Source organism: Burkholderia metallica (assembly GCF_902832845.1).
GTDB lineage: Bacteria > Pseudomonadota > Gammaproteobacteria > Burkholderiales > Burkholderiaceae > Burkholderia > Burkholderia metallica.
The window spans coordinates 499,463-555,990 of sequence record NZ_CADFDB010000003.1 but is presented as its reverse complement, the minus strand read 5'-3'; the positions used below and the strand labels follow the sequence as shown (position 1 = coordinate 555,990).

The window sequence follows — 56,528 nt, the reverse complement described above, 5'->3', positions numbered from 1 at the left end:
CGACTACACGCTCGACGAGAAGGCGCGCCAGGTGTTCCTGACGGAATCGGGCCACGAGAAGGCCGAGCGCCTGCTCGCCGAATGGGGCCTGATCGGCGAGGGCGAGAGCCTGTACGCACCGCAGAACATCACGCTGATGCACCACGTGTACGCGGCGCTGCGCGCGCACACGCTGTTCCACAAGGATCAGCACTACGTCGTGCAGAACGGCGAAGTGGTGATCGTCGACGAATTCACGGGCCGCCTGATGGCCGGTCGCCGCTGGTCCGACGGTCTGCACCAGGCGGTCGAGGCGAAGGAGCACGTGAAGATCCAGAGCGAGAACCAGACGCTCGCGTCGATCACGTTCCAGAACTACTTCCGGATGTACGCGAAGCTGGCCGGCATGACCGGTACGGCAGACACCGAAGCGTACGAATTCAACGAGATCTACGGTCTCGAGACGGTCGTGATCCCGACCAACCGTCCGCCGAAGCGGATCGACAAGCAGGACCAGATCTACAAGACGGCCAAGGAGCGCTACGACGCGGTGATCCGCGACATCCGCGACTGCCATGAGCGCGGCCAGCCGGTGCTGGTCGGCACGACGTCGATCGAGAACTCGGAGCTGCTGTCGCACCTGCTGAAGCAGGCCGGGCTGCCGCACGAGGTGCTCAACGCGAAGCAGCACGAGCGCGAAGCGGCGATCGTCGCCGAGGCCGGCCGTCCGAACCGCATCACGATCGCGACCAACATGGCCGGCCGCGGTACCGACATCGTGCTCGGCGGCAACGCCGAGAAGCAGGCGGCGTTCATCGAAGCCGACGACGCGATTCCGGCCGACGAAAAGGCGCGCCGCATCCAGAAGCTGCACGACGAGTGGGAAACGCTGCACGAGCAGGTGAAGGCCGCGGGCGGCCTGCATATCATCGGCACCGAGCGCCACGAGTCGCGCCGGATCGACAACCAGCTGCGCGGCCGTGCGGGCCGCCAGGGCGATCCGGGCTCGTCGCGTTTCTACCTGTCGCTCGACGATCCGCTGCTGCGCATCTTCGCGGGCGATCGCGTGCGATCGATCATGGACCGCCTGAAGATGCCGGAAGGCGAGGCGATCGAGGCCGGCATCGTCACGCGCTCGATCGAATCCGCGCAGCGCAAGGTCGAAGCGCGCAACTTCGACATCCGCAAGCAGCTGCTCGAATACGACGACGTGTCGAACGACCAGCGCAAGGTGATCTACCAGCAGCGTAACGAACTGCTCGAAGCGCACGACATCACCGAGACGATCACCGCGATGCGTCATGGCGTGATTACCGAAGTCGTCCGCCAGTTCGTGCCGGAAGGCAGCATCGAAGAGCAGTGGGACGTGCCCGAACTCGAGGAAGCACTGCGCAACGACTGGCAACTCGACCTCGCGATCCAGGAAATGGTGAACGAGTCGTCGTCGATCACGGCCGAGGAGATTCTCGACGCCGTGATGACGGCCGCCGACGAGCAGTACGAGGCGAAGGTCGCGATGGTCGGCCGCGAATCGTTCAGCGCGTTCGAGCGCTCGGTGATGCTGCAGACGGTCGACCGCCTGTGGCGCGAGCACCTCGCGGCGCTCGACCACCTGCGTCAGGGCATCCATCTGCGCGGCTATGCGCAGAAGAATCCGAAGCAGGAATACAAGCGCGAAGCGTTCGAACTGTTCGCCGCGATGCTCGACGCGATCAAGCAGGAAGTCACGCGCATCGTGATGAACGTGCAGATCCAGTCGCCGGAGCAGCTCGAGGAAGCGGCCGAGCAGATCGAGGAGCGCGGCGGTCATCTCGAGAACGTCGAATATCAGCACGCCGATTACGCGGAAGCCGGCGCACCGGTGGCGAACGTCGCAACTGCCGCGGCGGCTACGGCGACGGCCGACATGGTCGGCAGCGCGATGACGCACAGCGGCCCCGGCGGCGAAATGCCGAAGGTCGGCCGCAACGATCCGTGCCCGTGCGGCAGCGGCAAGAAGTACAAGCAATGTCACGGGAAGCTGTCATGATCGACGGCGGCGCGCATCGTGCGCGCCGCTTCGTTCGCAGCTTCGAATCAGTGATGTGAGTTGTGGCGGCCCGCGCGTGCGGCCGCCGGTTCTTCCAATCGATGCCGGCCTATGCCGGCATTTTCCATCCGGCAGGTGTGCCCCATGGCTGTCAATTTTCCGTCGATCGATCCCGCCCAACTGCATCCCGTCGCCGGCGTCACGCTCGGCTGGGCGGAAGCGAACATCCGCAAGCCGAATCGCAAGGACGTGCTGGTCATCTCCGTCGACGAAGGCGCGACGGTCGCGGGCGTATTCACCGAAAACCGTTTCTGCGCGGCGCCGGTCACCGTCTGCCGCGAGCATCTGGCGAAGGTGCGCGCGGGCGGCGCGGCCATTCGCGCGCTCGTCGTGAATACGGGCAATGCGAATGCGGGCACCGGCGAGCCGGGCCTCGTGAACGCGCGCGAAACCTGCACGGAGCTCGCGCGCCTCGCGGGCATCGAGCCCGCGCAGGTGCTGCCGTTCTCGACCGGCGTGATCCTCGAGCCGCTGCCGATCGAGCGCCTGAAGGCCGGGCTGCCGGCCGCGCTCGCGAACCGCAAGGCCGCGAACTGGTTCGACGCCGCGCAGGCGATCATGACGACCGACACGCTGCCGAAGGCCACGTCGCGCCAGGTGACGATCGACGGCCACACGGTCACGCTGACGGGCATCAGCAAGGGCGCGGGCATGATCAAGCCTAACATGGCGACGATGCTCGGCTTCCTCGCGTTCGACGCGAACGTCGCGCAGCCGGTGCTCGACACGCTCGTGAAGGAAGTCGCCGACCGCTCGTTCAACTGCATCACGATCGACGGCGACACGTCGACGAACGACTCGTTCATCCTGATCGCGTCGGGCAAGAGCACGCTGCCCGCGATCACGTCGACCGATTCGCCGGCCTATGCGGCGCTGCGCGATGCGGTGACGGAAGTCGCGCAGGTGCTGTCGCAACTGATCGTGCGCGATGGCGAAGGCGCGACGAAGTTCATGACGGTGCAGGTCGAGGGCGGCAAGAACGTCGCGGAATGCCGGCAGATCGCGTATGCGATCGGCCATTCGCCGCTCGTGAAGACGGCCTTCTACGCATCCGACCCCAACCTGGGCCGGATTCTCGCGGCGATCGGCTATGCGGGTGTCGCGGATCTCGACGTCGACAAGATCGACCTCTATCTCGACGACGTGCTCGTCGCGAAGGCGGGCGGCCGCAACCCGGCCTACCAGGAAGAGGACGGCCAGCGCGTGATGAAGCAGAGCGAAATCACGATCCGCGTGCTGCTCGGCCGCGGCGATGCGCAGGCCACCATCTGGACGTGCGACCTGTCGCACGACTATGTGAGCATCAACGCGGATTACCGCTCCTGATCGGGAGCGCTCGAACGACATGGACAAGCTCGAACAGTTTCTGACGCGTGCCGAAGCGTTGCTCGGCCGTCTCGAAGGGATGCTGCCGCCCGCGGCGGCGGCGGTCGACTGGAATGCCGCTCACGCATTCCGCTGGCGCAAGCGCCAGGGGCGCGGCTACCTGCAGCCGGTGCCGGCCGTGTCGTCGATCACGCTCGACGACCTGCACAACATCGATCGCCAGAAAGCGTTGATCGACCAGAACACGCGGCAGTTCGTGCAGTGCAAGCCGGCCAACAACGTGCTACTGACCGGTGCGCGCGGCACCGGCAAGTCGTCGCTGATCAAGGCATGCCTGAACGCCTATGCGAAGGACGGGCTGCGCCTGATCGAAGTCGACAAGGACGACCTGCACGATCTCGGCGACATCGTCGACCTGATCTCGCAGCGTCCCGAGCGCTTCATCGTGTTCTGCGACGACCTGTCGTTCGAGGACGGCGAGTCGGGCTACAAGGCGCTGAAGGTCGCGCTCGACGGCTCGATTGCCGCGCAGTCGGACAACGTGCTGATCTACGCGACGTCGAATCGCCGCCATCTGCTGCCCGAGTACATGAGCGACAACGAGTCGTACAAGCATCTCCCGGATGGCGAGATTCACCCCGGCGAAGTCGTCGAGGAAAAGATCTCGCTGTCGGAGCGCTTCGGCCTGTGGGTCAGCTTCTATCCGTTCAAGCAGGACGACTACCTCGACATCGTCGGGCACTGGCTGCGCCATTTCGGCTGCCCGGATGCGGAGATCGAGTCCGCACGCGGCGACGCGCTCGTGTGGGCGCTCGAGCGCGGATCGCGGTCGGGGCGCGTCGCGTGGCAGTTTGCGCGCGACTGGTCGGGACGCAAGGAGCAGGCATGAGCGCAGATCTCGCACAAGGCGCCGTGCGCGCGCCCGATGGCCGAAAGGTGACGGAAGTCGCGGTCGGCGTGATGGTGCAGGAGGACGGCACGGTCGGCCGCTGCCGCTACCTGCTCGCGCAGCGGTTGCAGGGCAAGCCGTATGAAGGTTACTGGGAGTTTCCGGGCGGCAAGCTGGAGGCCGGCGAAAGCGTCGAGGACGCGCTGGCGCGCGAACTGCACGAGGAACTCGGCATCGAAGTCACGGCCAGCCATCGCTGGCACACGCTCGAGCACGATTATCCGCACGCATACGTGCGGCTTTATTTCTGCAAGGTGACCGGCTGGACGGGCGAGCCGCACAGCAAGGAAGGGCAGGCGTTCGTGTGGCAGCAGTTGCCGGTGGCCGTCGCGCCGCTGCTGCCGGCCGCGCTGCCGGTGCTCGAACTGCTCGAGAAGGAAGCCGCGTCGAACTGACGCGACGCTGGCGCGCCGCAAAGGCGGGCCATATCGCCGGCGGGCGGCGCCGCGCGCCGCTCAGCTGTCGCGGCGGTCCTCCGTGCCGTCTTCTTCCGACGACGGGCCCTCGTCGGACGACCCACCGATCCGGTACTTTTCCGCGGCCCATGCGCCGAGGTCGAGCTGCTTGCAGCGGGCCGAGCAGAACGGACGAAACTGATTTTCGGGCGTCCAGCGCACCTGGGCGCCGCACGACGGGCATTTCACAACGGTAGTCATACGAAAGCGATCCGGCACGCGGCCGTTACAGATTGCACAGTGTCAGATGGAACGGCACGTCGATGTCCACCGCGCGCGGCCGCACGTCGCCGTCCTGCATGGTGAACCGTACCCACAGCATGTATTTGTTGGCGCTCGCCTCGGGGATGACGCGCAGCTCCGGCGGTACGCGCACCTGCATCAGCTGGTAGGTGCGGCCGGACAGCATCTGCTGGTAGCTGCCCTGCATCGCCATGACCTTCGACGCCTGACCCGATTCGCGTGCGAGCCGCAGGACGATCGTCGCGGCGTCGCGCAGCGGCAGCATCGGCAGGATCCACTTCGTGATGTCCTGGCGGCGCTGCTCGGCCGGCCATTGTTGCCACGCGTAGTACGACGGCAGGTCGAACTTGCACGTGCCGCCGGGAATCACCGCACGGCTGCGGATGCTGGCGAGCCACTCGTTGTCGACGAGGTGCTGGCCGGTCTTGCCCTGCATCTGCGCGAGATTCGCGAGCGTCTGCTCGATCTCGCCGAGCACGGCTTCGAGCGCGTTCTGCTCGATGCCCGGATTGCCACGAAAGGGGGCGAGCGTCTGGCGTTGACGTTCGAGCTCCTTCATCAGATCCGATTTCAGGTCCGCGCGGCCCGTTACCTCGGCGATTTCGAACAGCGTCGTCAACGCGACGTGATGTTCACGCGGGTCCTCCTGAGCCAAAAAGAACGCGAAGCGCTCGAAGAGATCTTCGAGGCGCAACAGCGTGCGAATTCGCTCGTTGAACGGATACTCGTAAAGAATCAAGCGCGCTCGCCTCTTGGGTAGGGATGGAAACAATGCAGGACATTCTAATGCTCACTCTCTACCCTAGCAACGCGCCAATTTCGTACACCATCACGATCGGGCGCGACGCTCAGCGCGCGGCGGCTGCAAACCCGAGATAGCGTTGGTGCAGTGCATCGACCTGCGCGGCGAGCGCGGAGGGCGTCGTCGCGTCGTTGACGATCACGTCGTCGGCCGCCGCGAGACGGGCTTCGCGCGTCGCCTGCTTTGCAATGATCGCTTCGACCTGCTCGCGCGTGAAGCCGTTGCGCCGCATCACGCGCGCAATCTGCGTTTCGACCGGGCAATCGACGACGAGCACGCGATCGCTGCGCGCCTTCCAGTTGCCGGATTCGACGAGCAACGGCACGACGAACATCACATACGGGCCCTGTGCTTCGCGCGCTTCGCGATCGGTCTCCGTGCGGATCAGCGGGTGCGTGATCGCTTCGAGGCGCCGGCGCGCGGCGTCGTCGCTGAAAATCAGTGCACGCATCGCCGCGCGGTCGAGCGAGCCGTCGGCGGCAACGAACGCGCGGCCGAATGCCTGTTCGATCGCGGGCATCGCAAGCCCGCCCGGTGCGGTGATGCGATGGGCGATCAGGTCGGTATCGACCAGCGACGCGCCGCGGGCGGCGAACAGATCGGCGACGGTCGTCTTGCCGCTGCCGATGCCGCCGGTGAGTCCGATTGCGAACATGTCAGCCTCCGAGCGCCGTATAGAAAGGGGTGCCGAAAAACAGCGTCGCGGCGCCGCCTGCCGCGAGGAACGGGCCGAACGGAATCGGCTCCTCGAAGCGCATGCGGCCGCGCCAAGTCGCAACGAGCCCGACGATTGCCCCCGTCACCGCGGCGAACAGCACGACCTGCGGCAATGCGGCCCAGCCCATCCATGCGCCGAGCGCGGCGAGCAGCTTCAGGTCGCCGAAACCGATGCCCTCGATGCCGCGCAGCCATTTGAACAGCCAGTAGATCGACCACAGGAACAGATAGCCGACCATCGCGCCGATCACGGCCGAGCGCAACGACGTGAACGTGCCGCCGAGGTTCAGCGCGAGCCCCGCCCAGAGGAGCGGCAGCGTCATCGAGTCGGGCAGGTAGCCCGTCCGGATGTCGATCGCGCTCATCGCGAGCAGCGCGGCGCACAGCGCGAACGCGGCAAGCGCGGCGACGGTCGGCCCGAACGCCGCGAGCGTGCCGGCGGCGAGCAGTGCGCACACGAGCTCGACGAGCGGATACCGGATGCTGATCGCGTGGCCGCAGCGGCGGCAGCGGCCACGCTGCATCAGGTAGCTGACGAGCGGGATGTTTTCCCATGCTCGCAGCACGTGGCCGCAGTGCGGACAGGCGCTGCGCGGGTGCCACAGATCGTAGCGCGGCGGATAGCCGTCGTCGGGGGGCGCGCTCGCGTTGCCGGTCGCCTCGTCGATCTCGGCCTGCCACGCGCGCTGCATCATCACGGGCAGCCGGTGCACGACCACGTTCAGGAAGCTGCCGACGCAAAGGCCGATGACGACCGCGAACGCATACTGCAGCGCAGGCGGCAGCATCGCCAGCGCGAGCAGCGTGCTCTCGGACGAATCGGTAACGGCGGACAGGGGCGCTGGCGTCATGAGGCTCACGGTTCGGACTAAAAAGGCGACAGAATCGGTTGCGATGCTACACCACGTTGCCGAGCTGAAGGATGGGCAAGTACATCGCAATCACAAGGCCGCCGACGAGTGCGCCCAGCACGATCACGATCAGCGGTTCGCCGAGCGCGGCGAGCGCATCGAGACGCGCGTCGAGCTGGCGTTCGCACAGCGCGGCGATGTCGGCGAGCATCGTATCGAGCGCACCGGTTTCCTCGGCGACGGCGATCGGCTGCACGACGTCGTCCGGAAAGCAGCCGGCCGCCTGCATCGCATCGGCGAGACGCGCGCCGTGCAGCACGCGGGCCGCGATGTGCGCGGTGGCGCGCTCGAACACCGGATGGCCGGCCGTGCGCTCGAGCGTGGCGAACGCATCGGCGAGCGGTACGCCCGCGCCGAGCAGGGTCGCAAGCGAGCGGCACCAGCGTGCAGTCGCGAACCGCGTCAGCGCGTTACCTGCGAGCGGCGCACGCAGCAGGTGCCGGGCGACGGCATGGCGCAGCGGGGTCGAGCGCCGCAGCGCGCGATGGGCGGCCAGCCCGGCTGCCACCGTACCGGCAACGAGCACGCCGCCCCATGCGGACAGCGCGGACGACATTGCGAGCAGCGCGCGGGTCGGTGCCGGCAGTGCGGCGCCGAAACCGTCGAAGATCTGGCGGAACGTCGGTACGACCCACACCATCAGCGCGGCCGAGATCGCGAGTCCGAACAGGATCACTGCTGCCGGGTACGCGAGCGCGGCACGCAGTTTGCGCCATTGCGCGTCGGCGCGCTCGCGATGTTCCGCGACCCGTGTCAGCACGACGCCGAGCGAGCCGGACGCCTCGCCGACCTCGATCAGTTGCCGATACAGCGTGCCGAACTGCGCCGGATAGCGCGCGAGCGCATCGGCGAAGCGCCGGCCGCCGACGATCTCGCGGGCGAGCCCCGCGGCGATGCGCGGCAGGCCGTCGTATGGCCGCGTACGTGCGAGCATCTCGAGCGACGGTGCGAGCGGCAACCCGGCTTGCAGCAGGCTCGCGAGCTGGCGCGTGAAGCGCGTGACGTCGCGCGCACCGGCCGTCGGTGGCCGGGCCGGCCCGCGGACGTCGAGCGACAGCACCGCGACGCCGTCGCGCGCGAGTGCCGAGCGTGCGCTCGCGGCGTCGAACGCGATGACGATTCCCCGGCGCGCCACGCCGTCGCGACGGCGGCCGCGCCACGCGAAGCGGGTTTCGCGCGGCGGTGTGCGCATACTCATGCTGCTGGTGTCGCGGCGAGGGCTTCCGCGATGCTCGTCGTGCCGTCGTGGACGCGCGCGAGTGCGGCGTCGCGCAGACTTCGCACGCCCTCGGCCGCCGCGCATTGCGCGAGTTCGCCGACGCTCGCCCGTGCGACGATGCGTTCCGCCAGCCCGGACGATACCGGCATCGTCTGATGCAGGCCGATACGGCCGCGATAGCCGATGCCGTGGCAGGCTGAACAGCCTCGCGCGACGAACGGCCGCCATCCGGCCGCGAGGGCCGCCGGGTCGCAGCCGGCTTCGCGCAGGACGGGTTCGGGTGCGTCCGAGGGCGCGCGGCACGCGGTGCACAGCCGCCGGACGAGGCGCTGTGCGGTGACGAGGTGCAGCGCGGCCGCGAGGTTGTACGGGGCGACGCCGATGTCGAGCAGCCGCGCGACGGCGGCGGGCGCGTCGTTCGTGTGCAGCGTCGACAGGACGAGATGGCCGGTCTGCGCGGCCTTGATCGCGACGTCGGCCGTCTCCGCATCGCGAATCTCGCCGACCATGAGGATGTCCGGATCCTGCCTCAGCAGCGCGCGCAGTGCGGTCGCGAACGTGAGCCCCGCCTTTTCGGCGACACCGACCTGGCTGATGCCGTCGAGCTGGATCTCGGCGGGGTCCTCGACCGTGCAGACGTTGTGCGCGTCGCGATCGAGCATCTGCAGCGCGCAATAGAGCGACAGCGTCTTGCCGCTGCCGGTCGGGCCCGTGACGAGCACGAGACCGTGCGGTGCGCGTATCGCGGCCTCCACCGTGGCCGCCTGCCGTGCGTCGAAGCCGAGGCGAGCGAGCGTGAGGTCGGGCGGCAGCGTTTCGAGGCGCCGCAGCACGAGCTTTTCGCCGAACAACGTGGGCAGTGAGCTGACCCGGTAGTCGCCGCGCGTGCCGCCGTCGATCGCGATGCGCAGCCTGCCGTCCTGCGGGAGCCGCCGCTCGGCGATGTCCATGCGCGCGAGCACCTTGATCCGCGTGACGAGCGCGTCGCGCAGGTGCAGCGGCGGCCGCACATGTTCGTGCAGCACGCCGTCGATGCGCAGCCGGATGCGCCAGCCGGCCTCGAACGGCTCGATGTGGATGTCGGACGCGTCGCGCACGCGTGCTGCGTGGAGTGTGTCCGTCAGCAGCCGCACGGCGGGCGCATCGTCGAGCTGGGCCGCGTCGAGCGCACGCGGGGCGGGGGCGGACGATGCGTCGGAGTGGGTGGGGAGCGGCTGCGTGCGCGCCTGCGCCCCGGGAGGAGGGAAATGCATGTGAGCCGGCCCGCGGGCCGCCTGTTGACCGTGACCGACAGATGGTCGCGCGTCTCGGGCGGCGCCGGCAGTCGGCCGTTCGGCTAGCGCGTGGCCGTGCGTGCGGTGCGCGAGCCGCGCGGCTTGAAGAGCTTGACGGTGCGCACGGCCTGATCGTCGCTGCGCATCACCTCGAGCATCACGTCGCCGATCTTCACGCACACGTCGTCTTCCGGAATTTCCTCGAGGATTTCGAGCACGAGTCCGTTCAGCGTCTTCGGCCCGTCGGTCGGCAGCTTCAGGTGCAGCCAGCGATTCAGTTCGCGCAGCGGCATGCTCGCCGACACGATGCATTCGCCTTTCTCGTCCCAGCCGCCCGCGCGTTCGCTGCGCGGCATCGACGTCGTGAATTCGCCGATCAGCTCCTCGATGATGTCTTCCGGCGTGACGAGCCCTTCGAGCTCGCCGTATTCGTTGACGACGAGCGCGGTCCGCTGCCGCGTTTCCTGGAAAAACTGAAGCTGCTGGACGACCGGTGTGCCGGACGGCACGTAGTACGGCTCGGCGAGCAGTGCGCGCAGCGTCTCGCGGTCGAACTCCTGGTTGTGCAGCGCGGTCAGCGTCTTGCGGACATGCAGCACGCCGAGCACCTTGTCGATGTCGCCTTCGTAGACGACGAGCCGGTTGTGATAACAGGTTTCGAGCTGGTGCAGGATGTCGTCCAGCGGCGCGTAGAAGTTGAGCGACTCGATCTGGCGGCGCGGCACCATCACGTCGTCGACCGTGATGTTCTCGAGGTCGAACAGGTTGAGCAGGATGCTGCGGTGCTTGGTCGGCATGAAACTGCTCGATTCGAGCACGATCGCCCTCAGCTCGTCGGCCGACATGCGCTGGTCGCGACCCTTCTTCGTGTTGATGCGCAGCACCCACAGCACGCCGTTCGCGAGCGCGTTGACGAACCAGACGATCGGCTTGAACACCCGCATCAGCGGCGCGATCACGAGGCTCGCGGGCAGCGCGATGCGCTCGGGGAACGTCGCACCGACGATCTTCGGCGCGATTTCGGCGAACACGATGATCAGGAACGCGACGATGCCGGTCGCGATCGACAGTGCAAGATTATTGCGGCCGAACGTATGGAGCGCGAGCGATGTCGTCAGGACCGGGATGATCGTGTTGAACAGGTTGTTGCCGATCAGGATCACGCTGAGCAGCAGGTCGGTGCGCGTCAGCAGCCCCTGCGTGGTCTTGGCGCCGAGCGCGCCCTGGCTCGCGAGATGCTTCAGTCGATGGCGGTTGAGCGCCATCATCGCGGTCTCGGAAATGGAAAAGAAGCTGGAACAGAGGAGAAGCAGAAAGACGGCGCCGATTTGCGCCCATAAGGGAATTTGGTCCACGCGTTGGAAGGGCAGTGAAGGACAGGAATGGAGGGAATATAGCAGAGGCAGGCGGCCGCGATGTGTCGTGCACGATACGACGGGGCCCACGGCGGCCGGGCAAAAAAAAACCGTGCACATCGTGCACGGTTTTTTACAAATCTGGTCGGGGTGAGAGGATTCGAACCTCCGGCCTCTACGTCCCGAACGTAGCGCTCTACCAGGCTAAGCTACACCCCGATTTGGACTCTTCCGATTGTGCAGTCTTCTTCAAGACCGCTGCGTCGTCGAGCAAGAACATAACTATAACGACGTTTCTTCAAAAAGGGAAGGCCTTGGAGAAGAAATTTTTCGAGACGGGCGATTTTCCCGTATCGAACGTATGTCGTCGCAACCATCGCGACGACGCGATGCAATCAAGACTGCCGCGACGTCGAGTACGAGCACAACCCGAGCAGGCTTTCCTTGTACGTCGAATCGGGGAACGCGGCGATCGCCGCTGCGGCCGCCTGTGCTTCCTGGCGTGCGCATTCGAGCGTGTGATCCAGTGCGCCCGAGCGCGTGATTGCTTCGAAAATCGTGTCGAAGCGATCGGTGCCGCCCTGTTCGATCGCCTCGCGCGCCAGCGCCGACTGTTCGGGCGTGCCGCGTTCGATCAGATGGATGAGCGGCAGCGTCGGCTTGCCTTCGCGAAGGTCGTCGCCGGCGTTCTTGCCCATCGCCTCGGCGGTGCCTGCGTAGTCGAGCCAGTCGTCCATGATCTGGAATGCGGTGCCGATCCGGCGGCCGTATTCGGCGGCGGCGGCTTCGGTCGGCGCATCGGCGCCCGCGAGTACCGCGCCCAGGCGGGCGGACGCCTCGAACAGCTTGGCCGTCTTGTAGCGGATCACCTGCATGTAGCGCGTTTCGTCGACGTCCGCGTCATGCATGTTCAGGAGCTGCAGCACCTCGCCTTCGGAAATGATGGTCGTCGCTTCGGACAGGATCTCCATCACGCGCATCTTGCCCACGCCGACCATCATCTCGAACGAACGCGAATAGAGGTAGTCGCCTACCAGCACGCTCGCCGCGTTGCCGAACAGCGCATTGGCGGTCTGGCGGCCGCGGCGCAGCTCGGATTCGTCGACGACGTCGTCGTGCAGCAGCGTGGCCGTGTGGATGAACTCGACGACGGCCGCCAGCACGTGCCGCTGGTGCGACGTCTCGCCGAGCGCGCCGGCGACGAGCAGCAGCAACGCCGGACGCAGCCGCTTGCCGCCCGCACCGATGATGTACTCGGCGATCTGGTTGATCAGCAGCACGTCGGACGCGAGGCTTTGCCGGATAACGCGATTCACCTGCTCCATGTCACTGGTGATCGGAGCGAGCAGATGGGCGGCGCTGAGGGTGGGGGAGGCGGTGGACGACGACATGATGATGGAATTGGGTGATGCCGCGGATTATAAGTCGAATCCGCGATATCCCGGTCTGTCACGCGTGCCGCGGCTGCGAATTTGGCCGTTCGGCCGAGGCCCGCGCGCGGCAATCGTCGATCGGTTTTGACTTGGGTGCTAACCCCATGTATAATCACGTGTTTTCCGCGCGTGGTGTGCGGAAAAATTGGATCCAGAGTGAGGTTCTCAATGTACGCGGTCATAAAAACCGGCGGCAAGCAGTACAAGGTTGCCGTTGGCGAAAAACTCAAAGTAGAACAGATACCGGCTGACATTGACGCTGAAATCACGCTCGACCAGGTTCTCGCAGTGGGCGAAGGCGAATCGATTAAGTTCGGTACGCCGCTGGTCAGTGGGGCTTCCGTCAAGGCCACCGTTGTGTCGCACGGTCGTCATGCCAAGGTCACCATCTTCAAGATGCGTCGCCGGAAGCACTACCAAAAGCACGGCGGCCACCGCCAGAACTACACTGAGCTGCGCATCGACGCGATCAACGCGTAAGCGCCTCGGTAAAGGAGCAATCAGATGGCACACAAAAAGGCAGGCGGCTCTTCCCGGAACGGCCGCGACTCCGAGTCGAAACGTCTCGGCGTGAAAGTGTACGGCGGCCAGGCAATCAATGCCGGCGGCATCATCGTGCGTCAGCGCGGTACGCGCATGCACGCAGGCGAGAACGTCGGCATGGGCAAGGATCACACCCTGTTCGCGCTGGTCGACGGTCACGTCAAGTTCGCGACGAAGGGCGCGGACAAGAAGCATCTGGTCATCGTCGTCCCGGCGGCTGCCTAAGTTCAGGCACCTACGGGCTTCGTAGCCGAAAGGCCCCGCAGTCTTCGCGGGGCCTTTTTTATTGGGTCGCCGGGCGTACATGCGCATCGGCGACCCTCGCGCAACCGGCGTACGATCGGCCGAACGGCAGATTGTTCAAGCGTGCCGGCGCGCGGCACAATAGCGGAAATACTGGGCGGAGTGACGAATGAAGTTCATTGACGAAGCACGAATCGAAGTCATCGCCGGCGACGGAGGCGATGGCAGTGCGTCGATGCGCCGCGAGAAATTCGTCCCGTTCGGCGGGCCGGACGGCGGCGACGGCGGCCGGGGCGGTAGCGTTTACGCGATCGCCGACCGCAACATCAACACGCTGATCGACTACCGTTACGCGAAGAAGCACCTCGCTCGCAACGGCGAAAACGGGCGCGGCTCCGATTGCTATGGCAAGGGTGGTGACGACGTCACGCTGCGCATGCCGGTCGGCACGATCATCACCGACATGGATACCGGCGAGCTGATCGCCGACCTGACCGAGCACGACCAGCAGGTGATGCTCGCGCAGGGCGGCGCCGGCGGTCTCGGCAACCTGCATTTCAAGTCGAGCACGAACCGCGCGCCGCGCCAGAAGACGGACGGCAAGCCCGGCGAGCGTCGCATGTTGAGACTCGAGCTGAAGGTGCTCGCCGACGTCGGCCTGCTCGGCATGCCGAACGCAGGCAAGTCGACCTTCATTTCGTCGGTGTCGAACGCGCGGCCGAAAATCGCCGACTACCCGTTCACGACGCTGGCGCCGAATCTCGGCGTGGTGCGTGTCGGCCCGAGCAAGAGCTTCGTGATCGCCGACATTCCGGGGCTGATCGAGGGCGCCGCCGAAGGCGCGGGCCTCGGCCATCAGTTCCTGCGCCACCTGCAGCGCACCGGCGTGCTGCTGCATCTGGTCGATCTCGCGCCGTTCGACGAAAGCGTCGATCCGGTCGCGGAAGCGAAGGCGATCGTCGGCGAGCTGCGCAAGTACGACGAGGCGCTCTACGAGAAGCCGCGCTGGCTCGTGCTCAACAAGCTCGACATGGTGCCGGAAGACGAGCGCAAGGCGCGCGTCGCGGATTTCCTCGAGCGCTTCGAGTGGGACGGCCCGGTGTTCGAGATCTCGGCGCTGACGGGTCAGGGCTGTGAAGCGCTGTGCTACGCGATCTACGACTACCTCTCCGAACATTCGGACGCGCATCGCGCGGCGGAGGCGGAAGATCTCGCGGCAGACGTGCGTTTCCGCGACGCGCCGCCTGCGAAGGGCGATGGAGCGCCGGACGACGACGCCTGAGCGGTTCCGTCACGCGCCGGGCGTGCCGCCCGGCGCCGGCGTTCAGTCGTACCCGGCCCGGCAGGCATCAGATACAGGAGACAGTGCAGGATGCGTTCGATCATCGCGGATTCGAAGCGATTGGTGGTGAAGGTGGGCTCCAGCCTCGTGACCAACGACGGCAAGGGGCTCGATCATGCCGCAATCGGTCGCTGGGCGGCCCAGATCGCGGCGTTGCGCGCCCAGGGAAAGGAGGTCGTGCTCGTCAGCTCGGGTGCGATTGCCGAAGGGATGCAGCGGCTCGGCTGGAGCAAGCGGCCGCGGGAAATCGACGAGCTGCAGGCCGCGGCCGCGGTCGGCCAGATGGGGCTCGCGCAGGTCTATGAGAGCCGCTTCACCGAGCACGACATCCGCACCGCGCAGATCCTGCTGACGCATGCCGACCTGGCGGACCGCGAGCGCTACCTGAATGCGCGCTCGACGCTGCTGACGCTGTTGCGGCTCGGCGTCGTGCCGATCATCAACGAGAACGACACGGTCGTCACCGACGAAATCAAGTTCGGCGACAACGATACCCTCGGTGCGCTCGTCGCCAACCTGATCGAAGGCGATGCGCTGATCATCCTGACCGACCAGTCGGGGCTGTTCACGGCCGATCCGCGCAAGGATCCGAACGCGACGCTGGTTGCGGAGGCCAATGCGGGCGCGCCGGAACTCGAGGCGATGGCGGGGGGCGCGGGCTCGAGCCTCGGCCGCGGCGGGATGCTGACGAAGATCCTCGCGGCGAAGCGCGCGGCGCACAGCGGCGCGAATACGGTGATCGCGAGCGGCCGGGAGGCCGACGTGCTCGTGCGTCTGGCGGCCGGCGAGGCGATCGGCACGCAGCTGATCGCGCGTACCGCGCGGATGGCGGCGCGCAAGCAGTGGATGGCCGACCATCTTCAGGTGCGCGGCCATGTCGTGCTCGACGCGGGCGCGGTCGAGAAGCTGACGGCCGGCGGCAAGAGCCTGCTGCCGATCGGCGTGATCGACGTGCAGGGCGCGTTTGCGCGCGGCGAAGTCATCGCGTGTGTCGGCCCCGACGGGCGCGAAGTGGCGCGTGGGCTCACGAACTACAGCAGTGCGGAGACGAAACTGATTCACCGCAAGCCGAGCGGCGAGATCGAATCCGTACTCGGCTACATGCTGGAGCCCGAACTGATCCATCGCGACAACCTGGTGCTGGTGTAGTCCTTCGCGGTGCCGGTGCCGGTCGTCAAATGAAAAAGCCCGCGCGATGCGGGCTTTTTCGTGCGGCGGACAGTGTGTGCGGCGCGCGCCGTCAGCGCAACTGGCTCATTGCGGTACGATGAAAACGGATGTTCTCCAGGATCTGCCGGGTCGAGCCCTGCGGCATCTTGTTCGCGCAGAAGTAGTCCTGATAGAGCGCCGAGTGGTAGGCGTTCAACTCGCCGTTCTCGATGCGTCGCCAGTCGTTCTCGACCGTGCGATCCCAGCCGTCGTGTTCCGAATTCAGGCCGGCATACTGGCGCCATTCGTAGGTGTCGCAGCGGATGCCCTCGTAGTTCACGTTGCGCGCGCCGGCCGGGCTCGTGATGACGACGGCGTAGCGCACGACGCCGTCGGTGCCGACCGCGAGCGACTTCGCATCGACGAAGAACTGGAGCGGCGTGTTCTGCGACACGTTGAACGGCAGCAGGTCGGCCGTCTGCGGCAGCGGCGGCAGCGTGTCGACCGTGTTCTCCTTCCAGGTGCCCTGGCGGTCCAGCAGATACACGAACTCGCTGTCATCCTTGTTGGTCGGCGTCTTCGAATTCGCGCAACCTGCCAGCGTGGCCGCCGCGGCAATCGATGCGAGCGCGAGAGCAATCGCTTTCAATATGCATTCCTCGTAAAAAAAGGGCGCGACACCAAGGTCGCGCCCGGTCATGCAGTTCGATTCGTCATTTGCCGACGATCTCGCGGGGCGGCATCTCGTCGAGCGTGCTCGCTTCCACTTCGATCTCCGAACAGACTACCGATGTGTCGACAATCGTCAGCGTTTGCTGGGCCTGCGCGCCGATGACGCGCGGATAGCGCGACACACGCGGCCCGCGCGGCTTCTCGGCTCGCTGCGCCGGGCGGCGCAGGAAGCGCGACAGTTCCGTCAGCGCCAACTGATAGACATCCCGCTTGAACTCGATCACCGCATCGAGCGGCACCCAGTACTCGTTCCAGCGCCACGCATCGAACTCCGGGTGGTCGGTCGCGCGCAAGCAAATGTCGCAATCGCGTCCGACCATCCGCAGCAGGAACCAGATCTGCTTCTGGCCGCGGTAATGACCGCGTACTTCGCGTTTGATGAACTTGTCAGGCACCTCGTAACGCAACCAGTCGCGAGTGCGGCCGATTATCTTGACGTGTTCCGGATGCAGGCCCGTTTCCTCGTGCAGCTCCCGGTACATCGCCTGCATGGGGGTCTCGCCATACTTGATCCCACCTTGAGGAAACTGCCAGGAATGCTCGCGGAGCCGCTTGCCCCAAAACACCTCGTTGCGCGCGTTCAAGAGGATGATGCCGACGTTCGGGCGAAAGCCTTCACGATCCAGCATACAACCACCTTCGAATCCTTTAAAATTGCTTTGATTATAAACAGATAACGGGCGCTGCGCACCGTGACGGAGCGAATCCGCACGGGGGGCACCGGCTGAATTGTCCCTGATTAGTCTGCTACGTCATCTGCGCCATCGTCGTTCGTCGCGCGCAGCTTTTTCACCTTGAAACTTTTTCGGGCGCCCCGCCTGGGGGCGCCGTTTTTGGAACCGTCCGCATGAAAGCTTCCCGTTTCTTTATCGGCACCCTGAAAGAAGCACCCGCCGACGCAGAGATCGTCAGCCACAAGCTGATGGTGCGCGCCGGCATGATCCGTCGTGTCGCCGGCGGCATCTACAACTACCTGCCGGTCGGCCTGCGTTCGATTCGCAAGGTCGAGGCGATCGTGCGCGAGGAAATGAACCGGGCGGGCGCCATCGAGCTGCTGATGCCGGCCGTGCAGCCGGCCGAGCTGTGGCAGGAATCGGGCCGCTGGGAACAGTACGGCCCCGAGCTGCTGCGCTTCAAGGACCGCAAGGACAACGACTTCGTGATCGGACCGACGCACGAGGAAGTCATCACCGACATCGCGCGCAACCAGATCAAGAGCTACCGGCAGATGCCGGTGAACTTCTACCAGATCCAGACGAAGTTCCGCGACGAGATCCGTCCGCGCTTCGGCGTGATGCGCGGCCGCGAATTCATCATGAAGGACGCGTATTCGTTCGACAAGGACGCGGCCGGCCTGAACGAGTCGTATCGCAAGATGTACGACGCGTACGTGCGCATCTTCACGCGCCTCGGCCTCGAATTCCGTGCGGTCGCGGCCGACAGCGGCTCGATCGGCGGCAACTTCTCGCATGAATTCCACGTGATCGCCGATACCGGCGAAGACGCGATCGCCTACTGCCCGACGTCCGACTTCGCGGCGAACGTCGAAGCGGCCGAAGCGCTGCCGCTGATCGCCCGGCGCGCGGCGCCGGCCGAAGCGATGGAGAAGGTCGCGACGCCCGGCAAGGCGAAGTGCGAAGCCGTCGCCGAGCTGCTGGCGATCCCGCTCGAGCGCACGATCAAGTCGATCGTGCTCGCCACCGACAACGAAGGCGCCGAGCCGACCATCTGGCTCGTGATGCTGCGCGGCGACCACGACCTGAACGAGATCAAGGTGTCGAAGCTGCCGGGCCTGAAGAACCATCGCTTCGCGACCGAGCAGGAAATCGTCGAGTGGTTCGGCACGCCGCCGGGCTATCTCGGCCCGGTCGGCACGAAGAAGCCGGTGAAGGTGATCGCCGATCGCACGGTCGCGAACATGAGCGACTTCGTCGTCGGCGCGAACGAGGTCGACTATCACATCGCGGGCGTGAACTGGGGCCGCGACCTGCCGGAGCCGGACGTCGCCGACGTGCGCAACGTGAAGAAGGGCGACCCGTCGCCGGACGGCAAGGGCGTGATCGACATCTGCCGCGGCATCGAGGTGGGCCACGTGTTCCAGCTCGGCACCAAGTATTCAGAAGCGATGGGCGCGACGTTCCTCGACGAGTCGGGCAAGCCGCAGCCGATGCTGATGGGCTGCTACGGGGTCGGCGTCACGCGTATTCTCGGCGCGGCGATCGAGCAGAACTTCGACGACCGCGGCATCATCTGGCCCGAGTCGATCGCGCCGTTCGAGGTCGTGCTGTGCCCGATGGGCTATGACCGCAGCGACATGGTGCGCGAGACCGCCGACAAGCTGTACGCGGAACTCGTCGCCGCCGGCATCGACGTGATCCTCGACGATCGCGGCGAGCGCCCGGGCGTGATGTTCGCCGACTGGGAGCTGATCGGCGTGCCGCATCGCCTCGTGATCGGCGAGCGCGGCCTGAAGGAAGGCAAGATCGAGTATCAGGGCCGCCGCGACGCCGAAGCGACGCTGCTGCCGGCCGATGCGGCCGCGGCGACGGTCGCGGAGAAGATCCGCGCCGCGCTCGCACGCTAAGCGCACCGACCGGGGAACGCGGTGGAATACACCTTCCTGTCGGCCACCGTGCTCCTGGTGTTGATCACCGATCCGCTCGGCAACATCCCGCTGTTCATCTCGGCGATGCGGGACGTGCCGCGCGAGCGGCGCGTGAAGCTGATCCTGCGTGAAGTGGGGATCGCGTTCGTGATCCTGCTGTTCTTCATGCTGGTCGGCGACCGTTTCCTGCGGATGATGAGCCTCACCGACCTGTCGCTGCGGCTCGGCGGCGGGATCGTGCTGTTCCTGATCGCGTTGCGGATGATCTTCCCGCATCCGGACGGCGCGCTCGGCAACGATCCGCGTGCCGGTGGCGAGCCGTTCATCGTGCCGCTGGCGATTCCGGCGCTTGCCGGGCCGTCCGCGCTCGCGACGGTGATGCTGCTGACGTCGCAAGCGCCGGGCAAGATGCTCGAGTGGGTCGGCGCGCTGACCGTCACGATGATCGTCTGCGCGGTGACGCTGGTGCTGGCCGAGCGCATCCAGCAATGGATCGGCGAGCGGACCGTCGCCGCGTTCGAGCGGCTGATGGGCCTCGTGCTCGTCGCGATTTCGGTCGAGATGATGCTGGGCGGCATCCGCGCGTTCGTGCACCAGCTGTAGGGCAAGGCGGCGCGCGTCCGTAAAAAAAGCGGCGCTCCGGGAAACCGGAGCGCCGCTTGCTATTTATATCGTGCGCAGCGGGGCGCTCAGACGTTCGTGGTGAGCGCGCGGATCGTCGGCAGGTTGCGCCAGTAGCCCTTCGCATCCATCCCGCAGCCAAACACGTAGCGGTCCGGCACCGCGAAGCCGCAGAAGTCGGGGTGCAGCGGCTTCGCCTTCGCGAGCGTCTTCTCGCACAGCACGGCGGACATGAAGCGCTTCGCGCCCATGTCGAGGATGCGGTCGCGGATCGCGGCCATCGTCTCGCCTTCGTCGAGGATGTCGTCGAGCACGAGCACGATGCGATCCTTCACCGATTCGCGCGGCGCGACGCGCCAGTGCATCTCCGGGCTGCCCTGCGTCGTGTTGCGGTAGCGGGTCAGGTGGATGTAGTCGAATTCGAGCGGGAAATCGAGATGCGGCAGCAGCATCCCGGTAAACACCGCGGCGCCGCCCATCACCGAGAGAACGAGCGGGAACGCGTCGCCGATCTCGGCGCGGATCGCGTCGGCCATCTTGGAGATCGACGCGTTGACGGCGTCCGCCGAGACGATCTCTTCGGAGTGGCTGAAAATGTGGAGGGCTTCTTCGCGGTTCATGTGTTCTGGCGGGCAGTCGGTATACAAATAAGAATGAAGCAGAACGGCGGGCGCGCGCTACAGCAAAAACCCGCGCGCCGGCCGACGGGCGGAATCAGCGCATGCCGGGCATCATGCCCTTCAGGCCGCGCATCATCTTCTGCATGTTGCCGCCCTTCAGCTTCTTCATCATCGTACGCATCTGGTCGTACTGGTTCAGCATCCGGTTGACTTCCTGCACCGGCACGCCCGCGCCGGCTGCAATGCGGCGCTTGCGCGTCGCCTTGATGATTTCGGGTTTCGCGCGCTCGGCGGGCGTCATCGAGCTGATGATGCCTTCCATCCGGCGGATCGACTTCTCGGCCTGGCCCATGTCGGCGCCGGCCGCCGCCTGCTGGAACTGCGCGGGCAGCTTGTCCATCAGCGACGACAGGCCGCCCATGTTCTTCATCTGGGAGATCTGCGCGCGGAAATCGTTCAGGTCGAAATCGCCGCCCTTCTTGACCTTGTCGGCGAGCTTCTGCGCGGCCTGCACGTCGACGCCGCGCTGGGCCTCCTCGACGAGCGCGAGGATGTCGCCCATGCCGAGGATCCGGTTCGCCATCCGGTCGGGGTGAAACACCTCGAGGCCGTCGAGCTTCTCGGCGACGCCGACGAACTTGATCGGCTTGCCCGTGACGTGACGCACCGACAGCGCGGCGCCGCCGCGCGAATCGCCGTCGAGCTTGGTCAGCACGACGCCGGTGAGCGGCAGCGTGTCGTTGAACGCCTTCGCGGTGTTGACCGCGTCCTGGCCGAGCATCGCGTCGACGACGAACAGCGTTTCGGCCGGCTTCAGCGTGCCGTGCAGCGCGGCGATTTCCTGCATCATCGCCTCGTCGATGCCGAGGCGGCCGGCCGTGTCGACGATCAGCACGTCATGGTAGTGGCGCTTCGCCCAGTCGACGGCCGCGACCGCGATGTCGACGGGCTTCTGGTCCGGCGTGGACGGGAAGAAGTCGGCGCCGACCTGTTCGCTCACCGTTTTCAGCTGCATGATCGCGGCCGGGCGATACACGTCGCACGACACGGTCAGCACCTTCTTCTTGTGCTTCTCGCGCAGCAGCTTCGCGAGCTTGCCGACGGTCGTGGTCTTGCCGGCGCCCTGCAGGCCGGCCATCAGGATCACGGCGGGCGGCGTGACCGCGAGGTTCAGCTCGGCGGCCTTGCCCTCGTAGTCGCCGCCGATCACGGCGGTCAGTTCCTTCTGGACCACGCCGACGAGCGCCTGGCCCGGCGACAGGCTGCTGATCACTTCTTCGCCGAGCGCCTTTTCCTTGACCTTGGCGATGAATTCGCGAACGACCGGCAGCGACACGTCGGCTTCCAGCAGCGCGAGACGCACCTCGCGGAGCATCTCCTGCGTGTTCGCCTCGGTGAGCCGGGCCTCGCCGCGCAGCGTCTTGACGACGCGCGCCATCCGTTGAGTGAGATTGTCGAGCATGGGGAGCGATGGACAGTGGGGCCCGAAGGCGCGGCGGAACCGAATAAAGGGAGCCGTCGCGGGAAGGGGGCCTAGTGTAAACTTCGAACATGGATATTGTACTGTATGCCCTCACCGCATTCCTGTACGGCGGCCTCGCCGTTGCAGGCTGGCGCACGCACCGCCAGGGCGCGACGCCGCTCGTCGCGAGCGTGCCGGCCGTGCCGGTTCCCGCGTCCGCCGCGTCCGGGATGAGCGGGGCCGGCCGCGCGCTGCTGTTTGCCGCGCTCGTCGCGCACGGCGTGCTGCTCCACATGACGATTTTCCCGAACGACGCGATGGTGTTCGGCTTCGCGTTCGCGCTGTCCGCGATGTTCTGGCTCGGCGCCGGCATCTACTGGATCGAGAGCTTCTTCTTCCCGCTCGACAGCCTGCGCCTGCTGGTGCTGCCGCTCGCCTGCGGCGCGTCGCTGCTGCCGCTCGTGTTCGGCGGCGTGCGGGTGCTTCCTTATGCCGCAGCGCCGCTGTTCAAGCTGCACTTCCTGATCGCGAACATCGCGTACGGCCTGTTCGCGATCGCCGCGCTGCACGCGGTCCTGATGCTGATGGTCGAGCGGCGGCTGCAGTCGCTGAGAAGCGGTGGGCGCGAAGGCTCGACGGGCTGGATCGCGAGCTGGCTCGAAACGCTGCCGCCGCTGCTCACGCTCGAGAAGCTGCTGTTCCGCCTGATCGGCGCCGGCTTCGTGCTGCTCACGCTGACGCTCGCGTCGGGCATCCTGTTCAGCGAGCAGGTCGACGCGCGCGCGCTGCGGCTCGACCACAAGACCGTCTTCGCGATCCTGTCGTGGCTGATGTTCGGCGGCCTGCTGGTCGCTCGCAAGACGTCGGGCTGGCGTGGCCGCGGTGCGGCGCGCTGGGTGCTCGTGTCGTTCGCCGCGCTGCTGCTCGCGTATGTCGGCAGCCGGTTCGTTTTCGAGGTGCTGCTGCACCGTTCCGTGGTTTGACCGCAGGTTTCCGATGCGACAGATTCTTCTCCTGATTCTTCTTTTCTTCGCGGGTTCGTGGATCGCGCGCAAGCTGCGCCAGGCCCAGGAGCACGCGCAGGCGCGCACCGGCCGCGGCCCGGGTGACGACGGCATGCCCGGCGCCGGTAGCGCGGGCGCCGCGCGCCCGAACGGCGGCACGCGCTCGCTGCCCGAGCCGATGGTGCGCTGTGCCGAATGCGGCGTGCATGCGCCGAAGGGCGACGCCGTCGCCGCGGGCGGCGACTACTTCTGCAGCGCCGAGCACGCGCAGCGCCACGCCGCGCGTACGAGCGGTCGCGACGCGCGATGAGCGACGCGGCGCCGCTGTCGGTCGACGCGAACGGCTGGGTGCGCGAAGCGCGCCATGCGCCGTCGCCGAACTTCGAGGTGCGGCCCGCGGGCGCGGTGCCGACGCTCGTGGTGGTCCACAACATCAGCCTGCCGCCCGGCGAGTTCGGCGGCGACGCGATCGAGGCGCTGTTCCTCAATCGCCTCGACTGCGATGCGCACCCCTATTACCAGAGCCACCTGCGCGGCGTACGCGTGTCCGCGCACTTCCTGATCCGCCGCAGCGGCGAGCTCGTGCAGTTCGTGTCGTGCGACGAGCGCGCGTGGCATGCGGGCTCGTCCGAGTTCTTCGGCCGGCCGCGCTGCAACGACTTCTCGATCGGCGTCGAGCTCGAAGGCGCGGACGACGTGCCGTTCGAGGCGGCGCAGTACGCGACGCTCGCCGCGCTCTCCCGCGCGCTCGTCGCCCGCTATCCGGTCGACGCATTCGCGGGACACTCGGACGTCGCACCGGGCCGCAAGACCGACCCGGGCCCGCATTTCGATTGGCAACGCTTCGCGAGCGATGCCGGTTTTTCCGCCGAATACTTTCCTTTCCGTCAGCACTGATCGCGGGGTTTTTTGACCGGAGAAATTTTTTTCTCCGACCAATGCCTTGCCGTGTCTGCGCGCGAGCGATGTCAAGACCTTCGTCTCAAATTATCCGTTTTGACCTCGTCCGAATGTCCACTATACTTGGTGCCAGTTGAGCGGTTCTGTACTAGATATAGTGTGTGTCGCAGGGGAAACCCGAGCGGCGCCGGCCGGCGGCCAACGCCGGCGGACAGGGTTCTCAGGGCGACGTGTCAGGCCGGGCGGTCCGGACGTCGCGATCAGCGCAGCGAACATCGACGGGGCAGGGTATACATGACGAAGCACACGACCGGATCGGTTGTCGCGCATCGACCGAACCGGCTTCCCCGGCGCATCGCTCGCCTCTTACCGCTCGCGCACCGCGTTGCGCAGCGTTCGTTTTAATCCGCGGTTCTCTCCGCACCATCCAACACCAGGAGCTTTGCACATGCAAACCACCGACAACGCGACGTCCCAGTACGAGAGCGCCTCGAGCCGTCCGCTCGGCGGGACCGAACAGGGCGCGAAGGCGCTCGCGCCGCAGGCCACGTTCGCCGACTACAAGGTGATCCGCCGCAACGGCAGCGTGGTGTCGTTCGAACCCTCGAAGATCGCGATCGCGGTGACCAAGGCTTTCCTGGCCGTCAACGGCGGGCAGGGCGCGGCATCGGCGCGCGTACGCGAGCAGGTCGAACAGCTGACGCACAACGTCGTGCGCGCGCTCGTGCGCAGCCGCCCGAACGGCGGTACGTTCCATATCGAAGACATCCAGGACCAGGTCGAACTCGCGCTGATGCGCGGCGGCGAGCACAACGTCGCGCGTGCGTACGTGCTGTATCGCGAGAAGCGTCACCTCGAGCGTCAGCATGCGGGCGAGGAAGCCGCGGCAGCGGGCGGCGACGCGAGCACCGGCATCAACGTCGTCGACAACGGCGTCACGCGTCCGCTCGACCTGAACGCGCTGCGCGCACTGATCGTGTCGGCGTGCGACGGCCTCGGCGCTGCGGTTAACCCTGACCCGATCGTCGCGGAAACGGTGAAGAACCTGTACGACGGCGTGCCGATGAGCCAGGTCTACGACTCGGCGATCCTGGCTGCGCGCACGATGATCGAAAAGGACCCGGCCTACAGCCAGGTCACGGCCCGCATCCTGCTGCACACGATCCGTCGCGAGATCCTCGGCGAGGAAGTCGTCCAGGCCGAGATGTCGACCCGCTACGCGGAATACTTCCCGCAGTTCCTGAAGCGCGGCGTCGACGCCGGCCTGCTCGACGACAAGCTGCTGCAGTTCGACCTGAAGCGTCTCGGCGAAGCGCTCGACGCGAACCGCGACCTGCAGTTCGGCTACCTCGGCCTGCAGACGCTGTACGACCGCTACTTCCTGCACGTCGACGGCACCCGCATCGAAATGCCGCAGGCATTCTTCATGCGCGTCGCAATGGGCCTGTCGCTGAACGAGATCGACCGCGAAACGCGCGCGATCGAGTTCTACAACGTGCTGTCGAGCTTCGACTTCATGAGCTCGACGCCGACGCTGTTCAACTCGGGCACGCACCGCTCGCAGCTGTCGTCGTGCTACCTGACGACGGTCGCCGACGATCTCGACGGCATCTATGAAGCGCTGAAGGAAAACGCGCTGCTGTCGAAGTTCGCGGGCGGCCTCGGCAACGACTGGACGCGCGTGCGCGCACTCGGCTCGCATATCAAGGGCACGAACGGCAAGTCGCAAGGCGTGGTTCCGTTCCTGAAGGTCGTGAACGACACGGCCGTCGCGGTGAACCAGGGCGGCAAGCGCAAGGGCGCGGTCTGCGCGTACCTCGAATCGTGGCACCTCGACATCGAGGAGTTCCTCGAGCTGCGCAAGAACACCGGTGACGATCGCCGCCGGACGCACGACATGAACACGGCGAACTGGATTCCCGACCTGTTCATGAAGCGCGTGATGGAAGGCGCCGACTGGACGCTGTTCTCGCCGTCGACCTGCCCGGACCTGCACGACAAGTTCGGCGCGGACTTCGAGAAGGCTTACACGGCTTACGAAGACAAGGTCGCGCGCGGCGAGATCAAGCTGTTCAAGAAGATCCCGGCGCAGCAGCTCTGGCGCAAGATGCTCGGCATGCTGTTCGAGACGGGCCACCCGTGGATCACGTTCAAGGATCCGTGCAACGTGCGCTCGCCGCAGCAGCACGTCGGCGTCGTCCATTCGTCGAACCTGTGCACGGAAATCACGCTGAACACGAGCGACACCGAAATCGCGGTGTGCAACCTCGGCTCGGTGAACCTCGTCGCCCACCTGGTGAAGCAGGCCGACGGCAGCTACGCGCTCGACCACGACAAGCTCAAGCGTACGATCAGCGTCGCGATGCGCATGCTCGACAACGTGATCGACATCAACTACTACGCGGTGCCGAAGGCGCGTAACTCGAACCTGAAGCACCGCCCGGTCGGCATGGGCATCATGGGCTTCCAGGACTGCCTGCACCTGCTGCGCACGCCGTACGCGTCGCAAGAGGCGGTCGAGTTCGCCGACCGTTCGATGGAAGCGGTCTGCTACTACGCGTACTACGCGTCGACCGAGCTGGCCGAAGAGCGCGGCCGCTACTCGAGCTACCGCGGCTCGCTGTGGGATCGCGGCATCCTCCCGCAGGACACGCTGAAGCTGCTGACGGAAGCGCGCGGCGGCTATGTCGAAGTCGACACGTCCGAATCGCTCGACTGGACGTCGCTGCGTTCGCGGATCGCCGCGCACGGCATGCGCAACTCGAACTGCGTCGCGATCGCGCCGACGGCGACGATCTCGAACATCATCGGCGTGTCGGCGTGTATCGAGCCGACCTTCCAGAACCTGTACGTGAAGTCGAACCTGTCGGGCGAATTCACGGTGGTGAACGAGTACCTGGTGCGCGACCTGAAGGAGCGCGGCCTGTGGGACGAAGTGATGGTCGCCGACCTGAAGTACTTCGACGGCATGCTGTCGCGCATCGACCGCATCCCGGCCGACCTGCGCGCGATCTACGCGACCGCGTTCGAGGTCGACCCGACGTGGCTGGTCGAAGCGGCATCGCGTCGCCAGAAGTGGATCGACCAGGCGCAGTCGCTGAACATCTACATGGGCGGCGCGTCGGGCAAGAAGCTCGACGAGGTCTACAAGCTCGCGTGGCTGCGCGGCCTGAAGACGACCTACTACCTCCGCACGATGGCGGCGACGCACGTCGAGAAGTCGACGGTCGCACACGGCGCGCTGAACGCCGTGCCGACGGGCGGCGGTTCGGGCAGCGGCGGCGCGCAAGGCGCGGCTGGCGGCTTCGGTGCGGCGGGCGGCGATGCGTCGTCGGGCGCGGTCAACGCAGCGCCGGCACTCGCGCCGGTCGAGGCGGATGGTCCGGTGTGCACGATGCGTCCGGGCGATCCGGGCTTCGACGAGTGCGAAGCGTGCCAGTAACGCAGTGCGGCTGACCTGAGAAGCAGGTCGGCGCGGCGCGCACGACGACCGATCGAGGTTGAAGTGTGCGCCGCTCTCAACTAAAAAAATGATAAGGAATCTGTAACGCGGCACCTGCGTTGCAGGCAGTGACAAGCGATCGAAACATCCCCGACGACGTCGCGTTTCGATCAGCGTTCGATGCGTCGAGCGCACCTCGCGATACACGCGCGACTCGCATCGCGCGCTGCACGAACGACGATGCGTTGCTCAAAGTGTTGTATCGAGGTCGCAACGCGAATCGAAAAAAGGATTTTTCGTGAGCGAACCCTTTTATCGCTCAGGAAAAGATGGTACAAACCGTTCTAAATTGATGGTGAGAATTTATGCTCAACTGGGATGACGAGAAGACTGCCGTAACTCCCGCGAGCGGAGCGCAGCAAAACGCGATGCGCACCTCCGCAGGAATGGCTGTCGGACTGCAGGCTGCAACGCCTGCCGCCCATCAGGTCCGCGACATTTTCGAAGGCGATCTTGCGGTGCCCCCGCAAGCATCGGCTGTTCCCGCCGGCGGTACGGAAGCGCGGGTCAATGTCGCCGACAAGCGCATCATCAACGGCCAGACTGACGTCAATCAGCTGGTGCCGTTCAAGTACAAGTGGGCGTGGGAAAAGTATCTGGCCGGTTGCGCGAACCACTGGATGCCGCAGGAAATCAACATGTCCCGCGACATCGCACTGTGGAAGGACCCGAACGGTCTGACCGAGGACGAGCGCCGCATCGTGAAGCGCAACCTCGGCTTCTTCGTGACGGCCGATTCGCTCGCCGCGAACAACATCGTGCTCGGCACGTACCGCCACATCACGGCGCCCGAGTGCCGGCAGTTCCTGCTGCGCCAGGCGTTCGAAGAGGCGATCCACACGCACGCATACCAGTACATCGTCGAATCGCTCGGCCTCGATGAAGGCGAGATCTTCAACGCGTACCACGAGGTCGCGTCGATCCGCGCGAAGGACGAATTCCTGATCCCGTTCATCCACACGCTGACGGATCCGGCCTTCAAGACCGGCACGCTCGAAGCGGATCAGAAGCTGCTGAAGTCGCTGATCGTGTTCGCCTGCATCATGGAAGGCCTGTTCTTCTATGTCGGGTTCACGCAGATCCTCGCGCTCGGCCGCCAGAACAAGATGACGGGTGCTGCAGAGCAATATCAGTACATCCTGCGCGACGAGTCGATGCACTGCAACTTCGGCATCGACCTGATCAACCAGATCAAGCTCGAGAATCCGCATCTCTGGACCGCCGAATTCCGTGCCGAGATCCGCGAGCTGTTCAAGCAGGCTGTCGAACTCGAATACCGCTACGCCGAGGACACGATGCCGCGCGGCGTGCTGGGTTTGAACGCGTCGATGTTCAAGAGCTATCTGCGCTTCATCAGCAACCGCCGTTGCCAGCAGATCGGCCTTGACCCGCTGTATCCGAACGAGGAAAACCCGTTCCCGTGGATGAGCGAGATGATCGACCTGAAGAAGGAACGCAACTTCTTCGAGACGCGTGTGATCGAGTATCAGACGGGCGGCGCGCTGTCCTGGGAATAACCCGCAGCAGCGAACCCGTCACATGATGGAGCAGCCGGCGGCCTCTCGGCCCCGGCCCAAGGTTTAGGAGCAAGAACGCCTGATGCAAAGCATGCCCGGTGCCTTAACGGCCCAACGACACGACAGGCACTTTGCGAACCCTTCAGTGGGATGGGCAAACTTCCCTCCGGAAAAAGCGGACGGCCGCGTGGCGGTCCGCTTGATCAAGCGATTAGGGGTAGCGGCGCGAGGTGCGCCGGCTACCGACTTGATTTGGCGCGCGAGGCCGGGTGGTCACGCGCGCCATACCGTATTCATTAGCGTAAGCGCGTGGTATCTGCGTACGCCGATGAATAGCCCGCTTCGAAGCGCACGTCCTGAACAGCGTCCGCGGGAAGCGGGTTTTGACGAAGGGTGTAGTTTGAACTGACTCTCATCTGAACCTGAAGGAGAACAACATGGCTACCGCCAAGAAAAAACCGGCTGCTAAGAAGGTCGCTGCAAAGAAAACCGTTGCGAAGAAGGCTGCTGCTCCGGCGAAGAAGGCTGCAGTGAAGAAGGTTGCTGCGAAGAAGGTCGCGGTGAAGAAGGTTGCCGCGAAGAAGGCAGCGCCGGCCAAGAAGGCCGCAGCGAAGAAGGTTGCTGCAAAGAAGGTCGCAACGAAGAAGGTTGCAGCCAAGAAGGTTGCTGCGAAGAAAGTCGCGGTGAAGAAGGTTGCCGCGAAGAAGGCAGCACCGGCGAAGAAGGCCGCAGCGAAGAAGGTTGCAGCCAAGAAAGTCGCAGTGAAGAAGGTTGCTGCGAAGAAGGCCGCACCGGCGAAGAAGGCTGCTGCCAAGAAGGCTGCGCCGGCGAAGAAGGCTGCTGCGAAGAAGGCTGCGCCTGCGAAGAAGGCTGCCGCTAAGAAGGCTGCGCCTGCGAAGAAGGCCGCTGCGCCTGCTGCGAAGAAGGCTGCCGCTCCGGCGAAGAAGGCTGCTGCTCCGAAGAAGGCCGTCGTGAAGAAGGCTGCACCGGCAACGACCGCGTCGACCGCATCGGTTGCGCCGGCATCGGGCGTGAAGACCGCGCTCAACCCGGCAGCGGCATGGCCGTTCCCGACTGGCAGCCGTCCGTAATCGCGGCTGACCACCACCCGGACACTCACGCGGTGTCCGTGGGTTGAGTAGCGCTACTCAATCAGTCCCGCCATCTGGCTCAGGTGGCGGGATTTTTTTCGTCCGCCTTTTTCGATGATGCGCCAGGTGCCCGTACGCCGGGTGCCCGTATGCCGGCTGCCCGTATGCCGGGAGCGGCGAGTATGGACGAAAAAAAACGCATGTGCGGCTTCGCACATGCGTTCGACCGCGGCTTGCGCCGCGTGCTGAGGTACCCGTTTTAGTGCGTGACGCGCGTGACGCCGCCGCTCGACAGCAGGCGTACCCGCTCGCCGGCGCGGAACGCTTCGCCGCTGGCTGCCTGCGTGATCGAGCGCAGATCGCCGTTGTCGAGACGCACGGTGATTTCGACACCGTTCGCCGTGCTGAGGTTTTCGCCGACCGCGTTGCCCGCGACCGCGCCCACGAGACCGCCTGCGATCGCGGTCAGGATCGAGCCCTTGCCGCCGCCGATCGCGCTGCCCGCCACCGCGCCGAGTGCGCCGCCGCCGAGCGTGCCGATCGCGCTGCCGCCGCCGTCCGACTGGATGCGCACCGCGCGGACGCTTTCGACCGTACCCATGCGGACCGTCTGTTCGCGCTGCGCCTGGCCGACGCTATAGACGTCCGCCGAGCCGGGTGCGGTGAAGCAGCCGGTGAGTGTCAGCGAGGCCGCCAGCATGGCCGCGAGCGTGAGGGTCTTTTTCGTCAACATCTTTGCTCTCCCACAATATTCATTTGAGACTGTAACCGAATGCAGTCTCGAAGCGCGCGTCGATTTCGGCGCGCGTCAGTACGTAAGTCTGGGGCCCCTGGTGGGCGATCTTGATCGAGCCCATCAGGCTCGCTAGGCGGCCGGTGGTTGCCCAGTCGAGGCCATGCTCGATGCCGTACAGCAGACCACCGCGGAACGCATCGCCGCAGCCCGTCGGATCGGCGATACGTTCGGCCGCCACGACAGGAATCTGCTCCGAACCCTGCTTGTGGCGGATGGTCGCGCCGTGCTCGCCACGCGTGATGACGAGGGCGTCGACCCGGCTGGCGATTTCATCTTCGGACCATCCCGTCTTGTCGCTCACCAGCTTGGCCTCGTAGTCGTTGACCGCTACGTAGGTCGCAAGTTCAATGCTGCGGCGCAGCGTCGCACCGTCGAACAGCGGCAGGCCCTGGCCCGGATCGAACACGAACGGCACGCCGGCCCGGGCGAGTTCCTCCACGTGCTGCACCATCCCGTCGAAGCCGTCCGGGCCGACGATCGCGAGCTTGATGTCCGGCGCGTCGCCCGCGTGGTTCAGGTGCGACTGCATCATCGCGCCCGGGTGGAACGCCGCGATCTGGTTGTTGTCGAGATCGGTCGTGATCATCGCCTGCGCGGTGTACGTATCGGGCAGCACGCGGACGTGGTCGCGGCGCAGGCCCAGCTGGTCGAGCCGGTCGAGATACGGCTGCGCGTCGAGCGCGCCCACCGTCCCCATCATGCGCGCATCGCCGCCGAGCAGGTGCAGCGCGTACGCGATGTTGCCCGCGCAGCCGCCGAATTCGCGGCGCATCGTCGGCACGAGGAAGCTCAGGTTGATGAGGTGCACCTGGTCGGGCAGGATGTGCTCGCGGAACCGCCCTTCGAAGGTCATGATGGAGTCGTAGGCGATCGAACCGCAGATCAACGTAGCCAAGGTGTGCGTTCCTGTAGAAATGAGGGACCCTGCGCGACAGCGCCGCGCGAAAGGCGCGGCGCGGCAGGGTAAAGCGAAAGAAAGCTTACTTCAGTGCGGCGAGCGCTGCATCGTAGTTCGGCTCGTCCTTGATTTCGCCGACGAGTTCCGCGTGGATCACCTTGTCCTGCGCGTCGAGCACGACGACGGCGCGGGCGGTCAGGCCGTTCAGCGGGCCGCTCGTGATGTCGACGCCGTATGCGTTAGCGAACGCGCGGCCGGTGCGGAACGTCGAAGCCGTCACGACGTTCTCGAGCCCTTCGGTCGTGCAGAAGCGCGTGGCGGCGAACGGCAGGTCGGCGGACACGACGACGACGACCGTGTTGTCGAGCGACGACGCGGCTTCGTTGAACTTGCGGGTCGACGTCGCGCAGGTCGGCGTGTCGAGGCTCGGGACGATGTTCAGCACCTTGCGCTTGCCGGCGAAGCTGGCGAGCGACAGGTCGGCGAGGTCCTTGCCGACCAGCTTGAAATCGGCGCCTTGCGTGCCGACGGCCGGGAACGTGCCTGCGAGATCGATCGGGTTGCCACCCAGCGTAACTTTGCTCATGTTCGTGCTCCGAAATAGCGCGCCGCTCGGGCGCGCGGGTTGAGACGGGCGCGCATGTGCGCGCCGCGGCGCGTCACGGATAGAAAATCTGGACGCGGAAATTCGAGGCGGGCGTGCCGTTCGTGTCGACACGGACGACCATCGTCTGCGTCGTGCCGGGCGGCAGCCCGGCGTCGATCGGCGTGCCCGGGCGCACGTAGTCGCGCGGCGCGAGGACGCGGCGCACGGTCACGTGATTGGTGTCGTCGAGCAGCGTCAGCTCGAGCGACGGATACGCGAGTGCGACGCGGTAGCGGTTCGTCAGCGGCACCTTCAGTTCGAGTTCGCGCGGGCCGTCGAGCTGGCGCAGGTCGGTCGCGTCGAGCCGCAGGCCGTCGATCGCGCGCGGCGGCGCGACCGTGCAGCCGAGCGGTGCGCAGGCCTGGCGGAACCAGCCCTGCGTGACGGGCCAGTGGATCATCAGCGTTTCGCGCTGCCACCACGCGAGTTGCGCGACGAGCAGCACGGCCAGCACGCCGGCGACGACACCGCCCAAAAAGCCGCCGAGCATGCCGCGCCGCTGCGGCGCGCGCGTCTCGCGCGTGACGGCGAAGTGCGGACGATCGTCGTCGGTCAGCGCTGCGGGGAACGGAGCGGCAGGCGGTGCACTGGCGGCCGCGGCCAGCGTTTCGTCGTGCCGGATGGTGGCGGTGACGGGGCCGGCTTCGGCTTCAGCTTCGGCAATGGCCGGCGCCGGTGCGAACGCGAAACGCGGTTCGCGCGGCGCGCGTTCGTCTTCGGGCACGGTGAAGTGCGCAGAGCCGACGGGTTCGGCGGCGTCGCGACCGGTATCGGCATCCGACGGCAGGTGGGCGACGAAGCGGGGTTCACGCGGGTCGCGCTCGACGGTTGCGGCCGATGGTTCGTTGTCCTGCGGCGTGTGCGTCTGCGTTTGCGTCGATTCGTCTGGTTGCGCGATGGCGGCGGACGCGTCCAGCTCGGCCGGCGAGGACGCGAACGGTGCGGACGTGCCGGACAGGTGAACGACGCCGGCCGCCGTCGACGGAAGGGCGAGCGGCACCAGCGGCCCGGTGCGCACGGTCTCGACGCTGTGCTGCAGCGACGGATCGACGCCGGCGTCGAGCCACGGCGCCCACATGTCCCAGCCTTCGGGCTTGTAATCGGCGTTGGAACGCGACCCGACCGGCGCCTCGGTGGCGAACAGCCGGGCAGGCGCGGCCTGATGGAGAGCGTTGTCGTCGTCCGGCGCGGCAGCCGGCTCGGTCAGGGCCGGCTCGGACTGCTGCGCGTGCCCGGAAACGAGCGACTCGGCTGCGTTGAAGACTTCGTGGCAGTGCCCGCAGCGCACGAGCCCCTGATGCAGCGAGAGCTGTTCCTGCTGCAGCCGGAAGACGGTTTCGCAATGAGGGCAGCGCGTCGCAAGAAGCATGTCGAGCCGGGCGGCCTGCTGGCCAGAGTGAAGGACAGCGCTATTCTAAAGGCTTTCGCGCCGGGTTCCGGCAAGGCATACCCAACCTTCGTGTTCACGCCAGACCGAGATGTCGACGTAGCGCGCGTAGACGGCCGCGACTTCGTCCGCCTGGCGCGCGAGCACGCCTGACAGCGCGATGCGCCCGCCCGGCTTGACCTTCGATGCGAGCATCGACGCCATCAGCTTCAGCGGATTCGACAGGATGTTCGCGACGACGATGTCGAATTCGCCGTCCGGGCACGCATCGGGCAAACCGTACGTGACTTCCGCGCGGTTGCGCTCGCTGTTCTGGCGCGCCGATTCGACGGCCTGCGGATCGATGTCGATCCCGATCACGGGGTTCGCCCCGCATTTCTTCGCGAGGATCGCGAGAATGCCCGAGCCGCAGCCGTAATCGAGCACCGACTGGCCGGGCTTCACCGACTGCTCGAGCCATTCCATGCACAGGCGCGTCGTGGGGTGGCTGCCGGTGCCGAATGCGAGGCCGGGATCGAGTTCGAGGACGAGCGCGTCGGGATCGGGTGCATCGTGCCACGACGGCACGACCCAGATCCGCTCGCCGATCGGGATCGGCTCGAACTGCGATTGCGTGAGCCGCACCCAGTCCTGTTCCTCGACTTCGCGCACGGTGAACGTCGGCGTCGTGGCGACGCCGATTTCGTTCGCGGCGGCCGCGAGCAGCACGGCCGGCTCGTGATCGGCCGCGAGCAGCGCGACCACGCGCGAGTGCTGCCACGCGGTGCGATCGGGCACGAGGCCCGGCTCGCCGAAGAGCGGCTGTTCGTCGGGCGTGTCGGCGTCGGCGTCTTCGACCGACACCGACAGCGCGCCGAGTTCGAGCAGCGCGTCGGACAGCGCCTCCGCATGCTCACGGGCCAGTTCGACGACGAGTTCGCGATAGCTCATGCTTACGCTTCTTCCGGTGCGACCTGCTGCTTCTGGGCGAGCCGGTTTTCGAGGTAGTGGATGCTGGTGCCGCCTTCGACGAACTTCGAATCGATCATCAGCTCGCGGTGCAGCGGGATGTTGGTCTGGATGCCTTCGACGACCATTTCCGACAGCGCGATGCGCATCCGGCTGATCGCCTGCTCGCGCGTCGCGCCGTAGGTGATCAGCTTGCCGATCATCGAATCATAGTTCGGCGGCACGAAATAGCCATTGTAGGCGTGCGAATCGACGCGCACGCCGGGGCCGCCCGGCGTATGCCACGACGTGATCCGACCCGGCGACGGCGTGAACTTGAACGGATCTTCGGCGTTGATCCGGCATTCGATCGCATGGCCGCGGAACTGGATGTCGCGCTGGCGCAGCGTGAGCTTTTCGCCGGCCGCGATGCGGATCTGTTCCTGCACGATGTCGACGCCCGTGATCAGCTCCGATACCGGGTGCTCGACCTGCACGCGCGTGTTCATCTCGATGAAGTAGAACTCGCCGTTTTCGTACAGGAATTCGAACGTGCCCGCGCCGAGATAGCCCATCTTCTTGCATGCGTCCGCGCAGCGGTCGCCGATGCGGTCGATCAGGCGGCGCGGAATGCCGGGCGCCGGCGCTTCCTCGATCACCTTCTGGTGGCGGCGCTGCATCGAGCAATCGCGCTCGCCGAGCCAGATCGCGTTCTTGAACGCGTCGGACAGCACCTGGATCTCGATGTGGCGCGGGTTCTCGAGGAACTTCTCCATGTACACCTGCGGGTTGCCGAACGCACGGCCGGCTTCCTCGCGGGTCATGTTGACCGCGTTGACGAGCGCGGCCTCGGTGTGCACGACGCGCATCCCGCGCCCGCCACCGCCGCCCGCCGCCTTGATGATGACCGGATAGCCGATCGCGCGCGCAATCTTGACGATTTCTTTCGGATCGTCCGGCAATGCGCCTTCCGAGCCCGGCACGCACGGCACGCCGGTCTTGATCATCGTCTGCTTCGCGGTGACCTTGTCACCCATCATGCGGATCGTTTCCGGGCGCGGGCCGATGAACGTGAAGCCCGACTGCTCGACGCGTTCCGCGAAATCGGCGTTCTCGGACAGGAAGCCGTAGCCGGGGTGGATCGCCTCGGCGTCGGTGACTTCCGCGGCGCTGATCAGCGCCGGCATGTTCAGGTAGCTCAGGTTCGACGGGGCCGGGCCGATACAGACGGCTTCGTCCGCGAGGCGCACGTACTTGGCTTCCTTGTCGGCTTCCGAGTAGACGACCACCGTCTTGACGCCGAGTTCGCGGCACGCGCGCTGGATGCGCAGCGCGATTTCACCGCGGTTGGCAATGAGGATTTTTTCAAACATAGCGAGTATTCGTCTCTTCGAGGGGCGCGCGAACGGCGCCTGGCGAGCATCGGCGGCGCGCGGCACGCAGGCCGCGCGGCGGGCTTAGCCGATCACGAAAAGCGGCTGGCCGTATTCGACGGCCTGGCCGTTCTCGACGAGGATTTCCTTGATCACGCCGGCCTTGTCCGACTCGATCTCGTTGAGCAGCTTCATCGCTTCGATGATGCAGATCGTCTGGCCTTCCTTGACCGAGTCGCCCACCTGGACGAACGGGTCCGCGCCCGGCGACGGCGCGCGATAGAACGTGCCGACCATCGGCGACGTCACGACGTGGCCCTGCGGGGCGGCCGGCGCGGCAGCGGCGCCTGCGACCGGCGCGGCGGCGCCGTCGGTCGGCAGCGGCGCCGACGGAGCGGGCGCGCTGACTTGCGGGGCATACCCAGCCGTCGGCTGCACGTAGACCGGCGGCGCGTTCTTGACGATGCGCACCTTGCCTTCGCCTTCCGTCACTTCCAGCTCGGAGATGCCGGATTCGGAAACGAGGTCGATCAGAGTTTTCAGCTTACGAAGATCCATCGGGAATTCCCCTTTCAATACGTGAAAGCGCCGGTTAGCGGCCGGCGCTGAATCTAGATCGCGAAATCAGCCGCGCGACGTGCCTTGCAGCTTGTCCAGCGCGTACTCGAGCGCGTACAGATAACCTTTCCAGCCGAGCCCGCAGATCACGCCTTCGGCCTGGTCGGAAAAGTAGGAGTGGTGCCTGAACGCTTCGCGGCGATGCACGTTCGACAAGTGAACCTCGACGAACGGGATGCCAACGCCGGCGATCGCGTCCCGGATCGCGACGCTCGTGTGCGTGTACGCGGCCGGATTGATCAGGATGAAATCGGTCTGTTCCTCCCGCGCGGCCTGGATGCGGTCGACCAGCGCACCTTCATGATTGCTCTGGAACGACGACAGTTCGGCGCCGGCTTCCCGGGCGCGCGCGGCAAGCGCCTGATCGATCTGGGCGAGCGTGACGCGGCCGTACACCTCCGGTTCCCGGGTGCCGAGAAGGTTCAGGTTGGGGCCGTGCAGCACCAGCAATCGTGTCATGGTCGCTTCTATTTCTGCGGAATTGCGCGAACTTTAGCGCTATTTAGAGAAATTTGTCTAGTTTCGCCGAACGGCCGGGCGCGCCGGACCTGCAAGAATTACCGGTGCGCGCGCAAAGTATCGGCGAATTCACGCGAAATTGCGGCGATCAACGGGCAAACCACTGACAACGTGCGGGCCGCCGTTCGCGCGGCTTACAGCGCGTCGAGCGTCTTTTTCAGCTCGGCCGGTTGGATTTGTCCCAATTTTGTCTCGCGAATCTTGCCGCTTGCGTCGATGACGACCGTAAACGGCAGCGCGCCGGCGGTATTTCCGAAATTGCGGGCCAGATCGGCGCCCGCATATCCGCTGACGAAAACCGGATAGTCGACCTTCACCTTCTGCAGAAAGTTCTTCACGTTCTGCTCGGAATCGACGCCGATCCCGACGAAACGGATGCCCTTCTGCCTGTACTGATGCGACAGCGCGACGAGCTCCGGCATCTCCTCGACGCACGGGCCGCACCACGACGCCCAGAAATTGACGACGACCTTCTGGCCCTTGAAGGCGGACAGCGTGGCCGGCTTGCCGTCGGTGCCAGTCAGCGACGCGGCCCACAGCTGGTCGACCGGGCTGCCCTGGGCGGTGGGCGCGGCGACGGCGACGCCGTCATCGGCGGTGCCGCGGAACCAATGGCCGGCGGCGAGCCCGCCGGCAACGGCGGCGGCCGCGACGACCGCGAGCGCCAACATGCGTTTCATCATCATCGTTGAATCATTCCGGTTCGGAAGGGGCCTTGCCTGCTTCGACGAGCGCGCGCAGCGCGGCGGCGTCCGCGCGCGCGACCCGGCCGCGCGCGTCGGCCTTGACCGCGCCGCGCAGGTCGTCGCTCGCATAGAGCGCGAGGTGGATGCCGATCGCGTCCACGTCGCGCCGCGGGCGCCACAGGAAACTGAGCGTCTCGACGTCGGCGCGGCCCGCGAAGTGCCGCGTCTCGGAGACGTCGTACTGGACGTTCTGGTTCAGCAGGTAGATCGCGACGTCCTTCGGGTTGTCGGTGAATGCCTGCAAATGGATATCCGAATGCGCGTTCGCGGTGCCGTTCAGCACCGCACCCGTCACATAAGGATGGAACTCGGCGAGCCGGCGCATCCAGTCGAGCGCGACTTCGCGCAGGCGGCGCAGTTCGTCCGGCTGCGTGTCGCTCTGGAACAGCGCGAGGTACTCGCGCAGTTCTTCCTCGATCTGGTCGTTATCCGGCAGCCATTCGCCGGCAACGCGCGTATCGCCCAGCAACTGGCGCGCGGCCTTGCGTTTCGCGCCGGCGTAGTCGAGGCCGTCCTCCGCGATCAGGCGCGCGGCGGACTGGGCGATTTCCTCGCGGACGCGCCGCGGGTCGAGAAGGGTTTTGCGAGACATGATCCAGCAATCATACTCGATCGCCGTAGCGCCAGAGCGGGGGTGCGGCGGGCCGCCGCCCGGCGTGCCGGCGCCGTCCGCGCTGCGTTCGGGCCGCCGGGCACGGCAGGCCGTCAGTTACAATAGTGACCTTTGTGTCGCGGCAAAAGCCGTTGACCGGGCGCCGGCCGCACGGCCCGTCCGGCGCGCCGCGCACGCACCCTTTCCGAATCGACGGCGCCCGGCGGCGCGAAAGCATTCATCTATGCACATCCACATTCTTGGCATCTGCGGCACCTTCATGGGCGGTCTCGCCGTACTCGCGCGCGAGGCGGGCCACACGGTGACGGGCTGCGACGCGGGCGTCTATCCGCCGATGAGCACGCAGCTCGAGGCGCAGGGCATCACGCTGATCGAAGGCTACGGTGCCGAGCAGATCGACCTGAAACCGGACCTGTTCGTGATCGGCAACGTCGTCACGCGCGGCAATCCGCTGATGGAAGCGATCCTCGATCGCGGCCTGCCTTACGTGTCCGGCCCGCAGTGGCTCGGCGAGCACGTGCTCGCCGGCAAATGGGTACTCGCGGTCGCGGGCACGCACGGCAAGACGACCACGTCGTCGATGCTCGCGTGGCTGCTGGAGGATGCCGGCCTGAACCCGGGCTTCCTGATCGGCGGCGTGCCGCTGAACTTCGGCGTGTCGGCGCGACTCACCGATTCGAGCTTCTTCGTGATCGAGGCCGACGAGTACGACACGGCGTTCTTCGACAAGCGCTCGAAGTTCGTCCACTATCGGCCGCGCACCGCGGTGCTGAACAACCTCGAATTCGATCACGCCGACATCTTCCCGGATCTCGCCGCGATCGAGACGCAATTCCACCATCTCGTGCGCACGGTGCCCAGGGTCGGCCGGATCGTCACGAACGGCCGCTCGGACGCGCTCGAGCGCGTGCTGGCGCGCGGCTGCTGGAGCGAGGTCGAGCGCTTCGGCGTCGACGGCGGCTGGCAGGCGCTGCCGGCCGAGGACGGCGTGCCGGTCGACGAGCGCTTCGCGGTGTATTCGCACGCCGAGCGCGTCGGTGAAGTCGCGTGGCAGGTGCAGGGCGACCACAACCGGATGAACGCGCTCGCGGCGATCGCGGCCGCGCGTCATGTGGGCGTGCCGCCCGCGCAGGCGGCCGCATCCCTCGCGTCGTTCCGCAACGTGAAGCGGCGCATGGAAGTGCGAGGCAGTATCGACGGCGTGACCGTCTACGACGACTTCGCGCACCATCCGACCGCGATCGAAACCACGATCGCCGGCCTTCGTGCGCGCATCGGCCGCGAGCATGCCCGCATCCTCGCGGTGCTCGAGCCGCGTTCGAACACGATGAAGCTCGGCGTGATGAAGTCGCAATTGCCGGCGAGCCTCGCCGATGCGGATCTCGTGTTCGGCTACGGCGCACCGACCGGGCGCGACGCGCTCGGCTGGAATCTGGCCGACGCGCTCGCGCCGCTGGGCGAGAAAGCGCACGCATTCGACGATCTGCACCTGCTCGTGAAATCCGTCGTCGCCGCCGCGCGCCCGGGCGACCACGTGCTCGTGATGAGCAACGGAGGCTTCGGCGGCGTGCACCAGAAGCTGCTCGATGCGCTCGGGAGTCGCACGTGATTCTGTATCTGCACGGCTTCCGGTCGTCGCCGGCCTCGCAGAAGTCGCGCCAGCTCGCCGCGCGCATGGCCGAGCTCGGCCGCTCCGACGAGTGGCGGTGCCCGTCGCTGTCGGTGTCGCCGCTCGAGGCGATCGCGGTCGCGGAAGCCGAGGTGGCCGGCGCGCGCGACGTGACCGTCATCGGCAGCTCGCTCGGCGGCTATTACGCGACGTGGCTGGCCGAGAAGCACGGCTGGAAGGCCGTGCTGCTGAATCCGGCCATCGTGCCGCAGCGCGATCTCGAGCAGCATCTGGGCGAACAGCCGCTGTACCACGGCGGCGGCACGATCGTCGTCGAGCGCCGCCATCTGCATGAACTCGATGCGCTGCGCGTGCCGGCGATCACGCGCGCCGAACGCTACTATCTATTCGCGGCGACCGGCGACGAAGTGCTCGATTACCGCGAGATGCTCGCGCATTACCCGGGCGCGAAGACGCGCGTGATCGAAGGCAGCGATCACGGGATCAGCGAATTTGCCGACTATGTCGACGACGTTCTCGCGTTTTGCGACGCCAAGACGTCCTGAACCGGCCACGTGCCGATTGAATTCCCATCATCATGCGGCGCCGCCGACGCGGCGTCCGGCAGTCTGAACGAGAGTACTGAGTGAACGTTTTCTTCGAGGAATCGGGCAGTTTCAAGGCGGGCAGCGTGCTGTCGCGCCAGGGCGACGCGTTTCAGGTCGAGTTGCCCGGCGGGCGGCGGGCCAAGGTGCGCGCGAAAGACGTGCTGATCGAGTTCGACAAGCCGGCCGCCAGCGAACTGATGCAGGAGGCCGACACGGCCGCGCAGCAGATCGATCTGGATTTCCTGTGGGAATGCGCGCCGGCCGACGAGTTCGCGTATACGTCGCTGGCCGCGGAATACTTCGGCGCGACGTACGGCCCGGTCGAACGCGCGGCGCTCGTGCTGCGCCTGCACGGCTCGCCCGTCTACTTCCGCCGCAAGGGGCGCGGCCAGTATCAGCGTGCGCCGGAAGAGCAGCTCAAGATGGCGCTCGCGTCGCTCGAGCGCAAGCGCCAGCAGGCGCTGGTGCAGGTGCAGTATGAAGAGGAACTGAAGGCCGGCAGGCTGCCGGACGCGTTCGCGGGCAAGGTGCTCGGGCTGCTGACGCGACCCGACAAGAACTCGATCGAATACAAGGCGATGGAAGCGGCGGCCGGTGCGCGCGGCGTATCGCCGGCGCGGCTGATGCTCGACTGCGGCGGCATCGCGTCGCCGCGCGCACTGCACGAGGCGCGCTTTCTCGCGGAGTTCTTCCCGCACGGCACCGGCTTTCCGGCCGTCACCGTCGGCCCGCTGCCGGACGATCTGCCGCGCGCGGACGTCGAGGCATTCTCGATCGACGACGTCACGACGACCGAAATCGACGACGCGTTCTCGGTCGAGCACCTGTCCGACGGCCGCGTGAGGATCGGCGTGCACATCGCGGCGCCGGCGCTCGGCATCGTGCGCGGCGACGCGGTCGATGCGATCGCGCGTGCGCGCCTGTCGACGGTCTACATGCCGGGCGACAAGATCACGATGCTGCCGGACGACGTCGTCGACGTGTTCACGCTGAAAGAGGGCGATTACCGCCCGGCGCTGTCGCTGTACATCATCGTCAACCGCGAAACGCAGGAAATCGTCGCGAACGAAACGCGCGCCGAGCTCGTGTTCGTGAAGAACAACCTGCGGCACAACCACCTCGACGAACTCGTCACCGAAGAGACGCTCGCGGCCGGCACCGGCGACTATCCGCACAAGGACGACATCGCCGTGCTGTGGCCGCTCGCGCAGGCGCTGTTCGAGAAGCGCCAGGTCGCGCGCGCGGGCTACGGCCTGAAGCGCGAGGTGCAGCGCAACACCGACTACAACTTCTACGTCGAAGGCGAGCACGTGTCGATCACGCCGCGCCGCCGCGGGTCGCCGCTCGACCTGATCGTGTCGGAGCTCGCGATCCTCGCGAACTCGACCTGGGGCGCGTTCCTGCACGACCACACGGTGCCGGGCATCTACCGCTCGCAGCGCGGCTTCGGCGCACCGGGCCCGAAGCGCACGCGGATGCAGACGACGGCCGCGCCGCACGAAGGGCTCGGCGTCGCGCAGTATGCGTGGAGCACGTCGCCGCTGCGCCGCTATGTCGACCTCGTGAACCAGTGGCAACTACTCGCGTGCGTGCAGCACGGCGTCACTGCGAAGCTCGCCGCGCCGTTCAAGCCGAAGGACGCCGATCTGTACGCGGTTGTGCAGGGTTTCGACGATACGTATACGGCCTATGCCGACTACCAGCGCCGGATGGAATATTTCTGGTGCCTGCGCTGGCTCGCGCAGGAGCAGAAGAAGCAGGTCGTCGCGAGCGTCGTGAAGGGCGATCTCGTGCGCCTCGAGGAAATTCCGCTGCTGCTGCACGTGCCGGGGCTCGGCGTGCATGCGCGCGGCACGCGCGTGCTGCTCGACGTGATGTCGCTCGACGAGCTGACGATCGAGGCGTCGGTGCGGCTGCTGAACGTGCTCGACGCGCCGACCGTGACGAGCGGCGACGCGGCCGACGACGAGGATGACGCCGAAGGCGGCGACGACACGCTGGTCGACGCGGAAGACGCGTCGGCGGAAACCGAGGCCGAAGCGCTGGCGGAAGCGGACGGCACGGCCGCCGGCGAGAACGGTGAAGGCGGCGAAGCCGCGAGCGGCAATGCCGACGAAGCGGGGCGCGCATCATGAACGCGGTTGTGTCGAAGCGCGGCGCCGACCGCTACGTGGTGTTCGGCAATCCGGTGGCGCACAGCAAGTCGCCGTTCATTCACACGCAGTTCGCCGCGCAGACGGGCGAGCCGGTCGACTATACGCACCGGCTCGCGCCGCTCGACGGTTTCGACGCCGCGGTGCGCGCGTTCGTTGCCGAAGGCGGCCGCGGCGCGAACGTGACCGTGCCGTTCAAGCTCGAAGCGCATGCGCTGGCCGACACGCTGTCGCCGCGCGCGGCGGCGGCGGGTGCGGTCAATACGCTGCGCATCGACGCCGACGGCCGCATCCACGGCGACAACACCGACGGCGTGGGCCTCGTGCGCGACATCGAAACGAATCTCGGCGTGTCGCTGGCAGGCGCACGCATCCTGCTGCTCGGCGCGGGCGGTGCGGCGCGCGGCGTCGTGCTGCCGCTGCTCGACCGCGCGCCGCTGTCGATCTCGATCGTGAACCGCACCGCGAGCAAGGCCGAAGCGCTCGTCGGCCAGTTCATGCAGGCCGCGCACGATGCGGGCTGCACGCTCGCGGGCGGCGGCCCGGACGTCGTGCGCGCGGCGCCGTACGACGTGGTGATCAACGCGACGGCCGGCAGCCTCGATGCCGCGCTGCCCGAGTGCGACGCGGCTGCGTTCGGCGCGGGCACGCTCGCGTACGACATGATGTACGGCGCGCAGCCGACGGTGTTCATGCAGCATGCGGCGTCGCTCGGCGCGCGCACGGCCGACGGGCTCGGGATGCTCGTCGAGCAGGCGGCCGAATCGTTCTTCATCTGGCGCGGCGTGCGGCCGGACGGCGCACCGGTGCTGGCGGCGCTGCGCCAGGCGCTCGCGGCGAGCTGAGCGGAGCGCGGCACGTGGCGGCAGTGAGCGGCACGCAGCACACGCGGACGGTGAGCCCGACCCGCTGGATCGTCTATGCGGGATCGGTGTTCGCGGGTGCGTGGCTCGCCACGCAACTGTTCTATCTCGCGCAGATCGCGCTGTGGTCGTTCGTGAACCCGGGCTCGACCGCGTTCATGCGTACCGACGCGTGGTGGCTGTCGCGCGCCACGCCGCCCGCGCAGATCCAGCACCAGTGGGTGCCGTACGACCAGATCTCGCGCAACCTGAAGCGCGCGCTGATCGCGTCGGAAGATTCGACCTTCGCGACCAACAACGGCTACGACGTCGACGCGATCCTGCAGGCGTGGGAGAAGAACAAGGCGCGCGGCCGGATCGTCGCGGGCGGCTCGACGATCACGCAGCAGCTCGCGCGCAACCTGTTCCTGTCGCGCGAGAAGAGCTACATCCGCAAGGGGCAGGAGCTGATCATCACGTGGATGCTCGAAACCGTGCTCGACAAGGAGCGGATCTTCGAGATCTACCTGAATTCGGTCGAGTGGGGGCGCGGCGTGTACGGCGCCGAAGCGGCCGCCCGCTATTACTACAGGATTCCCGCGAGCAGGCTCGGCGCGTGGCAGTCGGCGCGTCTCGCGGTGATGCTGCCGAAGCCACGCTGGTTCGACGCGCATCGCGGCTCGGCGTACCAGGCGCAGCGCGCGGCCGTCATCGCCCGCCGGATGGGCGCGGCGGAACTGCCGCAATCGGAGTAAGCGGCGCGCTCGCGCCGTTGCATCGACCGTTTCGCCGTCCGGGCATCACGCGCGGGTCGTTGCTGCGCTGCAGCGCATGCATGTCGCGCGCATGTCGGGCCACATCCTTTAGACGAATCCGTCTATTTCGTTTTGCTGATCAATGCCGGCCGCCGCTCGATTTTGTTAGTCGATATGGCACGAAATTCGGCGATTTTTAGTCGTCCCGGATAAACGCGAAACGTCGATGAAAGGCACGTGAAATGCAACGTTTCGCGAATCGAAGCATTCCTGAAAGGTGTGCACCGCACCGCTCGCCGGCCAAATATTTCAAAATTTTTCAAAGCTGACGGGCTCGCGTATATTGGCCGGCGCCTCGGCTTATCGGCCGCAATCGAGGCGGGGGGCGGCTTATCCGGCTGCTCGACACGAAAAACATCCGAGAGAAGGAAAGCAACGATGCCAGCGAGCAAAGCGAAGCTGTTGTTGGGGGTGGTGTTTTCTTCGCTGATTCTGACGGCCTGCAACGACGACGTGACATCGTCCGCCGCCGCGAGCGCCGACAATTCAGCCGATCCCGGTCAGGTGGACCGGGCGTACAACGATCCGAACCGTTATTCGTCGAGCGCGAACGCGTCGCTCGACGCCTCCGCCGCGGTCGAAAAGGCCGCCGTCACGCATCACCAGATCACGCTGAACGGCAAGACGATCCGCTACACGGCCACGGCCGGCCACCTCGTCGCGCGCAATCCGCAGACCGGCGCACCCGAAGCGTCGTTCTTCTACGTCGCCTATACGGCCGACAACCAGCCCGCGGCGAAGCGGCCCGTCACGTTCCTGTACAACGGCGGCCCCGGCTCGGCGTCGGTGTGGCTGCATCTCGGCTCGTTCGGCCCGCGGCGGATCCAGACGGGCGACCCGAACGCGAACACGTCGACGTTCCCGTTCGTCGACAACCAGGAAAGCCTGCTCGACACGACCGATCTCGTGTTCGTCGACGCGATCGGCACCGGCTTCTCCGAAGCGGTCGCGCCGAACACGAACCAGACGTTCTGGGGCGTCGACCAGGACGGCGCCGCGTTCCGCGATTTCGTGACGCGCTACCTGAGCGTGAACCAGCGCAACGCTTCGCCGAAATACCTGTTCGGCGAATCGTACGGCACGCCGCGCACCGACGTGCTCGCGAACCTGCTCGAAACGGCCGGCGTGAAGCTCGACGGCATCGTGCTGCAGTCGTCGATCCTGAACTACAACACGAACTGCGACATGGCGAGCGACTACATCGGCAACTCGAACAACGGATCGAGCCCGGTGAGCTGCGCGGGCTTCGTGCCGTCGTACGGCACCGTCGGCGCGTACTACCAGCTCGACAATCCGAACCCGTCGAACCTGCCGCAGTACGCGGACCAGATGCGCCTGCTGACGGCCGGCAGCTACGCGCCCGCCGTGAACGCGTACCTGGCGAGCCATACGCCGCCGCCGCCGTCCCTCGTCACGACGATGGTGAATTCGACCGGCGTGAAGCAGTCGCTGTGGAATGCGGACTTCAACGTGGTGCCGACCTTCTTCGACAACAGCTTCCAGCTGGCGCTGCTCCCGGGCACGCTGATCGGCCGCTACGACGCGCGCGTGAACGTGCCGGTGTCGAGCCCGCTGGCCGCCGACGGCGACCCGTCGAGCACGTACATCACGCAGCCGTTCACCGACACGATCGGCAAGTACCTGCCGAACGAGCTGAAGTACACCGCGCAGTCGGCGTATTCGTTGAGCAGCAACGCGATCAACACGTGGGACTGGACGCATGACGGCCTCGCGATGCCCGACACGATTCCCGATCTCGCCGCGGCGCTCGCGCTGAATCCGCAGCTGAAGGTGCTGTCGCTGAACGGGTATCACGACATCGCGACGCCGTTCTACCAGACCGAGCTCGACCTCGCGCGGCTCGGGACGCAACCGAACCTGACGATCAAGGACTATCAGGGCGGACACATGGTCTATCTCGACGATACGTCGCGTCCGCAGGAGAAAGCCGACCTCGTGACCTTCTACAACACGGCCGCGCACTGATGCGATGCGCAACGCAGGCGACGAGCGCTTTCGGTGGCGCCGCGCCTGCCGTCGACGACCTCATTCCAGACTGGAGCCTGATATGAAGAATCGTTTCATCGTCGTTGCCGCGGCGCTTGCCTGTGCCGGCGCCGCACTATCCGTATCCGCGTTCGCGCAGGCGAGCGACGCCGCCGCGCCGGCGCGCGCGCGCCAGGCGCAGCTCGGCGATCCGTACGTGCCGCCGGCCGCCCGCAAGCCGACCGCCGGCACGCAGACGACCGGCGCCGCGCTGCATGCGCAGGTGGTGCGCAAGCTCGCGCGGCAGTTCAGCGCGGCCGACGCGCAGAACACGGGTTCGATCACCGAGGCACAGGCCCGCGCGGCCGGCCTCGGCTACGTCGCGAACCACTTCCGGCAGATCGACTCGGGCGGCAGCGGCCGCGTGTCGTTCGCGGACGTCCAGCGCTACATGCAGGCACGCAGCACGACCAGCCAGCAGTAAGCGCGCGCCGCGTTGAGCAAACGGGGGCGGAACCTGCGACACGGCGGGTTCCGCCCCCGTGCACATGGCGACGCCGTTGCGTCGCGGACGCGGCGGCTTCGAGCCGAATTCTCATTATCTGGGCAACGCATTCAAATATTGGAGACGAGTGCGTGCGCTCCTACAATCCGAAGCACATCGACAGCTTCGGACCCACGCATCGCGCGGCGCCCGACGCATACGGAGACACCTTCCATGAAGTTCGCCGGGCGCTTTACTCGGTGCATCGACCGCCGCCTCGTCGCGATGCCGGACCCCGTTCCGGCGGCGCGCGAACGGCTTCACCGATTCCGTTGAAGAAGCCCGCCCCATGACCAAGATGCCCGACACACTTGCATTCGACGCCCGGCGCGCGACGCGGGACGATGCGTCGCTGACCGACAGCATCGGCGCGACCAGCACGCCGCTCGACCTCGCCGCGCAGCAGGCCGGCACGCAGACGCTGCTGCGCGGCCTCGCGATCCTCGAGGCGATCGCGAACGGCGCGCGCGACATGCGCGCGATCGGCGCCGCGCTCGGCACGACGCGCAGCACGACGCATCGCCTCGTCAGCAGTCTCGTGCAGGCGCGCTATCTGCGCCAGGTGCAGGGCGGTTATCTGCTCGGCCCGAAGCTGATCGAACTCGGCACGATCGCGCTCGAGCAGATGCCGCTCACCGCGGTCGCGCGCCCGCACCTCGAAGCGCTCGCGGAAGCGACGCTCGACACGATCCATCTCGGCGTGCGCGACGGCGACGACGTGCTGTACATCGACAAGATTCCCGGCACGCGCGGCCTCGAGATGCGCTCGCGCGTCGGTCATCGGATGCCGCTCGCGTCGACCGGCATCGGCAAGGCGATGATGCTCGACACCGATCCCGACACGTGGCGCTCGCTATTCGAGGCCGCCCGGCGTGCGCTCGCCGGCGTCAGCTTCAAGCCGGACAACCGGCCCGACACGAGCGCGTTCCTGCAGCGCATGGCGCATTACGCGGCCGGCGGCTACACGTTCGACCTCGAGGAGAACGAGGCGTCGATCCGCTGCGTGGCCGCGCCGATCCGCGACGCGTCGGGGGCGATCGTCGCGGCCGTGTCGGTCGCGAGCACGATTCCGTACATGCCGCACGACCGGATGGACGAACTGATTCCGCTCGTGCAGCGCGAAGCGCGAGCCATTTCCGCGGAACTGGGCTGGAGCCCGCCGCAGGGTACCCGCAGGATCAAACGATGACGACTTCGACCCGGCCCGCTCCGGATGCCAGCTCCGCCCTCCCGTCGCTGATCGCGCTCGACTGGGGCACGACGTCGCTGCGCGCGTACCTGTACGACGCGCACGGCGCGATCATCGACACGCGCAGCCGCGCGGCGGGCGTGATGCACGTCCCGGGCAGCGGCGCGCGCGCGTTCGACGCGGTGTTCGAGGAAGCGTGCGGCGACTGGCTCGACCGCACGCCGGGCCTGCCGGTGCTCGCCGCCGGAATGGTCGGCAGCGCGCAGGGCTGGCGCGAGGCGCCGTACGTCGCGGTGCCGGCCGGCGCCGACGCGCTCGTCGCGGGTCTCATCACCGTGACGACGTCGCGCGGCGCGACGCTGTCGATCGTGCCGGGCGTGATCGCCACCGGCGAATTGCCCGACGTGATGCGCGGTGAAGAAACGCAGATAGTCGGCGCACTCGCGCATGATCCCCTGCTTGGCGCCGATCGTTCAGGGGTCCTGATCGGCTTGCCGGGTACCCATGCGAAATGGGCGTGGGTGAGGGACGGGCTGATCGAGCGCTTCCAGACCTTCATGACGGGCGAGCTGTTCGCGGTGCTGCGCGACCACACGATCCTCGGCCGCACGATGCGCGCCGGCGCGTCGCCCGATCGCGCGGCGTTCGTGCGCGGCGTCGCGGTCGCGCGCGGCGCGCGGCACACAGGGCTGCTCGCGACGATCTTCAGCACGCGCACGCTCGGCCTGACCGACCGGCTCGCACCCGATGCGCAGGGCGACTACCTGTCCGGCCTGCTGATCGGGCACGAGCTCAACGCGCTCGATGCGATGCTCGCGGAGCGCGGCATCGCGCTCGCGGACCAGCCGCTGCTGCTGATCGGCGACGACGGCCTGTGCGCGCGCTACACCGATGCGCTCCGGGAATTCGGCCACCCGCACGCGCGCGTCGTCGCGCATGCGACCGAGCACGGCCTGTGGCGGATCGCGTCGCGCGCCGGGCTCGTGCGCGCGGACGGCGAGCCCGTCTGCGCCAACCCATGAACTGCTTGCAGAGGAACCTTCGATGCCGTCCGACCTGACCTTGCCCGCACCGTACACGCCTCACGCCGCACTGATGCGCGCGTTCGACGCGTGCCCGCTGATCGCGATCATGCGCGGGGTCCAGCCTGCCGAAGCGGCCGACCACGGCCATGCGCTGTACGAAGCCGGCTTCCGGATCGTCGAGGTGCCGCTCAACTCGCCCGATCCGTTCGACAGCATCGCCGCGCTGCGGCGCGCGCTGCCCGACGACATGATCGTCGGCGCGGGCACCGTGCTGCGCGCCGAACATGTCGATCGCGTGCAGGATGCGGGCGGCGCGCTGATCGTGATGCCGCACAGCGACGCGGCCGTGATCCGCCGCGCACGCGAGCGCGGCCTCGCGAGCGCACCGGGCGTCGCGACGCCGACCGAAGCGTTCGCCGCGCTCGCGAACGGCGCCGACGTGCTGAAGCTGTTCCCGGCCGAGCAGCTCGGCGTGCAGGTCGTGAAGGCATGGCGCGCGGTGATCGACCGCGCGGTGCCGCTGATTCCGGTCGGCGGGATCACGCCCGAGAACATGCAGCCGTTCCTCGACGCCGGCGCGAACGGCTTCGGGCTCGGCTCGGCGCTGTATCGCCCCGGCCAGTCGGCCGACGCGACCGCGGCGAATGCGCGCGCGTACCAGGCCGGCCTGCGGGCGGCGCGCGGCGGAGCCGCATGATGGGCCGTCTTGCGGACAAGGTCGCGATGGTGACGGGCGCGGGCCGCGGCATCGGCGCCGCGATCGCGCGCGCGTTCGTTCGCGAGGGCGCGGCCGTCGCGCTCGTCGATCTCGACTTCCCGCAGGCGCAGCGCACGGCCGCCGCGATTGCGCACGACCTCGCCGGCGCGCGCGTGCTGCCGCTGCAGGCGGACGTCGCGCGGCAGGACGCGGTGCGCGATGCGCTGGCGCGGACCGAGGCGGCATTCGGGCCGCTCGACGTGCTCGTGAACAACGCGGGCATCAACGTGTTCGCCGATCCGCTGACGATGACCGACGACGACTGGCGCCGCTGCTTCGCGGTCGATCTCGACGGCGTGTGGCACGGCTGCCGCGCGGCGCTGGAGGGCATGGTCGAGCGCGGTCGCGGCAGCATCGTGAACATCGCGTCGACGCACGCATTCAGGATCATCCCGGGCTGCTTTCCGTACCCGGTCGCGAAGCACGGCGTGCTGGGCCTCACGCGTGCGCTCGGCATCGAATACGCGGCGCGCAACGTGCGCGTGAACGCGATCGCGCCGGGCTACATCGAGACGCAGCTCACGCGCGACTGGTGGGACGCGCAGCCCGATCCGGCCGCCGCGCGCGCCGACACGCTCGCGCTGCAGCCGATGAAGCGGATCGGCCGGCCCGAGGAGGTCGCGATGACGGCCGTGTTCCTCGCGTCCGACGAGGCGCCGTTCATCAATGCCGCATGCATCACCGTCGATGGCGGGCGGGCGGCGCTGTATCACGACTGACGCAACGATTCGAAAGACCGCACGTGCGACGGCCGCGCGCACGCTGCGTCGAAACCAACAAGCGGCTGCATCCTGTTCGATGAAAACAAGGAGACACTGGAGATGAAACGCAGAACGTTCGTCACGCTGGCCGCTGCGGCCGCGGTGGTGCTGGGTAGCCCGGTTGCGCACGCGGCCGACCCGGTCAAGATCGGCTTCCTGGTGAAGCAACCGGAAGAGCCGTGGTTCCAGGACGAGTGGAAGTTCGCCGAAATCGCGGCGAAGCAGAAGGGTTTCACGCTCGTGAAGATCGGCGCGCCGTCCGGCGAGAAGGTGATGAGCGCGATCGACAACCTGTCCGCGCAGAAGGCGCAGGGCTTCATCATCTGCACGCCCGACGTGAAGCTCGGGCCGGGCATCGTTGCGAAGGCGAAGTCGCACAACCTGAAGATGATGACGGTCGACGACCGCCTCGTCGACGGCGCGGGCAAGCCGATCGAGTCGGTGCCGCACATGGGGATCTCCGCGTACAACATCGGCAAGCAGGTCGGCGACGGCATCGCGGCCGAGATCAAGAAGCGCGGCTGGGACATGAAGGACGTCGGCGCGATCGACATCACGTTCGAGCAGTTGCCGACCGCGCATGACCGCACGAGCGGCGCGACCGACGCGCTGGTGGCCGCCGGCTTCCCGAAGGCGAACGTGATCGCGGCGCCGCAGGCGAAGACCGACACCGAAAACGCGTTCAATGCGGCGAACATCGCGCTCACGAAGAACCCGCAGTTCAAGCACTGGGTCGCGTACGGCCTGAACGACGAGGCCGTGCTCGGCGCGGTGCGCGCGGCCGAAGGGCGCGGCTTCAAGGCGGACAACATGATCGGGATCGGCATCGGCGGCTCCGACTCGGCGTTGAACGAGTTCAAGAAGCCGCAGCCGACGGGCTTCTACGGCACCGTGATCATCAGCCCGAAGCGCCACGGCGAGGAAACCTCGGACCTGATGTACACGTGGATCACGCAGGGCAAGGCACCGCCGCCGCTGACGCTGACGACCGGCATGCTCGCGACGCGCGAGAACGTGTCGAAGGTGCGCGACGAGATGGGGCTCGCATCGAAGTAAGCGGCCCGCCGGCTGCCGCGGCGATGCGGCGGCCGGCGGTCGATCGATCAGGAAGTGGGGAGACGACGTGTCAGCGGCACTGCGTTTTGACAATATCGGCAAGGTATTTCCCGGCGTGCGCGCGCTCGACGGCATCTCGTTCGACGTGCATGCGGGCGAGGTGCATGGCCTGATGGGCGAGAACGGCGCGGGCAAGTCGACGCTGCTGAAGATTCTCGGCGGCGAATACCAGCCCGATGCGGGCGGCGTGCTGGTCGACGGCCAGCCCGTGCAGTTCGCGAATGCGGCCGCGTCGATCGCGGCCGGCATCGCGGTGATTCACCAGGAGCTGCAGTACGTGCCCGACCTGACGGTCGCGGAAAACCTGCTGCTCGGCCGCCTGCCGAATGCGTTCGGCTGGGTGAAAAAGCGCGAGGCGAAACGCTTCGTGCGCGAGCGGCTCGCCGCGATGGGCGTCGACCTCGATCCTGACGCGCGGCTCGGACGGCTGTCGATCGCGCAGCGGCAGATGGTCGAGATCTGCAAGGCGCTGATGCGCAATGCACGCGTGATCGCGCTCGACGAGCCGACCAGCTCGCTGTCGCACCGCGAGACCGAGGTGCTGTTCAAGCTCGTCGACGACCTGCGCGCGCAGGGCCGTGCGCTGATCTACATCTCGCACCGGATGGACGAGATCTACCGGCTCTGCGATGCGTGCACGATCTTTCGCGACGGGCGCAAGATCGCGTCGCACGAAGCGCTGGCCGACGTGCCGCGCGAGCGGCTCGTCGCCGAGATGGTCGGGCGCGAGATTTCGGACATCTACCATTACGCGCCGCGCGCGCTCGGCGACGTGCGCTTCGCCGCCGAAGGCATCGACGGCCCGGCACTGCGCGAACCCGCGAGCTTCTCGGTGCGCGCGGGCGAGATCGTCGGGTTCTTCGGGCTCGTCGGCGCGGGCCGCAGCGAACTGATGCGGCTCGTGTACGGCGCGGATCATCGACGCGCGGGCGTGCTGACGCTCGACGGCAAGCGCATCGACGTGAAGCGCACCGGCGACGCGATTCGCCACGGCATCGTGCTGTGCCCCGAGGACCGCAAGGAAGAAGGGATCATCGCGATCGCGTCGGTCGCGGAGAACATCAACATCAGCTGCCGCCGCCATTCGCTGCGCGCGGGGCTCTTCATCAACCGCAGGGTCGAAAGCGAAACGGCCGACCGTTTCATCCAGCGGCTGAAGATCAAGACGCCGAACCGGCGCCAGAAGATCCGTTTCCTGTCGGGCGGCAACCAGCAGAAGGCGATCCTGTCGCGCTGGCTCGCGGAGCCCGACCTGAAGGTCGTGATCCTCGACGAACCGACGCGCGGGATCGACGTCGGCGCGAAGCACGAGATCTACGACGTGATCTACCGGCTCGCGGAGCGCGGCTGCGCGATCGTGATGGTGTCGTCGGAGCTGCCGGAAGTGCTCGGCGTGTCCGACCGCATCGTCGTGATGCGCGAAGGCCGGATCGCCGGCGAGCTGCCGCGCGAGCAGGCGAACGAACACGCGGTGCTGAGCCTCGCGCTGCCGCAGACGAGCGCGGTCGAGGCGGCCTGACGCTTAATACGACATTCGAATCGAACACGCGCGGCGAGCGCCGCGCGATGCAGGAGCAGGAGACACATCATGCAAGTCAACGAAAACCTGGGCCGCGCAGCCGTGAAGCAGACGGCCGACGCGCTGGTGCCGCAGCAGAGCGAGCGCCAGAAGTGGTGGCAGCATCTGACCGAATACAGCCTGATCGCGATCTTCGCGGTGATGTTCATCACGATGTCGCTGACGGTCGATCACTTCTTCTCGATCGACAACATGCTCGGGCTCGCGCTGTCGATCTCTCAGATCGGCATGGTCGCGTGCACGATGATGTTCTGTCTCGCGTCGCGCGACTTCGACCTGTCGATCGGCTCGACCGTCGCATTCTCCGGCGTGCTGTGCGCGATGGTGCTGAACGCGACCGACAACACGTTCGTCGCGATCGTCGCGGCGGTCGCGGCGGGCGCCGCGATCGGCTTCGTGAACGGCGCGGTGATCGCGTACCTGCGCATCAACGCGCTGATCACGACGCTCGCGACGATGGAGATCGTGCGCGGGCTCGGCTTCATCGTGTCGAAGGGGCAGGCGGTCGGCGTGTCGTCGGATACGTTCATCGCGCTCGGCGGGCTGTCGATGTTCGGCGTGTCGCTGCCGATCTGGGTCACGCTGCTGTGCTTCATCGGGTTCGGCGTGCTGCTGAACCAGACGGTATACGGCCGCAACACGCTCGCGATCGGCGGCAACCCGGAGGCGTCGCGGCTCGCGGGGATCAACGTCGAACGCACGCGCGTGTACATCTTCCTGATCCAGGGCGCGGTAACCGCGCTGGCCGGCGTGATCCTCGCATCGCGCATCACGTCGGGCCAGCCGAACGCCGCGCAGGGCTTCGAGCTGAACGTGATCTCCGCGTGCGTGCTCGGCGGCGTGTCGCTGATGGGCGGCCGCGCGACGATCTCCGGTGTGGTGATCGGCGTGCTGATCATGGGCACCGTCGAGAACGTGATGAACCTGCTGAACATCGACGCGTTCTACCAGTACCTCGTGCGCGGCGCGATCCTGCTCGCGGCCGTGCTGCTCGACCAGCTGAAGAATCGCGGCGTCCGCGACTGACCCGATCCGCTCTTACGGAGACGAACCGCATGACCATCGACACTTCCGCGCACGCGCCGCATGCCGCGAGCACTGCGCGCTACGCACGCTATCCGAGCCTCGAGGACCGCGCGGTGCTGATCACGGGCGGCGCGACCGGCATCGGCGCGGCGTTCGTCGAGCACTTCGCGCAGCAGGGCGCGCGCGTCGCGTTCGTCGATCTCGACGCGGCGGCCGGCACCGCGCTCGCCGAAAGCCTCGCAGCCACACCGGACGTTCGTCACGCGCCGCTGTTCATCCAGTGCGACCTGACCGACATCGACGCGCTGCGTCATGCGATCGACGCGATCCGCGCGCGGATCGGCGCGATCGCGGTGCTCGTGAACAACGCGGCGAACGATGCGCGCCACGCAATCGGCGACGTGACGCCCGCATCGTTCGACGCGGGCATCGCGGTGAACCTGCGCCACCAGTTCTTCGCCGCGCAGGCGGTGATCGACGACATGAAGCGGCAGGGCGGCGGCGCGATCGTCAACCTCGGCTCGATCAGCTGGATGCTGAAGAACGGCGGCTATCCGGTCTACGTGATGGCGAAGGCGGCCGTGCAGGGGTTGACGCGCGGCCTCGCGCGCGACCTCGGCCCGTTCGGCATCCGCGTGAATTCGCTGGTTCCCGGCTGGGTGATGACCGACAAGCAGCGCCGGCTGTGGCTCGACGACGCGGGCCGCGCGGCGATCAAGGCCGGCCAGTGCCTCGACGCCGAGCTGCTGCCCGCCGATCTCGCGCGGATGGCGCTGTTCCTCGCGGCCGACGACAGCCGGATGATCACCGCGCAGGACGTGATCGTCGACGGCGGCTGGGCCTGACCGTTCGCACGACCCGCATCGTTTCTTCGACGAAGGAAAGGAGTTCACCATGACCGCCACGTCCTCGCGCGCATCGTCGTCCACCAGCCAGTCGCGCCGAGCGCGCCTGGCCGCCGCCGCGCAGCCGGTCAGCCCCGGCCCGCAGACGGCCGCGTTCGCGCAGGGCGTCGGCGCCGCGCATGCGGCGGCGCTCACGCTGTCGAACGCGTCGCTGCGGCTCGACGTGCTGCCGCATCTCGGCGGCGGCATCGCGCGCTTCGACTGGCGCGGCGACAACGGCGCGCTGATGCCGGTGTTCCGCCGCTGCGAGCACCCGGAGACGGCGACCGACCCGAACGAGCTCGCGTGCTACCCGCTGCTGCCTTACTCGAACCGGATCGGCGACGGGCGCTTCGAGTGCGACGGGCGCAGCGTCGCGGTGCCGCGCAATCGCCGCGACGAGCCGCTGCCGATCCACGGCGACGGCTGGCTCGCGCCGTGGCAGGTGGACGATGCGACCGGCACGTCGCTGCAACTGTCGCTCGATCGGAGCGCCGGCGCGCCGTATGCGTTTCGCGCGATCCAGACGTTCGAACTCGACGACGCGACGCTGTCGATCGCGCTGACGATCGAGAACGCGGGGCGGACGCGGCTGCCGTTCGGGCTCGGCGTCCATCCGTTCGTCGTGCGCGATACGGTGACCGAGCTGGCGGCGGCGGCCGGCGGGCTGTGGCTGTCGGGCGCCGATTTCCTGCCGGTGCGGCACGTGAGCGTGCCGCCGGCCTGGCAGTTCGGCGTCGCGTATCCGCTGCCGGCCGCGCTCGTCAATCATGCGTTCACCGGCTGGGGCGGCCGGGCGACGGTGAGCTGGCCGCGCCGCGGGCTGTCGCTGACGGTCGCGGCCGACGCCGACGTGTACGTGCTCTATACGCCGCCCGGCGAGGATTTCTTCTGCTTCGAGCCGGTCGATCATCCGATCAATGCGGTGAACCTGCCGGGCGGCGCGGCCGCGCACGGGATGACGCTGCTCGGGCCCGGCGAGCGGCTCACGCGGCGGTTCGCGTTCACCATCGAGCGCGCCGATGCGC

Annotated in this window: 55 protein-coding genes and 1 tRNA gene (2 of these 56 running past the window's edge); 33 read left to right on the top strand and 23 right to left on the bottom strand. The window is 67.0% G+C overall.

The features are described 5' to 3' along the window. The 4 genes from secA to HWX08_RS12675 all read left to right on the top strand — a co-directional run. Nucleotides 1–2,008, top strand: partial view of a preprotein translocase subunit SecA gene (gene secA / locus HWX08_RS12690; RefSeq protein ID WP_107310092.1) — the 3' portion only. The gene continues 791 nt to the left of window position 1, outside the view; 2,008 of the gene's 2,799 nt are visible here — the last part of the coding sequence; its start codon lies off the left edge, out of view; it ends in the stop codon at nt 2,006–2,008. A 144-nt stretch (nt 2,009–2,152) separates the two neighbouring features. Further along, a complete protein-coding gene (gene argJ, locus HWX08_RS12685) occupies nt 2,153–3,394 on the top strand; it encodes a bifunctional glutamate N-acetyltransferase/amino-acid acetyltransferase ArgJ (RefSeq protein ID WP_069255688.1) in 1,242 nt (413 codons plus the stop codon). 19 nt (nt 3,395–3,413) lie between these two features. Further along, nucleotides 3,414–4,283, top strand: a complete 870-nt coding sequence (locus tag HWX08_RS12680; RefSeq protein WP_069255689.1) for an ATP-binding protein — start codon at nt 3,414–3,416, stop codon at nt 4,281–4,283. After that, complete coding sequence (locus HWX08_RS12675) at nt 4,280–4,738, top strand: NUDIX domain-containing protein (RefSeq protein WP_069255690.1); 459 nt, start codon at nt 4,280–4,282, stop codon at nt 4,736–4,738. The genes HWX08_RS12680 and HWX08_RS12675 overlap by 4 nt, the downstream gene beginning before the upstream one ends. Before the next feature lie 60 nt (nt 4,739–4,798). On the opposite strand, the gene HWX08_RS12670 is transcribed toward HWX08_RS12675, so the two are convergent. The 9 genes from HWX08_RS12670 to HWX08_RS12630 all read right to left on the bottom strand — a co-directional run bounded on the left by HWX08_RS12670 (nt 4,799) and on the right by HWX08_RS12630 (nt 12,710). Continuing rightward, nucleotides 4,799–4,999, bottom strand: coding sequence for a DNA gyrase inhibitor YacG (locus HWX08_RS12670; protein ID WP_174921819.1), 201 nt, complete (start codon nt 4,997–4,999; stop codon nt 4,799–4,801). Nucleotides 5,000–5,024: 25 nt separating this feature from the next. Continuing rightward, a complete protein-coding gene (gene zapD / locus HWX08_RS12665) occupies nt 5,025–5,780 on the bottom strand; it encodes a cell division protein ZapD (protein ID WP_069255692.1) in 756 nt (251 codons plus the stop codon). 109 nt (nt 5,781–5,889) lie between these two features. After that, nucleotides 5,890–6,498, bottom strand: coding sequence for a dephospho-CoA kinase (coaE, locus tag HWX08_RS12660; RefSeq protein WP_174921818.1), 609 nt, complete (start codon nt 6,496–6,498; stop codon nt 5,890–5,892). Between the two features lies 1 nt (nt 6,499). Continuing rightward, nucleotides 6,500–7,411, bottom strand: coding sequence for a prepilin peptidase (locus HWX08_RS12655; RefSeq protein ID WP_174921817.1), 912 nt, complete (start codon nt 7,409–7,411; stop codon nt 6,500–6,502). A 46-nt stretch (nt 7,412–7,457) separates the two neighbouring features. Continuing rightward, a complete protein-coding gene (locus HWX08_RS12650; RefSeq protein WP_174921816.1) occupies nt 7,458–8,669 on the bottom strand; it encodes a type II secretion system F family protein in 1,212 nt (403 codons plus the stop codon). Further along, a complete protein-coding gene (locus tag HWX08_RS12645) occupies nt 8,666–9,943 on the bottom strand; it encodes a GspE/PulE family protein (protein WP_069255696.1) in 1,278 nt (425 codons plus the stop codon). Before HWX08_RS12645 ends, HWX08_RS12650 begins: the two co-directional genes overlap by 4 nt. An 83-nt stretch (nt 9,944–10,026) precedes the next feature. Further along, nucleotides 10,027–11,319, bottom strand: a complete 1,293-nt coding sequence (locus HWX08_RS12640; RefSeq protein WP_069255697.1) for an HlyC/CorC family transporter — start codon at nt 11,317–11,319, stop codon at nt 10,027–10,029. A gap of 142 nt (nt 11,320–11,461) precedes the next feature. Next, a tRNA-Pro gene (locus HWX08_RS12635) sits at nt 11,462–11,538 on the bottom strand. A gap of 176 nt (nt 11,539–11,714) precedes the next feature. Next, nucleotides 11,715–12,710 carry a polyprenyl synthetase family protein gene (locus tag HWX08_RS12630; RefSeq protein WP_069255698.1) on the bottom strand — a complete coding sequence of 332 codons (996 nt, stop codon included), beginning with the start codon at nt 12,708–12,710 and terminating at the stop codon, nt 11,715–11,717. 210 nt (nt 12,711–12,920) lie between these two features. On the opposite strand from HWX08_RS12630, the gene rplU reads away from it, so the two are divergent. The 4 genes from rplU to proB all read left to right on the top strand — a co-directional run bounded on the left by rplU (nt 12,921) and on the right by proB (nt 16,029). After that, nucleotides 12,921–13,232, top strand: a complete 312-nt coding sequence (gene rplU / locus HWX08_RS12625) for a 50S ribosomal protein L21 (protein ID WP_006025184.1) — start codon at nt 12,921–12,923, stop codon at nt 13,230–13,232. Nucleotides 13,233–13,256: 24 nt separating this feature from the next. Then, nucleotides 13,257–13,520: a 50S ribosomal protein L27 gene (rpmA, locus tag HWX08_RS12620; protein WP_006476999.1), complete on the top strand. Its 264-nt coding sequence runs from the start codon at nt 13,257–13,259 to the stop codon at nt 13,518–13,520. Nucleotides 13,521–13,707: 187 nt separating this feature from the next. After that, nucleotides 13,708–14,820: a GTPase ObgE gene (obgE, locus tag HWX08_RS12615; RefSeq protein ID WP_174921815.1), complete on the top strand. Its 1,113-nt coding sequence runs from the start codon at nt 13,708–13,710 to the stop codon at nt 14,818–14,820. 90 nt (nt 14,821–14,910) lie between these two features. After that, a complete protein-coding gene (gene proB / locus HWX08_RS12610; RefSeq protein ID WP_069255700.1) occupies nt 14,911–16,029 on the top strand; it encodes a glutamate 5-kinase in 1,119 nt (372 codons plus the stop codon). A 91-nt stretch (nt 16,030–16,120) separates the two neighbouring features. Here the strand turns inward: proB and HWX08_RS12605 are convergent, their stop codons facing one another. Further along, nucleotides 16,121–16,729 (bottom strand): CNP1-like family protein, encoded by a 609-nt coding sequence (locus tag HWX08_RS12605; protein ID WP_069255701.1) that lies wholly within the window; start codon nt 16,727–16,729, stop codon nt 16,121–16,123. A gap of 13 nt (nt 16,730–16,742) precedes the next feature. Next, nucleotides 16,743–17,390 (bottom strand): RNA pyrophosphohydrolase, encoded by a 648-nt coding sequence (locus HWX08_RS12600; protein ID WP_069255702.1) that lies wholly within the window; start codon nt 17,388–17,390, stop codon nt 16,743–16,745. A 218-nt stretch (nt 17,391–17,608) separates the two neighbouring features. Here HWX08_RS12600 and HWX08_RS12595 point away from each other — a divergent pair, with 218 nt between their 5' ends. Beyond that, nucleotides 17,609–19,345 carry a proline--tRNA ligase gene (locus HWX08_RS12595; RefSeq protein ID WP_069255703.1) on the top strand — a complete coding sequence of 579 codons (1,737 nt, stop codon included), beginning with the start codon at nt 17,609–17,611 and terminating at the stop codon, nt 19,343–19,345. A 21-nt stretch (nt 19,346–19,366) separates the two neighbouring features. Further along, nucleotides 19,367–19,969: a MarC family protein gene (locus HWX08_RS12590; RefSeq protein WP_040126599.1), complete on the top strand. Its 603-nt coding sequence runs from the start codon at nt 19,367–19,369 to the stop codon at nt 19,967–19,969. 86 nt (nt 19,970–20,055) lie between these two features. Here the strand turns inward: HWX08_RS12590 and HWX08_RS12585 are convergent, their stop codons facing one another. Further along, nucleotides 20,056–20,607 (bottom strand): hypoxanthine-guanine phosphoribosyltransferase, encoded by a 552-nt coding sequence (locus HWX08_RS12585; RefSeq protein ID WP_069255704.1) that lies wholly within the window; start codon nt 20,605–20,607, stop codon nt 20,056–20,058. Between the two features lie 94 nt (nt 20,608–20,701). Beyond that, the gene (gene ffh / locus HWX08_RS12580; protein WP_069255705.1) at nt 20,702–22,069 is read right to left on the bottom strand and encodes a signal recognition particle protein; all 1,368 of its coding nucleotides are present in this window, start codon (nt 22,067–22,069) and stop codon (nt 20,702–20,704) included. 89 nt (nt 22,070–22,158) lie between these two features. On the opposite strand from ffh, the gene HWX08_RS12575 reads away from it, so the two are divergent. The 7 genes from HWX08_RS12575 to HWX08_RS12545 all read left to right on the top strand — a co-directional run bounded on the left by HWX08_RS12575 (nt 22,159) and on the right by HWX08_RS12545 (nt 30,083). After that, nucleotides 22,159–23,052, top strand: a complete 894-nt coding sequence (locus tag HWX08_RS12575) for a cytochrome C assembly family protein (protein ID WP_069255706.1) — start codon at nt 22,159–22,161, stop codon at nt 23,050–23,052. A gap of 13 nt (nt 23,053–23,065) precedes the next feature. Beyond that, on the top strand, nt 23,066–23,383 hold the full coding sequence (locus HWX08_RS12570; RefSeq protein ID WP_069255707.1) for a PP0621 family protein: 318 nt from the start codon (nt 23,066–23,068) through the stop codon (nt 23,381–23,383). Further along, nucleotides 23,380–23,970 (top strand): 1,6-anhydro-N-acetylmuramyl-L-alanine amidase AmpD, encoded by a 591-nt coding sequence (ampD, locus tag HWX08_RS12565; protein WP_174921814.1) that lies wholly within the window; start codon nt 23,380–23,382, stop codon nt 23,968–23,970. The genes HWX08_RS12570 and ampD overlap by 4 nt, the downstream gene beginning before the upstream one ends. A 451-nt stretch (nt 23,971–24,421) precedes the next feature. Next, nucleotides 24,422–27,415, top strand: a complete 2,994-nt coding sequence (locus HWX08_RS12560; protein ID WP_069255709.1) for a ribonucleoside-diphosphate reductase subunit alpha — start codon at nt 24,422–24,424, stop codon at nt 27,413–27,415. A 365-nt stretch (nt 27,416–27,780) separates the two neighbouring features. Next, entirely contained in the window at nt 27,781–28,992 is a 1,212-nt protein-coding gene (locus HWX08_RS12555; RefSeq protein WP_069255710.1) for a ribonucleotide-diphosphate reductase subunit beta, read from the top strand. Nucleotides 28,993–29,074: 82 nt separating this feature from the next. After that, nucleotides 29,075–29,401 (top strand): hypothetical protein, encoded by a 327-nt coding sequence (locus HWX08_RS12550; protein WP_107310104.1) that lies wholly within the window; start codon nt 29,075–29,077, stop codon nt 29,399–29,401. Between the two features lie 28 nt (nt 29,402–29,429). Further along, on the top strand, nt 29,430–30,083 hold the full coding sequence (locus HWX08_RS12545) for a histone H1-like DNA-binding protein (RefSeq protein ID WP_076605861.1): 654 nt from the start codon (nt 29,430–29,432) through the stop codon (nt 30,081–30,083). Between the two features lie 259 nt (nt 30,084–30,342). On the opposite strand, the gene HWX08_RS12540 is transcribed toward HWX08_RS12545, so the two are convergent. The 10 genes from HWX08_RS12540 to HWX08_RS12495 form a co-directional block, all read right to left on the bottom strand. Beyond that, nucleotides 30,343–30,816 (bottom strand): outer membrane lipoprotein, encoded by a 474-nt coding sequence (locus HWX08_RS12540; RefSeq protein ID WP_069255712.1) that lies wholly within the window; start codon nt 30,814–30,816, stop codon nt 30,343–30,345. Between the two features lie 19 nt (nt 30,817–30,835). Beyond that, nucleotides 30,836–31,774 carry a carbohydrate kinase family protein gene (locus HWX08_RS12535; protein ID WP_069255713.1) on the bottom strand — a complete coding sequence of 313 codons (939 nt, stop codon included), beginning with the start codon at nt 31,772–31,774 and terminating at the stop codon, nt 30,836–30,838. Nucleotides 31,775–31,859: 85 nt separating this feature from the next. Next, the gene (tpx, locus tag HWX08_RS12530; RefSeq protein ID WP_069255714.1) at nt 31,860–32,363 is read right to left on the bottom strand and encodes a thiol peroxidase; all 504 of its coding nucleotides are present in this window, start codon (nt 32,361–32,363) and stop codon (nt 31,860–31,862) included. Nucleotides 32,364–32,436: 73 nt separating this feature from the next. Next, nucleotides 32,437–33,792 carry a zinc-ribbon and DUF3426 domain-containing protein gene (locus HWX08_RS12525; RefSeq protein WP_174921813.1) on the bottom strand — a complete coding sequence of 452 codons (1,356 nt, stop codon included), beginning with the start codon at nt 33,790–33,792 and terminating at the stop codon, nt 32,437–32,439. A gap of 45 nt (nt 33,793–33,837) precedes the next feature. Next, the gene (gene prmA, locus HWX08_RS12520) at nt 33,838–34,740 is read right to left on the bottom strand and encodes a 50S ribosomal protein L11 methyltransferase (protein ID WP_069255716.1); all 903 of its coding nucleotides are present in this window, start codon (nt 34,738–34,740) and stop codon (nt 33,838–33,840) included. Between the two features lie 2 nt (nt 34,741–34,742). Then, complete coding sequence (gene accC / locus HWX08_RS12515; RefSeq protein WP_069255717.1) at nt 34,743–36,110, bottom strand: acetyl-CoA carboxylase biotin carboxylase subunit; 1,368 nt, start codon at nt 36,108–36,110, stop codon at nt 34,743–34,745. An 84-nt stretch (nt 36,111–36,194) separates the two neighbouring features. Continuing rightward, complete coding sequence (gene accB, locus HWX08_RS12510; protein ID WP_069255718.1) at nt 36,195–36,668, bottom strand: acetyl-CoA carboxylase biotin carboxyl carrier protein; 474 nt, start codon at nt 36,666–36,668, stop codon at nt 36,195–36,197. Between the two features lie 66 nt (nt 36,669–36,734). Then, entirely contained in the window at nt 36,735–37,187 is a 453-nt protein-coding gene (aroQ, locus tag HWX08_RS12505) for a type II 3-dehydroquinate dehydratase (protein ID WP_011350880.1), read from the bottom strand. A gap of 194 nt (nt 37,188–37,381) precedes the next feature. Beyond that, a complete protein-coding gene (locus tag HWX08_RS12500) occupies nt 37,382–37,933 on the bottom strand; it encodes a TlpA family protein disulfide reductase (RefSeq protein WP_069255719.1) in 552 nt (183 codons plus the stop codon). A 7-nt stretch (nt 37,934–37,940) separates the two neighbouring features. Further along, complete coding sequence (locus HWX08_RS12495) at nt 37,941–38,585, bottom strand: hypothetical protein (protein ID WP_043191369.1); 645 nt, start codon at nt 38,583–38,585, stop codon at nt 37,941–37,943. A 244-nt stretch (nt 38,586–38,829) separates the two neighbouring features. Here HWX08_RS12495 and mpl point away from each other — a divergent pair, with 244 nt between their 5' ends. From mpl to HWX08_RS12415, 16 genes are all read left to right on the top strand, one after another. Then, the gene (gene mpl, locus HWX08_RS12490; RefSeq protein ID WP_174921812.1) at nt 38,830–40,215 is read left to right on the top strand and encodes a UDP-N-acetylmuramate:L-alanyl-gamma-D-glutamyl-meso-diaminopimelate ligase; all 1,386 of its coding nucleotides are present in this window, start codon (nt 38,830–38,832) and stop codon (nt 40,213–40,215) included. Beyond that, complete coding sequence (locus tag HWX08_RS12485) at nt 40,212–40,781, top strand: YqiA/YcfP family alpha/beta fold hydrolase (protein ID WP_069255721.1); 570 nt, start codon at nt 40,212–40,214, stop codon at nt 40,779–40,781. The genes mpl and HWX08_RS12485 overlap by 4 nt, the downstream gene beginning before the upstream one ends. A gap of 80 nt (nt 40,782–40,861) precedes the next feature. Beyond that, complete coding sequence (locus HWX08_RS12480) at nt 40,862–42,958, top strand: ribonuclease catalytic domain-containing protein (protein ID WP_069255722.1); 2,097 nt, start codon at nt 40,862–40,864, stop codon at nt 42,956–42,958. Then, nucleotides 42,955–43,821, top strand: a complete 867-nt coding sequence (aroE, locus tag HWX08_RS12475) for a shikimate dehydrogenase (protein WP_174921811.1) — start codon at nt 42,955–42,957, stop codon at nt 43,819–43,821. The genes HWX08_RS12480 and aroE overlap by 4 nt, the downstream gene beginning before the upstream one ends. Before the next feature lie 14 nt (nt 43,822–43,835). Next, nucleotides 43,836–44,573, top strand: a complete 738-nt coding sequence (mtgA, locus tag HWX08_RS12470; protein WP_107310114.1) for a monofunctional biosynthetic peptidoglycan transglycosylase — start codon at nt 43,836–43,838, stop codon at nt 44,571–44,573. A 438-nt stretch (nt 44,574–45,011) separates the two neighbouring features. Next, nucleotides 45,012–46,619 (top strand): S10 family peptidase, encoded by a 1,608-nt coding sequence (locus HWX08_RS12465; protein ID WP_069255725.1) that lies wholly within the window; start codon nt 45,012–45,014, stop codon nt 46,617–46,619. 82 nt (nt 46,620–46,701) lie between these two features. Then, nucleotides 46,702–47,103, top strand: coding sequence for an EF-hand domain-containing protein (locus HWX08_RS12460; protein ID WP_069255726.1), 402 nt, complete (start codon nt 46,702–46,704; stop codon nt 47,101–47,103). Nucleotides 47,104–47,452: 349 nt separating this feature from the next. Then, nucleotides 47,453–48,352: an IclR family transcriptional regulator gene (locus tag HWX08_RS12455; protein ID WP_069255727.1), complete on the top strand. Its 900-nt coding sequence runs from the start codon at nt 47,453–47,455 to the stop codon at nt 48,350–48,352. Next, nucleotides 48,349–49,374 carry a 2-dehydro-3-deoxygalactonokinase gene (locus HWX08_RS12450; RefSeq protein WP_174921810.1) on the top strand — a complete coding sequence of 342 codons (1,026 nt, stop codon included), beginning with the start codon at nt 48,349–48,351 and terminating at the stop codon, nt 49,372–49,374. The genes HWX08_RS12455 and HWX08_RS12450 overlap by 4 nt, the downstream gene beginning before the upstream one ends. Before the next feature lie 22 nt (nt 49,375–49,396). After that, entirely contained in the window at nt 49,397–50,074 is a 678-nt protein-coding gene (locus HWX08_RS12445) for a 2-dehydro-3-deoxy-6-phosphogalactonate aldolase (RefSeq protein ID WP_174921809.1), read from the top strand. Beyond that, the gene (locus HWX08_RS12440; RefSeq protein ID WP_069255730.1) at nt 50,074–50,853 is read left to right on the top strand and encodes an SDR family oxidoreductase; all 780 of its coding nucleotides are present in this window, start codon (nt 50,074–50,076) and stop codon (nt 50,851–50,853) included. The genes HWX08_RS12445 and HWX08_RS12440 overlap by 1 nt, the downstream gene beginning before the upstream one ends. 102 nt (nt 50,854–50,955) lie before the next feature. Next, a complete protein-coding gene (locus HWX08_RS12435; protein WP_069255731.1) occupies nt 50,956–51,951 on the top strand; it encodes an arabinose ABC transporter substrate-binding protein in 996 nt (331 codons plus the stop codon). 67 nt (nt 51,952–52,018) lie between these two features. Continuing rightward, a complete protein-coding gene (gene araG / locus HWX08_RS12430) occupies nt 52,019–53,530 on the top strand; it encodes an L-arabinose ABC transporter ATP-binding protein AraG (protein WP_174921808.1) in 1,512 nt (503 codons plus the stop codon). 69 nt (nt 53,531–53,599) lie between these two features. Continuing rightward, complete coding sequence (gene araH, locus HWX08_RS12425) at nt 53,600–54,616, top strand: L-arabinose ABC transporter permease AraH (protein ID WP_069255733.1); 1,017 nt, start codon at nt 53,600–53,602, stop codon at nt 54,614–54,616. A 29-nt stretch (nt 54,617–54,645) separates the two neighbouring features. Beyond that, complete coding sequence (locus HWX08_RS12420; RefSeq protein ID WP_107310118.1) at nt 54,646–55,461, top strand: SDR family NAD(P)-dependent oxidoreductase; 816 nt, start codon at nt 54,646–54,648, stop codon at nt 55,459–55,461. A gap of 49 nt (nt 55,462–55,510) precedes the next feature. Then, nucleotides 55,511–56,528, top strand: partial view of an aldose 1-epimerase gene (locus tag HWX08_RS12415; protein ID WP_174921807.1) — the 5' portion only. It continues 44 nt past the right edge of the window; the window shows 1,018 of its 1,062 coding nt (coding positions 1–1,018); its start codon is at nt 55,511–55,513; its stop codon lies beyond the right edge, outside the window.

Excerpts from the sequence above, each read along its gene's own strand:
- HWX08_RS12655 (WP_174921817.1), bottom strand. The coding sequence starts at position 7,411 with ATGACGCCAGCGCCCCTGTCCGCCGTTACCGATTCGTCCGAGAGCACG.
- HWX08_RS12645 (WP_069255696.1), bottom strand. The coding sequence starts at position 9,943 with ATGCATTTCCCTCCTCCCGGGGCGCAGGCGCGCACGCAGCCGCTCCCC.
- HWX08_RS12675 (WP_069255690.1), top strand. The coding sequence starts at position 4,280 with ATGAGCGCAGATCTCGCACAAGGCGCCGTGCGCGCGCCCGATGGCCGA.
- HWX08_RS12670 (WP_174921819.1), bottom strand. The coding sequence starts at position 4,999 with ATGACTACCGTTGTGAAATGCCCGTCGTGCGGCGCCCAGGTGCGCTGG.
- HWX08_RS12585 (WP_069255704.1), bottom strand. The coding sequence starts at position 20,607 with ATGAACCGCGAAGAAGCCCTCCACATTTTCAGCCACTCCGAAGAGATC.
- accC (WP_069255717.1), bottom strand. The coding sequence starts at position 36,110 with ATGTTTGAAAAAATCCTCATTGCCAACCGCGGTGAAATCGCGCTGCGC.
- HWX08_RS12450 (WP_174921810.1), top strand. The coding sequence starts at position 48,349 with ATGACGACTTCGACCCGGCCCGCTCCGGATGCCAGCTCCGCCCTCCCG.
- HWX08_RS12600 (WP_069255702.1), bottom strand. The coding sequence starts at position 17,390 with ATGCTGGATCGTGAAGGCTTTCGCCCGAACGTCGGCATCATCCTCTTG.
- proB (WP_069255700.1), top strand. The coding sequence starts at position 14,911 with ATGCGTTCGATCATCGCGGATTCGAAGCGATTGGTGGTGAAGGTGGGC.
- HWX08_RS12500 (WP_069255719.1), bottom strand. The coding sequence starts at position 37,933 with ATGATGATGAAACGCATGTTGGCGCTCGCGGTCGTCGCGGCCGCCGCC.
- HWX08_RS12435 (WP_069255731.1), top strand. The coding sequence starts at position 50,956 with ATGAAACGCAGAACGTTCGTCACGCTGGCCGCTGCGGCCGCGGTGGTG.
- HWX08_RS12570 (WP_069255707.1), top strand. The coding sequence starts at position 23,066 with ATGCGACAGATTCTTCTCCTGATTCTTCTTTTCTTCGCGGGTTCGTGG.
- HWX08_RS12605 (WP_069255701.1), bottom strand. The coding sequence starts at position 16,729 with ATGACCGGGCGCGACCTTGGTGTCGCGCCCTTTTTTTACGAGGAATGC.
- HWX08_RS12465 (WP_069255725.1), top strand. The coding sequence starts at position 45,012 with ATGCCAGCGAGCAAAGCGAAGCTGTTGTTGGGGGTGGTGTTTTCTTCG.
- HWX08_RS12595 (WP_069255703.1), top strand. The coding sequence starts at position 17,609 with ATGAAAGCTTCCCGTTTCTTTATCGGCACCCTGAAAGAAGCACCCGCC.
- HWX08_RS12495 (WP_043191369.1), bottom strand. The coding sequence starts at position 38,585 with ATGTCTCGCAAAACCCTTCTCGACCCGCGGCGCGTCCGCGAGGAAATC.
- accB (WP_069255718.1), bottom strand. The coding sequence starts at position 36,668 with ATGGATCTTCGTAAGCTGAAAACTCTGATCGACCTCGTTTCCGAATCC.
- HWX08_RS12440 (WP_069255730.1), top strand. The coding sequence starts at position 50,074 with ATGGGCCGTCTTGCGGACAAGGTCGCGATGGTGACGGGCGCGGGCCGC.
- coaE (WP_174921818.1), bottom strand. The coding sequence starts at position 6,498 with ATGTTCGCAATCGGACTCACCGGCGGCATCGGCAGCGGCAAGACGACC.
- rplU (WP_006025184.1), top strand. The coding sequence starts at position 12,921 with ATGTACGCGGTCATAAAAACCGGCGGCAAGCAGTACAAGGTTGCCGTT.
- aroE (WP_174921811.1), top strand. The coding sequence starts at position 42,955 with ATGAACGCGGTTGTGTCGAAGCGCGGCGCCGACCGCTACGTGGTGTTC.
- HWX08_RS12550 (WP_107310104.1), top strand. The coding sequence starts at position 29,075 with ATGCAAAGCATGCCCGGTGCCTTAACGGCCCAACGACACGACAGGCAC.
- HWX08_RS12630 (WP_069255698.1), bottom strand. The coding sequence starts at position 12,710 with ATGTCGTCGTCCACCGCCTCCCCCACCCTCAGCGCCGCCCATCTGCTC.
- HWX08_RS12650 (WP_174921816.1), bottom strand. The coding sequence starts at position 8,669 with ATGAGTATGCGCACACCGCCGCGCGAAACCCGCTTCGCGTGGCGCGGC.
- obgE (WP_174921815.1), top strand. The coding sequence starts at position 13,708 with ATGAAGTTCATTGACGAAGCACGAATCGAAGTCATCGCCGGCGACGGA.
- aroQ (WP_011350880.1), bottom strand. The coding sequence starts at position 37,187 with ATGACACGATTGCTGGTGCTGCACGGCCCCAACCTGAACCTTCTCGGC.
- rpmA (WP_006476999.1), top strand. The coding sequence starts at position 13,257 with ATGGCACACAAAAAGGCAGGCGGCTCTTCCCGGAACGGCCGCGACTCC.
- HWX08_RS12555 (WP_069255710.1), top strand. The coding sequence starts at position 27,781 with ATGCTCAACTGGGATGACGAGAAGACTGCCGTAACTCCCGCGAGCGGA.
- ffh (WP_069255705.1), bottom strand. The coding sequence starts at position 22,069 with ATGCTCGACAATCTCACTCAACGGATGGCGCGCGTCGTCAAGACGCTG.
- HWX08_RS12445 (WP_174921809.1), top strand. The coding sequence starts at position 49,397 with ATGCCGTCCGACCTGACCTTGCCCGCACCGTACACGCCTCACGCCGCA.
- HWX08_RS12540 (WP_069255712.1), bottom strand. The coding sequence starts at position 30,816 with ATGTTGACGAAAAAGACCCTCACGCTCGCGGCCATGCTGGCGGCCTCG.
- araH (WP_069255733.1), top strand. The coding sequence starts at position 53,600 with ATGCAAGTCAACGAAAACCTGGGCCGCGCAGCCGTGAAGCAGACGGCC.
- tpx (WP_069255714.1), bottom strand. The coding sequence starts at position 32,363 with ATGAGCAAAGTTACGCTGGGTGGCAACCCGATCGATCTCGCAGGCACG.
- ampD (WP_174921814.1), top strand. The coding sequence starts at position 23,380 with ATGAGCGACGCGGCGCCGCTGTCGGTCGACGCGAACGGCTGGGTGCGC.
- prmA (WP_069255716.1), bottom strand. The coding sequence starts at position 34,740 with ATGAGCTATCGCGAACTCGTCGTCGAACTGGCCCGTGAGCATGCGGAG.
- HWX08_RS12575 (WP_069255706.1), top strand. The coding sequence starts at position 22,159 with ATGGATATTGTACTGTATGCCCTCACCGCATTCCTGTACGGCGGCCTC.
- HWX08_RS12460 (WP_069255726.1), top strand. The coding sequence starts at position 46,702 with ATGAAGAATCGTTTCATCGTCGTTGCCGCGGCGCTTGCCTGTGCCGGC.
- HWX08_RS12560 (WP_069255709.1), top strand. The coding sequence starts at position 24,422 with ATGCAAACCACCGACAACGCGACGTCCCAGTACGAGAGCGCCTCGAGC.
- HWX08_RS12455 (WP_069255727.1), top strand. The coding sequence starts at position 47,453 with ATGACCAAGATGCCCGACACACTTGCATTCGACGCCCGGCGCGCGACG.
- HWX08_RS12420 (WP_107310118.1), top strand. The coding sequence starts at position 54,646 with ATGACCATCGACACTTCCGCGCACGCGCCGCATGCCGCGAGCACTGCG.
- HWX08_RS12525 (WP_174921813.1), bottom strand. The coding sequence starts at position 33,792 with ATGCTTCTTGCGACGCGCTGCCCTCATTGCGAAACCGTCTTCCGGCTG.
- HWX08_RS12545 (WP_076605861.1), top strand. The coding sequence starts at position 29,430 with ATGGCTACCGCCAAGAAAAAACCGGCTGCTAAGAAGGTCGCTGCAAAG.
- argJ (WP_069255688.1), top strand. The coding sequence starts at position 2,153 with ATGGCTGTCAATTTTCCGTCGATCGATCCCGCCCAACTGCATCCCGTC.
- mpl (WP_174921812.1), top strand. The coding sequence starts at position 38,830 with ATGCACATCCACATTCTTGGCATCTGCGGCACCTTCATGGGCGGTCTC.
- HWX08_RS12680 (WP_069255689.1), top strand. The coding sequence starts at position 3,414 with ATGGACAAGCTCGAACAGTTTCTGACGCGTGCCGAAGCGTTGCTCGGC.